Genomic DNA, 57,671 nt, shown 5'->3' with positions numbered 1-57,671 from the left:
CGTGCTCGCCACCCAGGTGGCGGTGCAGCACCAGCCAGGCTTCCTGGTCAGCGGTCCAGCCCTGCTGTACCTGACCATGCTCTGGTGGGCGCTCGGCCTGATCACGGCCGCCCTGCTCGTCCTCGCCGCTCCCCGCCGCCTGGCCCTCGCGCTGCTGCTCGCCGCCACCGTCGCGGTCCACGCGGTGGCCCTCACGCACGGGCCGCGGCTGTCCGACGATCTCTACCGCTATGCCTGGGACGGCCGGGTGCAGGCCGCCGGCATCGACCCCTACCACTACGGCCCGCTCGCCCCCGAACTCGCCGGGGTCCGGGACGGCTGGCTGTTCCCCGACTCGGCCGGGTGCACCGCCGACCATCCCCGCCCGCACTGCACCAGGCTGAACTACCCGCGGGCACACACCATCTACCCGCCGGTGGCCCAGGCCTACTTCACGGCGGTGCACTTTCTGCCCGGACCACCCCGCGAGCACAAGCTGCAGCTCTACGCCTCGCTCACCTCGCTCGCCCTGGTCGGCCTGCTCATGCAAATGCTGGCGGCGCGCGGACGAGACCCACGCCTCGCCGCCTTCTACGCCCTGACACCACTCGCCGGTCTGGACGTCGGCTCGGACGCGCACGTGGACGTTCTTGGCGCGCTCCTCGCGCTCAGCGCCATCGCCGTACTGACGTCGCCGACCGCGGCCATGTCCCCGCCCCGGGGTCGCGTGTGGCGGGCCGGCGCGCTGCTCGGGGCCGCGGTGGCGGTCAAGCTCTACCCAGTGCTGCTACTCCCGGCGATGGCGGGGCGGGGGCGTCGGACCCGGCCTGTCAGCCTCCTGTGCGCGGCCGGCGCGGTCATCGGGCTGACCTACCTCCCGCACGTACTCGCAGTGGGCACTGGCGTCCTCGGCTTCCTCCCGCAGTATCTGAACGTCGAGGGATACGACCAGGGCAGCCGGTTCCTGCTGCTCGCCGGGGCCGGTATTCACGGAACCGCCGCCAAGGCCGTCGCGGCCGGTGTGCTCGCCGCCGTCACGGCCGTGGTGCTGCGCTCCGATCCGGATCTTGTGCCGGTCGAGCGAGCCGCGTTGTGGCTCGTCGGCGCCGCCTTCCTGACAGCCACTCCCGCCCAGCCCTGGTACGGCATCCTGTTGGCCGCGCTCGCCGTCCTCGCCGGCCGGCTGGAGTGGCTCGCCGTGACCGCGGCCGCCTATCCCCTCTACATCTCCCTGTTCACCAGCCTGCCCGGTGACGCCTGGACGCTGAGGGTCGGCTCCTACGCCATCGCCGCGATCATCGTGCTCGCCGCCGCCCTCACCCGCTCCATCCGGCGGGGAGGAGCCGGGGGATCGCTCGGACGTAGACGACCATTCCGACGACTTCTACCAGAGTCTGGGTGACGACGGCGACGGCGGCGACGGCAAGGTCGTCGGGCAGCGCGAGGGCGAGCGGAAGCACGACGAGGGAGTTGCGGGTGGCCCCGGTGAACACGATGGCGCGTCCGGCGGGGACGTCGAGGCGGAACAGGCGGGCGACGGCGAACCCGGCGAACGCCATTACCAGGAGGAACAGCGCATAGAACGGCACGACCCCGGCGATATCGGCGAGGTTGTCGTCGAGCTTGGGAACCTGCGAGGCCACGACGGTGAGCAGGGTCGCGACCATGAGCGGCACCATGGTCGCTCCGGCGACGGTTACCGCTTTGCGTCCACTGTCGCGTCGCGCGGCCCAGGCCTGGACGATCCAGGCCAGTGCCAGCGGGACGACGATGAGGAAGGCGAACGCTTTGAGGAACGGGCCGGCCCGGGCGACGTCGGAGAGCGCTGAGCCGAGGAACAGCACCAGGAACAGTGGCAGCAGCAGCATTTGGACGACAAGAAGCAGCGGGGTCGCGGCGAGTAGTTGTTGGTTGCGGGCTCCGGCGAGGCCGCTGAACACGATGACGTAGTCGACGCAGGGGCAGAGCAGGACGAGCAGCACTCCCAGACGCACGGCTCGGTCGTCGGGCAGGAACGGGAACATCGCGGCGACGACGAGCGGGACCACGAGGAAGTTCACCGTGAGCGCGGCGCCGAGGAACCGTCCGGTGCGCAGCGAACGGACGAGTTCGGCGGCGGGGACCTGAAGGAACGTCACGAACAGCAGCGCGCCAAGGACTGGGTTGATCGCGTGTTCGAGGCCGGGGCCTGCGTCGGGCACCGCCCAGCCGACGACCCCGCCGGCGGCGATCGCGGCGAGATAGAACGCAACCTGGTGGCGTTCCATCGTCGCGACGACACCGTCAGACACGTACGCCTCCATTCCGGCAGCTGAGCATGTTGCCCGCCTCCGTATGCCCGAACAGCGCGAACGGCCGCGGGTTCCTCGACGTTGGAGTCCTCGCCTAAGTCCTCGCCTAGTAGGACTCGTCCAAGCCATCTGAACCGGCACCACTCCACCCCGCCGTGTCCAGCACCGGCTTCCACACAACAGCGCCCGCAACAGTGCCGTGACCACCATCTGACATCTGTGCAACGGCGTCTGGGCGGGCACCTAAGATCTCAAGCGTGGCAGCGGTCACCGTGGGTACGGCACGCCGCCCTCGGCGACGGCCGGTACCAGCGTGGCGGGGCGGGAGGCGGACTCCGGGCCCGCGTTCGCGGGCCCGATCCAAAACCGGGGCCATCGTGGTGGCCGTGGCGGGGCTGTTCGTCATTGCCGCCCTGACCGCATGCGGCACCGTGTCGAGCCCGCTCCCGGACGCCGCTCGACCGATGAAGGCGCCGACGACGCCGGCACTGGTGGTCCCCGGACCGTCCACCGCGTCGCCTGCGTGCGGGGACCTGACCGCCAGCCTGCGGCCACCGGCCGTCCTTCCGGGCCCCGGAGCGATGCCGGCCGGCTCCTATCTCGAGACGATCGCCGAGCGGGGATACCTGACGGTCGGGGTGCGGCCGGACACACCGCCGTTCGACTCGCTCACTCCCGACACAAACCAGTTCGAGGGCTTCGAGATCGACATCGCGAAGCTGGTCGCGGCGGCCATCTTCGGCCCCGTGGACGTGGACAAGCACGTGAAGTTCCACACCCTGACCGCGGCCGAGCGGATCTCCTCGGTGCAGAGCGGAAAGCTCGACATGACCACGGCGACGATCACCGTCACCTGCGACCGGCTGACTCAGGTGGACTTCTCGTCCGTCTACTACCTCACCTCCAAAGCGGTCCTCGTCCAGCGCGGCTCGGGTTTCCGCGGGCTGGAGGACCTCGGCGGCCGCCGGGTCTGCGCGGCCAGCGGCACCACGTCGATCCAGCGGGTCGTCGACGCGCCGTCACATCCCGTCGCGGTGCCGGTCGCCAACGTCGCCGCATGCCTGGTGGCGTTGCAGAACGGCTCCGTCGACGCCGTGGTGAACGACGAGATCGTGCTGGCCGGAATGGCCGCGCAGGACCCGGAGACCGAAATCGTCGGACAGGGACCCGATGACGTGCCGGTGGCCGCCGCCGTAAGCAAGGCCCACCCGGAGCTCACCCGGTTCATCAACGGCGTGCTCGCGGCGGCCGCGAGCGACGGCACGTGGACCAGGATCTACAACCAGCGCCTGCTGAAGGACCTGCATCGCCCGGCGCCTGTGCCGCCGGCCGCCCGCTACCGGGACTGACCGATAGTGGGCGACGCCCTGGCCTAGCGGTCCAGCGGCCTGACCGCGGCGGTCGTCAGCCCGGCACCCCGATCCAGCTGCTCTCCGGCACGGCACTCGGCCTTGCCAGCGCGGCACTCCCAGCCAGATCGGGGCTCTCAGGCATCGCGGGCGTGTCGAGAGGTATGCTTGATTACATGATTACAGAGGAAGTACGTGGCTGGTTCACAGGCCGTCTGCCGGCGGGCCTGTTCCAGGAGCTGGTGGAGGTGACGGTCGATCGCGAGGAGGTCACCGTGATCGGCCGGATCGAGGAGCCGGAGCTCGCCGAGGGCGTCTCCGATACGGAACGGGACGCAGCCGGCGAGGGCCGCGTCGCGGAGTTCCGGGAGCGCACCCGCGAGGATCGGATGGAGGTGGCCCGAGAGGCCGAAACAAAGTTCGGGCGGAAGGTGTCCTGGGGCGTGGAGTGCGGCGGCACCCGCACGCTCTACAGCAACGTCTCCGCGCCGGTGATGACCAGGCTGCGTCAGCCCGAACGGCAGGTGCTCGACCTGCTCGTCGAGGGTGGCGTGGCACGAAGCCGCAGCGACGCCCTGCTCTGGTGCGTTCGACTGGTACAACGCCACACCGGGGACTGGCTGGACGAGCTGAAGGAATCACTGGTGCACGTCCAACGGGTGCGCGGCCGTGGTCCCGACGCCGGAACTGACGAACAGGAATAGCCACGGATGCCGCCCGGCAACAGGCAGGCGTGCCTGGCGGTGCCGCGCTTTTGACCCTCAGAAGTCCGGAAGAACTGTTCATCCGGGAAGCAGGTTGGCCGTCTCAGCTCTGGGGACGTTTTCCCTGTGCCGCATGGGTTTGTGGGCGCGGCAGGGATCGAACCTGCGGCCGCTCGCTTGTAAGACGTTTGATCCTCTACCCATGTGCCGACCTGGGAAGACGCAGGTCACGCCCGACCGGACCAGCGACAGTTGAGCGCTGTCTATGAAATCTTGTCCGGATCGACGTGTCTTGCGCCTGGCCGTGTCCCGCGCAAGCGGAGCGCTGGTGCTCAGCGGTGGTAGATGTCGCGGCGGTGGTCGATGTCGACGACGGTCACAACCATGGCCTTGTCGTCAATCCGGTAGATGATCCGATAGGTGCCGCGCCGCGCGCCGTAACGGTCATCGAGTGGTGGCAACAGCCGCTTCCCGAGCCGGTAGGGCGCCTCCAGCAGAGGCCCGGTGATGAACTCGTACACGGCCGACGCGACCGCTTCCGGGAGCGTCTCGCCGAGCGCGCGGCGGACCGTCGGCGTGGTCCGTAGCCGGTAGGGCCCGGCCGGGCCGGTCACGCCGTGGCGGCGCGCCGGCGGCGCATCGTATCGGCCAGCTCCTCCGCCGTGACCTCTTCGCCGCGGGCAAGCTCGGCGTCGGACTCGGCGAGGCGGCGCATCGTCGCCGGGTCGCTCAGGATCTCGAGCGTCTGCTCAAGCTGTTCGAGGTCCTCCAGCGCGACCAGGACGGCGGCCGGCCGGCCGTGCACGGTCACGGTCACCCGCTCGTGATGGTCGTGCACGCGGCCCACCAGCTCGGACAGGTGGGACTTCACCTCGCCCAACGGCAACACAGTCATGACCAGAAGTATGACCAAAATAGTTCGGGGTGTCGACCACGCCCCGGGTGGCGGTCAGGTAGCCGGTCCGTCGCGCCCCTCGGGTGGCGGTTCTTCAGCGGGCGCACCTACTCGCCATCGTGGGCGGCCGGTGCGCCCTAATCGTCATCGGCTGCCTGCTCTGGTCGGTGCTCGGCGATCCACGTCTCTACGGCCCCGATCTCCCAGAAGCGAGTCATGCCGTGGCGGAACCGTGGCGACGGGAAGTCGGGCGGTTGACTCACCCATGTACCCGTTTCGCCGGACAGTAACGGATCATGAGAACCGCTGCGCCGTAAGGGTGTGTGGGCGTGGCAGGGATCGAACCTGCGGCCGCTCGCTTGTAAGGCGAGTGCTCTCCCGCTGAGCTACACGCCCGGGAGTTCCGCCAGAGTACGCAAGGACGTACCCGGAGGGGGCTGCCTGCACTGTGATCTTATCGGTCGCCGGCCTCCCGGGGACGGCGGTCGGCCGTGGCGGTCTGGCCGGGCCCGCGGCCGAACACCCGTGCCAGCGCGGCCTCGACGTCCGCCGCGAGGTCGGACCCGGCCGGTGGGCTCGGCTCGATGCCCCCAAGCTGCCCATCGCCCACCTGGTCCGGCTCGGGTTCGCCGGCCGGCGACGGGATCGCGCCGGCGGGCAGGCCAAGCACCGGCGCACCCGCCGCACCTGACACACCCGCCATGCCGGCCGCACCCACCGTGCCGGTCATACCCGGCGTGCCCGCCGTGCCGGTTCCCGCTCCGTCCCGAACCGCCCCGTTCGAGGAATTCGAGGGAGCTGCGCCCGGACGCGCCGCGCCCGTCGGGCCGGCAGCTGGGCGGGCCGGGTCGGCTCGGATGCCGCAGTCTCGGCAGACGACCAGGCCGAGGGCCTTGGTCAGGCGCGTCGAGCCGCACGCGGCGCAGTTGTCGAACGCCTGACGCCAGTTGGGCTCGCGCTGGCAGTCCGGGCAGATGAGAACCTGATCACCGCCGATGACCGCCCGGCTCCACGGGCTTGCCCCGCGGGCCGGGTCGGTCTGGCGGATGTGACAGCGATAACACGGCACGACGATCCACCCCGCCCGGGTACCGTTCGCCGCCTGTCTGCTTCGGGGTCCTACAGGGCAGCCAGCGCCTTGAGGTACTCGGCCTGGTCGCGGGCGTCGGGGATGGCGTTGACGACCTTCCAGCGCACGACGCCCTCCTTGTCGATGACGAAGGTGCCGCGCACGGCGATGCCCTTCTCCTCATCGAAGATGCCGTAGGACTTGGCGACCGCGCCGTGCGGCCAGAAGTCGGCGAGCAGCGGGAACTCGTAGCCCTGCTCGTTGGCCCACACCTTGTGCGCGAACGCCGAGTCGACCGAGACGGCGAGGACCTGCACGTCGTCGTTCTGGAACGAGCCCAGGTCGTCGCGGACGGAGCACAGCTCGCCCTGGCAGACACCGGTGAACGTAAGCGGGTAGAAGATCAGGACGACGTTGCGCCGCCCCCGGAAGTCGGACAGGGTCACGACCTCGTTGTTCTGGTCCTTGAGCGAGAAGTCGGGGGCGACGGCGCCGACATCGACGGTCACGTGATCATCCTCCGGTCATGGCCTGTGCGCGGACGCGCGTGCTGACCCAAGCATGCCATCGCGCCGGGACCGACTCATCGCACCGCTGCCGCCCCTCGGGCACGCTTGAGCCGCGTGGCGGATCCCATCGGCTACGGTCCCCCGCACGGCCGACGGACTCGTGCCGACGACAACGTGACGACGCGAGGACGCGCGCCGTGGCGGGAGACGCGGCGTTCCGCCGTGAGCGTCCAATTGCGGTCAGATGGCCCCATCGGCGCTACTCTGAGCGCGGCCGGCGGCCGGCCGGCCGCGCGGAGGGACGGGATCCAGTGACGAACCCAAGTGCGACACCACAGTGGGCGCCACCTCATCGGCCGGGGCCGGACGCGTCGGCGGGGGCCGGTTGGGGGGTGCTGGGCAAACACCGTAACCCAGTCGCCGTCTGGCTGGGCCTTCCTTTGATCACGCTGGGGATCTACGGCCTGGTCTGGATCTACAAGACGAACCGCGAGCTGAGCCAGTACGACCGTCGGATCACCGCCAACCCGGTCATGTCGGTTCTGGCGTGCACGCTCGGCGTGATCCTGCTCGTACCGCCGTTCGTGGCCGTGTGGCGGCTGTGCGGGCGGACGGCGCAGGCACAGCGCGCGGCCGGCGTGCCCGAGGTGAGCACCGGTCTCGCGTTCCTGCTGTTCCTGATCGGCTTCGGCCCGCTGTTCCTCCAACTGGAGATCAACAAGATCTGGTCCCGCTACCCCGCGGCCGTGGAGGGCCAGCAGGTCCCCCTCGGGGCCTGACCGCCGCCAGCACGCTTCCGCGGGCGGCTCCGTGCCGCGGCTCGCCGGCCAGCCTGCCGGGCGGCGACAGGCGGCTCATCGCGGCAGGCCGCCGAAGCCCCGTCAGACCCGTCAGACCGTGCGGGGTCGGCAAGAACGAGCCATCCCCGCGGCACGCGCGGGGAACACCGCCGGCCCGACCGGCAGACCGGCCCCGGGCGGCGCGGCTATATCACCTTGGGCAAGCGAGCGCCATAGCCCCGGGATGCCAGGTGTGCAGACGCGTCAGCGCCACCTTGGTGGTGGCCGTGCCCGTCGCGCCAGCACCTGGTTGCGACGCGGATGGCCGCGGGGCGCGGACGAGATCCGCCCACACCCCGCGCCCGCGACACAGTGCCTTCGCGCCGCCGTGAAGCCAGCCGCCGTGGAGCTATCGGTGCCGGACGCGTTGGGACTTGGGGGCGGCGAGGCGCATGCCGGCCCATTCCTGGGCGACGTTGACCGTGCTCGTCTGCACGAGGCCGGCGGTCGGCACCGCGTCGAGAATGTCGCTCGGTTCGACGTGGCCAGGACGCCCGGACTTCGGGGTCACCAGCCAGATGATCCCCTGGTCGGAGAGCTGACGCCGGGCATCGATGAGCGCGTTGGCAAGATCACCGTCATCGTCCCGCCACCACAGCAGCACGATGTCGACGACGTCGTCGGAGTCCTCCGGCACAAGCTCGGTACCACTGGCGGCGACGACAGCCTCCAGTAGGTCGCCGGCGATGTCGTCGTCCTCGTTGATGGACTGCACCATGGTTCCGGCGACGACCCCCAGACGCTCCGCACGTCGCTGACCCTCGGCGTTCGCCGCGGTCGGACTCACCCTCCGCTACCTCCTGCTCGTATGCCTGACGGGCGAGCGTAAACCCGCGCGTCCCGGTCGGACAAACTCACGGCCATGCCGGCCGCGAGCCCCGCCGTGACCTAAGTCCACCGGACCATGCGGTGACAACGCAAGTGCCACGCCGCTGGTTGTGGACAACCGGGTGTATGCCGTCCGTTCTATGGCACCTCAACCGGACGAACCCGACCAGGGCACGGCGTCTTGACTCGGCGTAAAGGGAGCGCCACCGGCTGCCCGTCACGTTCGTTCCCGAGCCAAGAGCAGCGTCCCATTCCCGCCGCGCCTGCGGGACGCCGGTGCCCAGCGCGGGCGCTCCCATCGGCGCACCCCCCGACACGCGGCTGGCGCGGACACACGAATGATGCCGACGCCGAGACACGCCGCCGCCCCGCCGACCGGCGATGCGCGCCCTCCCGCCCGAGCGGCGGCCGCGACGTCGTTCTGGCGAGCAATGTGTGTCACCCGGCCACCGATGGTGACGGCGCATCGGCGCAGCGCCCGGGGTCCCTGCCGGATCGGCGGACGGGGTCCCTGCCGGATCGGCGGACGGGGTCCCTGCCGGATCGGCGAAGCCGATCTGGGAGGTCGTGATCTGGGAGGTCTGCCAACCACGTCGTCAGCCCGAATCCAGCCCCACCGCGTCATTTGCCAGGACCCGGAACCACACGGGGAGGGCGCGGAGCGTCCGGCACCGGGAGCGCCTCAGCCGGAGAGAAAGGAGAAGCGGACGGTCCGGTCGGGGTTGTCCACGTTCAGATCGACCAGGGCGATCGACTGCCAGGTCCCAAGGGCGAGGCGGCCACCGAGCACCGGCACGGTCAGCGACGGCGGGATGAACGCGGGCATGACGTGCGAGCGCCCGTGCCCCACGCTGCCGTGCGCGTGCCGCCAGCGGCCGTCGACGGGCAGCAGGTCGGCAAGGGTGGCGAGCAGGTCCTCGTCGCTGCCGGACCCGAACTCGAGGATCGCGACACCCGCCGTGGCGTGCGGCACGAAGACCGACAGCAGCCCGTCCCCGCGGCCGGCGACGAACCGGCCCGCCTCCCCCGTCAGGTCGTGGACCCGGTCGCCGCGCCCGGTCCGCACCGAGATCGTGGTCGTCTCCATGCCGCGCATCATCGCCGCTCTGCCCTCGCGACCGAACAGCGAAACCCAACACAGAAGGTGACGGCGCACCAGCGCTGCGCCAAGCTAGCCACGTCCCCGACCCGGCACCACACCAGCCACGGCCATACGCCTCTACCCGACACCACCCATGAGGGCGCTCAGCGGCCGAGAGGCGGGCGCAGCGGCGGGGCGCGGAGCGTCCCGGCCGCGCGCACGCCGCATCGGGTCGAGGCCGGTGGGCGCCGGCACGCCAGGGCATACGGTGGTGCGTGGCGGGCGTTGATTTCGCTGCACAGTTTCGTTGACGTTCGTCACAGTCGACGCGGCGGAACTCGGCGTTAACCGGGGTGTGCGTGACGTCCCTGACGGGACGGAGCACCATGGCGTCAGCATGTCCGCCCGGGCACGACCTGCCTGGGATGGCCATCACCCGAGGGCTAGGAGCAGAGGAAAGTGGCACAGGACAGTAACCGGAAGTTCTCGGTCATCACCGACGGACTGCCAAGCCAGCTGCCCGACGTCGATCCGTCGGAAACCAGCGAATGGCTCGAGTCCCTCGACGCCGTCATAGCCGAGCAGGGACGGGGACGTGCCCGTTTCCTCATGCTCAAACTCCTAGAACGAGCCCGCGCCAACGCGGTGGGCGTACCGTCCCTGACCAGCACGGACTTCATCAACACCATCTCCCCCGAGCAGGAGCCCTGGTTCCCGGGCGACGAGCATGTGGAACGGCGCATCCGTGCCTACATCCGGTGGAACGCCGCCATCATGGTCAGCCGGGCCAACCGGCCGGAGTACAACGTCGGCGGTCATATCGCCACATACGCGTCGAGCGCGAGCCTCTACGAGGTCGGGTTCAACCATTTCTTCGCCGGTAAAGATCATCTGACCAGCTCGCCCGGCAGCTCCTCCGGCGACCAGATCTTCTTTCAGGGGCACGCCTCCCCCGGTATCTACGCGCGCGCATTCCTCGAGGGCCGGCTCACCGAGGCGCAGCTGGACGCGTTCCGCCGCGAGGGCGTTCCCGGCGGCCTTTCCTCGTACCCGCACCCGCGGCTCATGCCCGCCTTCTGGGAGTTCCCGACCGTCTCGATGGGCCTCGGCCCGATCGACGCGATCTACCAGGCCCGGTTCAACCGCTACCTGCTGAACCGACAGATCAAGGACACGTCGGGCAGCCGGGTGTGGGCATTCCTGGGCGACGGCGAGATGGACGAGCCGGAGTCGATCGGCGCGCTCGGCGTCGCCGCCCGCGAGGAGCTCGACAACCTGATCTTCGTCGTGAACTGCAACCTGCAGCGCCTCGACGGGCCGGTGCGCGGCAACGGCAAGATCATGCAGGAGCTGGAGGCGCTGTTCCGGGGCGCCGGCTGGAACGTCATCAAGGTGGTCTGGGGCCGCGACTGGGACCCGCTGCTGGCCAAGGACACCGACGGCGCGCTCGTGAACAGGATGAACACGACGCCGGACGGCCAGTTCCAGACGTACTCGACCTCGGCCGGCTCCTACATCCGGGAGCACTTCTTCGGCTCGGACGCGCGGCTTCGCCGGATGGTCGCGGATCTTTCCGACGACGACCTGCGCAAGCTCTCCCGCGGCGGCCACGACTACCGGAAGCTCTACGCCGCCTACAAGGCCGCCACCGAGCACGCGGGCCAGCCGACGGTCATCCTGGCGCACACCATCAAGGGCTGGACGCTGGGCAAGGACTTCGAGGGCCGTAACGCGACCCACCAGATGAAGAAGCTCACCAAGGCGGAGCTCAAGGAACTGCGCGACCGGCTCTACCTGGAGATCCCGGACTCGGCGCTGGAGGCGGACCTGCCGCCGTACTACCACCCGGGCCCGGACTCCGAGGAGATCCAGTACATGAAGGAGCGCCGGGCCACGCTCGGCGGCTCGGTGCCGCGCCGGGCGGTGCGGGCCAAGCCGCTGCCGCAGCCGCCGGCATCGATGTTCGACATTCTGCGCAAGGGCTCGGGCAAACAGCCGGTCGCGACGACGATGGCGTTCGTCCGGCTACTGAAGGACCTCATGAAGTCCAAGGAGATGGGCGCCCGGTTCGTGCCCGTCATCCCGGACGAGGCCCGCACCTTCGGCATGGACGCGATGTTCCCGACGGCGAAGATCTACTCGCCGCACGGCCAGAAGTACGAGTCCGTCGACCGGGACCTGCTCCTGTCCTACCAGGAGTCCGAGTCCGGCCAGATGCTGCACGAGGGCATCAGCGAGGCGGGCTCCATGGGCTCCGTGATCGCCGCCGGAACGGCATACGCGACGCACGCGCAGCACATGATCCCGGTCTACGTCTTCTACTCGATGTTCGGCTTCCAGCGGACCGGCGACCAGATGTGGGCGTTCGGCGACCAGCTCGGCCGCGGCTTCCTGCTCGGCGCCACCGCCGGGCGCACGACGCTCAACGGTGAGGGCCTGCAGCACCAGGACGGCCACTCGCTGCTGCTCGCGTCGACGAACCCGGCCTGCGTCGCCTACGACCCGGCGTTCGGCTTCGAGATCGCGCACATCACCCGGGACGCGCTGGACCGGATGTACGGCGAGCGCGACGAGAACGTCTTCTACTACCTGTCGGTCTACAACGAGCCGTACCCGCAGCCGGCCGAGCCGGCCGGGATCGACCCGGCGCAGGTGATCGCGGGTATGTACCGGTTCCGGGCCGCCGAGGAGCTCCCGCTCCCGTCCCCGGCCGCACCGCCCCCGGCCACCCAGGGCGGCGACGGGGCGACGGCGCCCCGGGCGCAGGTGCTCGCCAGCGGTGTGGCGATGCGCTGGGCGCTGACGGCCCAGGAGATGCTCGCCGCCGACTACGGCGTGGCCGCCGACGTGTGGTCGGTGACCTCGTGGAACGAGCTGCGCCGCGACGCGCTGCAGTCGGAGCGCGCGAACCTGCTCAACCCGGAGCAGCCGGAGAGCGTGCCGTTCGTCGCCCGGATGCTGGCCGGCGCGCCCGGCCCGGTGGTCGCGGTGAGCGACTGGATGCGGGCGGTGCCGGACCAGATCGCCCGCTGGGTGCCGCAGCCCTACACCTCGCTGGGTACGGACGGCTTCGGCCGTTCGGACACCCGCGCGGCGCTGCGCCGGCACTTCAACGTCGATGCCGAGTCGGTCGTGGTGGCGACGCTGGAGTCGCTGGTGCGCACCGGTGAGATCAAGGCGAGCGTCGTCGAGGAGGCGATCGCCCGCTACGACCTGCGCAGTTCCTCCACCATCGCCGGCACCCCGGCCGGCGAGGCCGACGAGCGCCCCATCTCCGGCTGACGCGGGAGTCGCGACGCCCGGCCCGGGCCGGCTGGCGGCGACGCGCGCGCCCCAGCCGGCTCGGGCCACCCCGGCGCACCGGTATCCCAGACACCCCGGTGTCCCGGAACCCCGGTATCCCGGGCACCACGGGCACCACGGGCGACACTCGGTGATGGACCCGCCGTGCGCCCGCGGCCCACGGTGGCCAGGGCGGCATAGATCGTCACCATGGCCGGAAGCCCTGCCCACGAAGGGTCCCTGGACATACGCCGACAGTATTCATTACCAGTGCCACTGGTCGACTCCAACCCACCCCCGTCGGCATTGGCTACTATGAGTATCCGTCGGGCAGTGGGACGCCCTAGTTCATCCGCTCCGGTAGGCCTGGATGGTCCAGAGACGAGGCAGTCCGCCTGTTTGGGTGCGATGACATCGACGTGGCACTACGCTGACGAGTCTGACGCTCAGTGTTCACTGGCCGCGCAGCCCCTGGTCGCACTGGGAAACTCAGCCCAGTGCCCGCCCTGGGGTGAGAACGCCCGGCGGACACTGGGGCGGCGGGCGTCAGCGACGCGGCCTGGCCGGCCACCAGCCGGCAGGTATGGTCGCGTCCCCACCGGGCCGTCGGTGCGTGCCCGCGTGCCCGGCGGTGAGGTTGTATGTATCCGCGGCGAAAGCGCTCGACCGGGAAGCGCCTATGGCGAGGAGGACCACGTGAAGGCTGGCGTGACGCACGCTTCCCCGTTGATTTTTGCGCCAGCAAAAATCAACGGGGGTCCCGCGCCCTGGGTTGGCCAGGAGCACCACTGTGTCCTGGACCACAGGGGAGCGGGAAGGGCCGCGCCAGGCGCCGCCCGTACGGCCACCGGAGCGGCCGCATGATCCTTCGCGCCCGCCGCATCGAACGGCTCGAGGAGCACCCGAACCTGCGTGGCATCCTGGGCATCCTCGCCCAGCTGGTCCACACCTCCGACGGCGAGCTGGCCCAGCTGGCCGTCGAGTGGCGCAACTCCCCGGCGCTCGCCGTCGCCAGGGACCGGGCGCTCTCGCCCGAGTCACCCCTGGTCGTCGAGGTGCTGGCCGCGTTCGACGCCCTCTCGGCCATCTACGCCGATGACCTCTCCGGCGCCGAGTACGTCACGGTCGACCCGTCGGTCACCGCGACCGCGCTGCGCTCGATGCGCGACGCGCTCGCCGCCGCGTATGCCCGTCCGATCCTGTCGCGCTCGGAGTACGCCGGCCTGATGCGCCCATGGCGCATGGTCTACCCACGGGTCCGCTCGCACGAACCCGATCTGGGCCCGTCCGCCGCGGATGTCAAACGGGTGCTCGCCGCGCTGCCGAGGCTCGCGGTGCGCTGCCACGACCCGCGCAGTTCCGAGGTCTTCGAGGGCCTGCTGGTGACGGCGCTGACCCGTGACGAGTCCGACCATCAGGAGGCGATGGACGCCGCCTTCGGCACCGCCGTGCTCACCGGCCGGCGCCGGGTGTGGACGCTGGTCCGCCGCAGCGCCGCCGAGGGGTTCTGGCGCCCCTGCCAGGACTGCCGCGGCAACGGCGCGCTGCTCGCCCAGGACCCGTCGACGGAGGCGCGCGTCATGGAGCTCTGCGCCGACCTGGCCTGCGCGCTGCTGGTCGAGGACCTTCTCGACCCGGTCCTGTGCGCCCGCCTGACGACTCCCCTCACCGCCCTCATCCCCCTGCAGGACCACTCGGTCCACTGACCGGGCGGTTCCGGGCTCTGACCGGACGGTTCCGGCCTGCGCCGGCGCCGCATAGGAGCCGCCGCCGGGCGGCCTAGTCCGGGCGGTAGACGATGAGACGGGCACCGTTGGGCGTGATGGTGATGCTTTGCACACCGTCCGTGACCTCGCCGTCGCGGGCAAACGGGAGCGGCCCCGCGGGCTCGGTCGCGTCCGCGTCCCGGCGGGGCGCCCGGCCCCACCGGCCCGCCGGCCGGACGGCGGAGACCTGGATCCGGACGGCCGTCCGCCTCTCGTAGACCCGGCTGCGCCGCAGCTGGCCGGTGAGCACGGCGACGACGAGCCGCGCCCTGGAGAACGGGCTGGCGCCGTCGACGAGGCGCAGGTCGAGAAGGCCCTCGTCGAGCCGCGACCGGTAGGTCGGGGCGAACCCGGGCGGGCGGTAGTTCCCGTTGCCGACGAAGAGCAGCCACAGCCGGCGCCGCTCCAGGCCGGCCGGCACCGAGGCGGTCATCGGCCACCCCACGCCCAGCGGGGCGTCCTTCACGCCGCGGCGGGCGGCGCGTGTACGCGTCGGGCCAGTGGGGTCAAAAACGGTGATGTCCACCTCGATCGGGGGGTCGTTGCGCAACACCCAGGCCAGCGCGACGACCATCGCGGGCCATTTCCCGAACCGCTTCTCGAGCCGTTCCCGGATCGCGACCATGTGGGCGTAGCCACCCAGGCTGGCGGTGTTGAGGAACACCCCGTCGAACCGCTCGCCGGCCGCGTCGACCCCCTCGAGACGGCCGACGTCGACGGCGACGGCGCAGCCCTCGCGGATGGCGCGCGCCGTGTCGGCGATGCCGGTCGCGAGGCCCAGATCCGCCGCGAAGTGGTTCAGCGTGCCGACCGGGAACACGGCGAGCGGCAGGCCGTGGGCGAGCGCCCTGGCGGCGGCCGCGCTGACCGTGCCGTCACCGCCCGCGACGCCGAGCACCAGGCAGGAGGCGGCGGCCTCGTCGAGCGCCTCCTCGAGGTCATCGTGCGGACCGACCTCGACGACCTTGGCGAGTGGCAGCTCGGCTCGTAACTGCCCGGCGACGTCGGGCGCCTGGCCAAGCCACCCACCCGTCCCCGAGCTGGCGTTCACGACCACCGTCAGGCCCTCGCCGTCCGGCAGGGCCGGCACCGAGGCCGACGCCGGCCGGCCCCGCGCGGGCTCCCAGGACCGTCGGGGCATCACCTTCGTCGTCGCCAGCGCGCAGGCGGCGCCGAGGGCCGCGCCGGCGACGACGTCGCTCGGGTAGTGCACCCCGATGTAGACCCGGGAGAAGGCCACCAGGCCCGCGAGCGCGCCGACCGGGGCGGCGACCTTCGGGGCGTCGAGCGCGACGGCGGTGGCGAACGCGGCCGCGGACGCGGAATGCCCGGACGGGAACGAGAACGACAGGTGCTGGCGGTGCGGCCGGCGGACGAGCGGGACCGCGTGGTTGACGGGGCGGCCACGTCGAAAGATCATTTTTGCGGGGCCGTTGGTGACGGCGCTCGCGAGCCCGAGCGCGACCAGGCCGCGCCCGGCCGCCCGGCGACGCCGGCCCCGGGTCATTCCGAGGGCGCCGGCGACACCCCACCACAGCAGGCCATGGTCGGCCGCGTGGGACAGCCGAGGGAGCAGTGGGTCGGCGATGGGGCGAGCTGCGGCGATGGCCCCGAACAACGCGCGGTCGGCGGCGCCGACGCGCGACGCCACGCCTCGCACCGGGCGTCTCCGCTGGGACGCCGGCACCGGATTCGCTCCCCGCGCGGCATTACCCACACGGATGGCCACCTGCCGCGCCCATCGACTCTCCGCCACGTCCGCAGGCTAACCGGGGACGTCCGCAAGCACCTAGCCCACAGGCACGTTCTACTCGGATGTGGGTCCAGCAAAGATCGTGAACGGAGCATCGCCCGCGGCGGGCCGCGACGCTGTCCCAGCGACCAGCAAGCGCAACTCACCCGCAACTGGTGACGGCGCATCGGCGCGGCGCCATCCCGGCCACGTCGTCAGCCCGGTCCAAGCCCTACCACCGCCATATGCCAGGGCCCGGCACCACCCGAGGAGGGCGCCCAGCGCCCGACACGGGGCGAGCGCGCCGAGCGCCTCGCCCCGACAGGCCGCGCCGGGCGCCGGGCCGCCGGCTCGCGCATCCGCTCGCGACGCCACACCAAGGCGCCGCGGCGGCACGCGGGTCAGACCCCGGCCGGGATGCCACCGCGGCGCGGGGCCGCCGGCCGCGGGACACGCGCGGCGCCGTACCTCACCGGGCCACGGCGGGGTTCCACCGTGCGGCCGGTGGGGAGGATCTCGCCGGTGTCCTCAAAGAGGATCACCCCGTTGCAGAGAAGGCTCCAGCCCTGGTCGGGGTGGGTACGTACCACCCGCGCCGCGTCCCGGTCGGCGGCGTCCGCGTTCGGACAGATCGGCTGGTGCTGGCAACAGCGGCTCGTTTGAAGAGGGTCGCTGTGGGCGCCGCTCTCGGTGCCGTCGCCTGGTATGGGTTCGGAACCGAGGGCAGAGGCTGGTCCGACGATGCCGTCGGACCCGGCGGCGCCCGCCCGCGCCGCCTGCTGAAAAGAACTCGCCTGCACGGGCACCAGACGTTACGCCTACCGGTTACAGCAGTCACAACGACCTGCTGACTACGGCCTCGGCGTGTTTACATGGCAGGTTCCAAACCGGCCCCAAACAGGACCCCGGATGGTCGCGGAGGGTATCCGAACGGGCGCACCGACCCCTGGATTCTTCACCGAGAGTAGCTAACACGGGGACCACATCGGCACGAACCTGGGAACTTCCCGCCTTCACCGCAAAGGCCACATACCAGGCCCGCGGCGTCGCCAACCAGACACCCGCCGCGGGCTCACCGGCGGCCGCCGCGAGCTTCCACCGACCGGCCCTCGAAGCGGCTTCGAAGAGGCCTCGGCCCCCGGCCGTCGGTCTGGGCGCGGCGTCGGCGCGGCCGCCGACCGGTCCGGCCTCCAGCACCCCGCCACCGGGCGGGCGGGACGCCGGTCCCGGACGCGGCACACACAAACGGTAGGTTACTGACCTGCCGCCATGCGGGACCTTCGGGCACCCGGCGAGAATGGGGCGCAGGCCGAGGTGGGGCGCGTCACGGGGGATGCTCTCGATATGCGGCGCACGTCGCCGCGAGCGTCGGCCTGGGGCGCTTCGTCCTCGGCAGGGAGAGGGACGGTGGAGGACGAACCCGTGGATGCCGCCCGCCCGCCCGCCACCCCCAGCCAGGATGCCGCGGCGGCGAGCGGCCTCGACTGGGCCGACGCCCCGCCGCCCGGCGGCGCCGCCGAGAGCACGGCGGCCGGCGGCCCGGCGCCCGCCTCCTCGGCAGCCGCCAGCTCGACGGCCGTCGGCCCGGTAGCCGCCAGCCAGGCAGTCGCCAGCCAGGTCGGCCCGGGTCTCGCGGCCGGCGGTCACGCCACCATCACGGCCGTCGCCGACCGGCGGGCGGCCGCGGGCCATCCCGGCTCCCCCGGCGGTCACGCCTCCGGCAACGGCCACCCCTCCCGGGCCGGCTCCTCCCGGCACGGCCGCGGCGCCGCGCGCGACACCTCGACCCGGGTCGAGGTGTCGGTCGTGATGCCCTGCCTGAACGAGGAGGAATCGGTCGGCGACTGCGTGCGGGCGGCGCGGGCGGGGCTTTCGCGGCTCGGCCTGCCCGGGGAGGTGGTCGTCGTCGACAACGGCTCGACCGACTCCTCCGCCGCGCGCGCCGCCGCGGCCGGCGCCCGGGTCGTGGCCGAGCGGCGCCGTGGCTACGGCAACGCCTACCTCACGGGCTTCGCGGCCGCCCGCGGCCGGCTCATCGTCATGGGCGACGCGGACAGTTCCTACGACTTCACCGCCATCGACGCCCTGGTGACCCCGCTGCTGCGCGGCGAGGCGGACTACGTGCTCGGCTCCCGGCTGGGCGGGCAGATCCTGCCGGGCGCAATGCCCTGGCTGCACCGCTACGTCGGCAACCCGGTGCTCACCGCGATCCTCAACCGGCTGTTCGGGGTGCGGGCCTCCGACGCCCATTCCGGCATGCGGGCCTTCACCCGCGACGCCTACGCCCGGATGGCGCTGCGTAGCGAGGGGATGGAGCTCGCCTCCGAGATCGTGGTGGCGGCGGCCCGCGCCGAGCTGCGCTGCCTGGAGATCCCGATCACCTATCACCCCCGGGTGGGCGCCTCCAAGCTGGACTCCGTCCGCGACGGCTGGCGGCACCTGCGCTTCATGCTGCTGCTCGCGCCGCGCCACCTGTTCGTCCTGCCCGGCCTGCTGCTGTTGGGGCTGGGCCTGCTCGGGCAGGCGTCGTTGCTGGTCGCCGCCGTGACCGACCCGGCGCGCGTGACTGGCGGGCCAGGCGTCCACGGGGCGTGGGAGCCGTACGGCTGGTACGGGACGCTGCTCTGCGTGCTCGCCGCGCTGGTCGGCGGGCAGCTCGTGCTGCTCGGCGCGTTCGCCGACGCGCACCACGGCCGGGTCGGCTGGCGCATGCCGGGCCAGCGCCCGCCCCGGCTGGTCCGCTGGCCACTCGCCCCCGGGCGGGGCGGGTACCTGGGGAGCACGCTGTTCGCCACCGGCCTGCTGGCCGCGCTCGTGCTGGGCGTCCTGGTCGTGACGGCGACGACTGGCCACGACGCCACCGGGATGGCGCGGGTGACGGCGCCGTGGCCGGGCTGGTCGCCGCGCCTCGGCGCGCCCGCCGCGCTGCCGGCGGCCGGGCTGGCGCTGACGGCGGCGGCCCTCGGCCTGCAGGGCATGCTCGGCACGTTCTACCTGCGCCTGGTGGCGACGGCGACCGGCGCGGCCGCGCGATGACGGCCGCCTCCGTGGCGACCGGGCCCGACGGTGTCGGCGCCGACGAGCGGACGGCGGGGACGCGCGCGACCGGAGACCTGGCCGGCGAGGCCCTCCCCCGCGGTCATCACCCCCGTCGGCGGCTGGCGGCATGGAGGCCGGGGGCAGGGCGGCGGCACTGGCTGTTCGCCGTGTTCCTGGTGGCCGGAACAGGGCTGCGGCTGCTCGCGATGTACGCCTACCGGCCGGCCTTCGAGTTCTCCGGCGACTCGTACGCCTACCTGACTCTCGCCAGACTCCACCAGCCGGACCCGATGCGGCCCGCCGGCTACCCGGTGCTGCTGAGCGTGCTCGCCCACACCCATCGGCTCGCCGTCGTGCCCGCCGTCCAACACGCCGCCGGGCTCGCGATCGGCCTCGCGCTGTATGCGTTTCTGCTGCGCCGCGGGATCGGGCCGGTCGGGTCGGCGCTCGCTGCCGCGCCAGTGCTGCTCGACGCCTACCAGCTCGACATCGAGCACTTCGTCATGGCGGAGACGCTGTTCCTCGCGCTGCTGGTCGGCGCGCTGATGGCGCTGCTGTGGTCACCAAGGCCGTCGATCGCCGCCTGCGCCCTGGCCGGCGGGCTGCTGGCCGCGGCGGGGCTCACGCGCACCCTGGGCGTCGCGCTAGGCGTGCTCGCGCTCGCCTACGTCTTCGTCCGCCGCCTCGGCTGGCTGCGGCTGGCCGCGTTCGCCGTGGTCTTCGCCGCGCCGCTGGCCGGATACGCGACCTGGTACCACTCGTACCACGGGACGTACGCGCTCTCCGGCGGAGACGACGCCTGGCTGTACGGCCGGGTCGCCCCGATCGCCGACTGCGGCCGGCTGCGGCTGAGCCCCGAGCAGCTCGTCCTCTGCTCGCCCTACCCACCGGCCGACCGGCCTGGCCCGAACTACTACGTCTGGGCCGACACCAGCCCGCGGTTCCAGCTCACCGGGACCGACGAGCACAAGAACCAGGTGCTCGGCGGCTTCGCCCACGAGGTGATCCGCCGCCAGCCGGCCGACTACGCCCGGATGGTGGCCGCCGAGGTCGGCCACTACTTCGCGCCCGGCCACTACACCGGCTACCGGGACTGGCCGGACGGTGCCTGGCGCTTCCCGGACGCCCACACCCCGCGCTACTTCCACGTCAGCGAGCCGCTGCTCGACTTCGACGAGCGCCACCCGCCCCGGGTCGTCCACGAGTGGGCCGCCGGCCTGCTGCGCGGCTACCAGCACTTCGCCTACACCCCTGGGCCGTTGCTGGCGGTCCTCGTCGTTCTCGCGCTCATCGCGACCGGGCTCGGCCTCCCCCGGCCGCGGCTCCCCGGGAGGCCTCGGCATGGCCAGGCCGACGGCGTCCTCGGGCCACCCGGTGGCGACACGACGGCCGGCGAGACCACCGGCTCCGCCGACCCGGCGGGCACCAGCGGGACGGCGGGCGCCAACGAGACGGGCGTCGGTGCCGCCGTGGCGGGCGGGGACGCACCCGCGTGGCGCCGGCTGCTGGAACGTGCCCGCCGGCGGCCGGCCCGGCCCGGTGTCGACCCCGTGACCGACGAGCGCCGCCGGATCGGCGCCGACTGCGCGCTGCTCACCGCGCTCGGCCTCGCGGTCCTGGTCGTCCCGGCCGCGACGGTCTGCTTCGACTACCGCTACATACTCCCGGTGCTGGTCCTCTTCCCGCCCGCCGCCGCCCTCGCGGTCCGCCAGTTCCACCTCGCCCCCCACCGCTGACCGTCACAACGGCGCGTTCAGCGCTCGCCGCCTACCAGCCGGCCAAAGGGGCCTCGATCTTGGGGCAGGTGTCCATCACGACCCGCAGGCCGGCCTCCTCGGCGCGCGCCGCGGCCGCCTCGTCACGCACGCCGAGCTGCAGCCACAGCGCGCCCGCGCCGGCGGCGATCGCGTCGTCGACCACCGGGCCCGCGAGCTCCGAGCGGACGAACACGTCCACGACGTCGACCTTGAACGGGATGTCGGTCACCTGGGCATAGCCCGGCTCGCCCTCGAACTCCGCCTTCGACGGGTGCACCGGGATCACCCGCTTGCCGTGCTCGCGCAGGTAGTGGGCGATCTGGTAGGCCGTCCGTGCCCTGTTGTCCGACAGCCCGACCACCGCCCAGGTCTCCGTCTCGACCAGGAGGGCCCGGACCGTCTCGTCATCTCCGTACCGCACACCGATCGCAACCACCATCCGCGCCCCGGTCATCCCCGCGCGACGATGGGGGCATGACGGCGGAGCGGCAGGCGGCGGACGGCGGCGCGACGGGAACGCCTGGGACGGCCGACGGCGGTGGGCCGCGGGCGGTGGTTTTCGACATGGACGGGGTCCTGATCGACTCCGAGCAGGTGTGGGACGCGGTTCGGCGGGAGCTGGTCGCCGAGCGCGGCGGGCGGTGGGCGCCGGACAGCACCCGGGTCATGATGGGCATGTCGACGCCCGAGTGGGCCGCCTACCTGGTGAGCCTCGGCATCGGGATGACGGCGGACGATGCGGTCGACGAGGTGCTGCGCCGGCTCGGCGAACGCTACGGCGACGCGCCGCCGCTGATCGACGGCGCGGTGGGCGCGGTCCGGGCGCTGGCGGCGGCCGGGTTGCCGCTCGCGGTCGCCTCCTCGTCGCCCCGCCCGGTCATCGAGCTGGTGCTGCGCTCGGCGGGTCTCGACGGCGAGTTCCGGACGTTCGTCTCGTCGGAAGAGGCTGGCCGGGGCAAGCCGGCGCCGGACGTCTATCTGGAAGCCGCGCGACGGCTCGGCGTCCCGGCGGCGCACTGTGTCGCGGTAGAGGACTCGACGAACGGGGTGCGCGCCGCCGTGGCGGCGGGAATGCGGGTGATCGTCGTGCCGAACCCGCACTTCCCGCCGTCCTCGGAGGCGGTCGCCCTGGCCGCCGCCCGGCTGGGCCACATCGGTGACCTCACCCTGGAGACGGTCCGAACCGCCTACGCGCCCGCCTGAACCGCCCGGTGCGGGCGCACGGGCCACGGGCGGCCGCGTTCCGACGCGGCCGCGGACCGACGTCAATGCCCCATTCGGTGAGCCGATTCCACCTATGATCGGCTGGTGTCGAAGCCATCCACTGGTGCCGCCTGCCCGCTCCTGGCGCCCCGGGCGGGTGACCGGTGAGCGAGAAGTACCGGCTGGTTCTGGCGCCATCGGCCGAGCGGGACCTTGAGCGGCTGCCGGAGCTCATCGCGGTCGACGTGAAGCGGTTCCTCAACGGCCCGCTCCTGAAGGAGCCGTACAAGGCCGGCAAGCCCCTCGGCGCGCAGGACGCGAACGAGACCCGGTCCGCCGGACGGGAGGGTGCGACGCCGTCGGCGACGATGCTCGAGGCGTCCGAGCACTCGTGGCGGGTCCTCTACCGCGTCGACGCGAACACCCGCACCATCCGCGTCATGGTCGTCGGCCACCGCCCCCGCGTCGTCCGCCGCCTCGCCGACCCGGGCCCCCGCATCCCCTTCGTCGACCGCTTCCGCTAAGTCGTCCCTCAAGCACCTTCTGCCATGGCCGCGCGACAGCCACGAACGCTCGCCCGGCGGACAGCCCTGGGACAATCCATCGATTCAGCGTCAACCGTGTTGGCGTGAGGTTGTTCTGGTGGGCAAGGCACTCAACCCAGCCACAGAAGACGACGGCGCATCAGCGCAGTGCCAACGCAGCCACGTCGTCAGTCCGGAACTAGGTCGGCCACCGTCATATGCCTTGGACCCGGAACCAGGTGCGAGGGCGCTCAGCGCCCGAAGGCGGCGCCCGGTGCCGGGCGCGGAGCGTCCGGCACGGGACCGCCTTAGACGACGTTGACGCCGAAGTCGACGGCGATGCCGCGCAGGCCGGTGGCGTAGCCCTGGCCGACGGCGCGGAACTTCCACTCGCCGCCGTACCGGTAAAGCTCGCCGAACAGCATCGCGGTCTCCGTCGACGCGTCCTCGGTGAGGTCGTAGCGGGCGATCTCGATGCCCGTGTTCGCGTCGGCCACGCGGATGAACGCGTCGCGGACCTGGCCGAACGTCTGCCGCCGCACCTCCGCGTCGTAGATCGAGACCGCGAACACGACCTTCGCCGCCTGCGCGGTGAGCCCGCGCAGGTCGACCATGATCTGCTCGTCGTCGCCACCGCCACCGCCGACGAGGTTGTCGCCCAGGTGCTGCACGCTGCCGTCCGGGCTCGTCAGGTTGTTGAAGAAGATGAAGTAGCTGTCGGACAGCACACGGCCCCGGTCGTCCACGACGATCGCGGACGCATCGAGGTCGTACGGCGCGCCGGAGGTCTGCCGGACCTGCCAGCCGAGACCGACGGTGACCGTGGTCAGGTTCGGGGCGGCCTTGCTGAGGGAGACGTTTCCACCCTTTGACAGGGACACGGAGGCCATGGCCACAAAGCCTAGTACTGCCCATACAAATCGGAAGACTGAATCTTGTCCGCTGGCAGACGCCGTACACCCGTTGCCACGCCCCCGTTGACCGTGCCGGTGAGCCCTGCTTCCTCCACCTCCGTGTCGATTCGATGACTCAGCGCGGCGGCTGGCGCTCGTGGCCGGCCGGCCTCGGCCGCGTCGCCGGTAACCTTCGTCCGATGTGCCCGCCGATCCCGACCGAGCCCCCGGACGCACCGCCCTATCCCGGCGGCGCGGCCCGCGTCCTCGGCGCGGCCGGGCCGGCCGGCGGCCGGGACGGCTCGGCGGTCGCCCGGGGCACGGCGCCGGGCTCGGCGGTCGCCCGGGGCACGGCGCCGGGCTCGGCGGTCGCCCGGGGCACGGCGCCGGGCGCGGCCGACGACGGGATGGCCCGCCGGTTGAAGGCGCTGGCGCTGACGGCGCCGCTGCATGACCTGGACGCGCGCAAGCGCCTGCTCGACGGCGCCGACTTCGCCGTCTACGCGATGGCGGAGCTGGCGCTGCACGCCATCGACCTGGTGACGGTCGCGATGGACTTCGACCGGGGCGCCAGCCACGACCAGGTGCTGCGCCGCCTCACCCCGCTCGCCGCCGCGCAGGCACCGCGGCGGCCCGCGGCCGAGCACGAGCGGGCCGCCCGCTGGGTGCTCGACAACCTGATCAACGTGGGCAGCGTCGACCGCGGCTTCGACACGGTCTACGGCACGTACCACCCGGACGGCCGCTACGAGCGGCGCAGGTTCGACTTCAAGCTGCTCGTCGAGCTCGCCGACCCTGCCGGCGAGATCTACCTGCGCGCCACCGACGAGGCCGTCACCGTGCTCGTCGGGGCGCTGGACACCGACGTCACCTCCGCCCAGGTCGCCGCCGAGGTGACGCTGGACAACCTGATCCGCCGTGGCCGGCTCTCCGACGCGCGCACGGCCGCCGAGGCGGCCCGCTACCGGACCGTGCAGTACGCCGAGCAGCTGCGCCGGAGCCTGGAAGGCACCCGGCGCGACGTGCTGTCCGTCGACTGGCTGCACACGCTGCCGGCGCTGGTCGACGAGGCGCTCGGCCACGTCGAGGCCCGGTACCGGCACGAGAACGCGATCCTCACCCACATCCGCCGCTACCGCGACTCGGCCGAGGACCCGGCGCACAAGCGGGCCGCGGCCGACCTCGTCACCATCGTCGCGGACTGCGTGCGCCGGCACACCCAGCTGCAGGCCCGCCTGCAGGAGGCGTTCGCGGTGTTCCGGGCGGAGCAGGACCGCCAGCAGTTCGCGGCTCCGGCGGCTGGCGGCGGGACCGGTGTCGACCTGTACACCCAGCTGCTCGCGCCGACGCTCGCCCGCCCGCTCGGCGAGGCGAGCCAGGTGGCCGCGGCCTTCTTCCCCGGTGCCGCCGGGGTCCGTCCGCCGCGCGCGCCGCGCCTGGCCGACCTGGTCGACGCGTTGCTGCGCCCGCCGGCCGAGCGCGACACCCTGGGCGCGCCGGTCCCGGAGGCCGAGCTGGTCGCCTGGGAGGAACCGCCCCGGTTCGGCGACGACGCGTGGGGGCTCGCGCTCGAGCTGCTCGACGAGATCGACCCGGACGCGCCGCGGCGGCTGTCCGGCCTGCTCGCCGAGGCCAGGGCCCGGGCGGGCAGCGAGGCCGTCGCCCTCGAGGTGGCCCAGCTGCTCGCCCTGCTCACGCTGCACGCCGTGAGCCCACGGCTCGCCGCGGTCGCGGACCTGCCTGGCCAGCCACACCGGCTCGGCGGGAAACCCGGACGCGTCGGCGACGCCGCGGCCAGCCACCCGGGTCCGGCTGACGGCGCCGAGGCGGCGGCCGGCGAGCGGCCGCTGCTCGCGGTCGACGACGGCACGCCGCTGGACGACCCCGAGTTCGCCGGCGCCGACCTGCTCGTCGGCCGCGTCACGGTCACCGACCGCCCCGGCCCAACCGAGGCCGAGGCCGAGGCCGCTGAGACCGAAGCCGCCGAGTCCGACGTTGCCGAGACCAAGGCCACCGGGACCGAATCCGCTGGGACCAGGGCTACCGGCGCCGGCACCGAGCCGGAGACCAGGACCGGCGAGGGCGGACAGGCCGCGCCCACCGCCACCACGACCGACCTGGTGGGTGCGCGGTGAACCTGCCCGTCGAGGCGGCCGAGGATGACGCCGGCACGGCCACACCGTCCTGGCGGGGCGGAGGCCCGCCGGTCGAGGCGGTGGCGCGGGACGCGGCGGAGCTGGTGGCGTTCGGGCTGCGGCCCCGGCTGGTGCCGGCGCGGGACGCGCGCTACCGCGAACTGGTCCGCCGCTACGTGCACGAGCCCGGCTTCGCGGCGCTGACGCACGCGGTCGCGGACGGGCTGGGCATCGTCGTCCTGGATGTCTCCGACCGGGCGGGGCTGGTCGCCGGCGGCACCGCGGATTCGGCCTTCACCGTGCGGATCAGCGACTACGCCCGGCGCGCCGGCGGCGAGCACCGCGCCGCCGACCGGATGCTGCACGCGCTGGCGCAGCTCGCGATCGCCGCGCTCGCGTTTCCCCGCCCGGCCGACCTCACCGACGACTCCTATGTCGGGCGGGTCAGCGTCGACGGGGTGGACGCGTTCGTCCGGGAGGCCGCCCGGCTGCTCGAGGCCGGGGCCAGCGGCTCCGCCGTCCCCGGCCCCGGCGACCCGCCGCCGGAGGACGAACCACGGCTGGAGGCGGCCTGGCGGCTCTACGCCCGCAGGCCGGCGACCGGGACGACCAGGGACTCGCGCAGGCTCTCCGGGTCGACGACCGGGATCATCGCCCGGGCCATGGGGTTCCTCGTCGAGTCGGGCTGTCTGGTCCAGGTCGGCGAGGAGGGCGGCGGCACGTTCCGCACCACCCCGCGCTACCAGGTGCAGGTCCGCGAGCTGGCCGCCGACGCGGCGATGGAGGAGCTGCTCGCGCTCGGCGTCGTCACCGTCGCCACCCCCGACGGCGGCCTGCGTGTCGTCCCGTCCGCTCCCGACCTCCTCGACGCCTGCGCGCCCGCGACCTCCGCGGATCCGGCGGGAACCCCGGCCGAGGGGCGCGCCGATGTATGAGCTGGCACGGGTGCGGTTGCACTCGATCGGGCCTCGGGGTGCCCGCTTCGGCGACGTGCTGCTCGACTTCTCCGGCGTCGGCGGGCCGGTGGCGGGGCCGCGTCAGGACTCGATGTTCGACCTCGTCTCCGCCCAGCCGGCGCCGCCGCCAGCGGCAGGCGGTGCCGGTGATCCGGGAGGCACGGGCCCGGACGCCGGCACGGAGACCGGTGCGGGGGCCAGCTCCGCCGCCACCACGGGTCTGACGGCCGGCGCACCAGGTAGCGGCCCGTCGGCTGACGCGGCGCCGGCCGGGTGGCAGCTGGGCGGGGAGCCGCCGGTGCGGCGGCGGGCGTCGCCGGCCACCGTGCTGTTCCTGGAGAACGGCGGCGGCAAGAGCGTGCTGATGAAGCTGATCTTCTCCGTCGTGCTGCCGGGGCGCCGGCACGTCGTCGGCACGTCCAACGGACGGGTGCTGGACAACTTCGTGCTGCCCAGGGACTGCGGCCAGGTGATCTGCGAGTGGCAGCACGCGGTGACCGGCGAGCGGGTCGTGACCGGCAAGGTGAGCGAGTGGCGCGGGCGTGGCCCGGCCGACGGCGGCCGGCTCGCCGACGCCTGGTATTCGTTCCGCCCGTCCGGCGGCCCTGGTGGCACAGACCTCACGACCCTCCCACTACGCCGCGACGGCCGGCTGGTGACGCTCGCCGGGTTCCGCGAGGCGATGACCCACGCGCACGCCGCCGACCCGGCGCTCGACCTGACCTGGGAGACTCATCAGGGCGCCTGGCTGGAGCACCTGGACGCCCTTGGCCTCGACCCGGAGCTGTTCCGCTACCAGCGCGCCATGAACGCCGGCGAGGGTGAGGCGGCGGAGGCGTTCGCGTTCACCACCGACGAGGGGTTCGTCGACTTCCTGCTGCGCGCGGTGACACCACCGGAGGACCCCGCCGGCGTGGCCGAGGTCGTCGACGGCTACGCGGCCAAGCTCGCCGAGCGGGCGGCGCTCGCCGCCGAGCGCGACTTCGTCGCGGGCGCGCTGGACCGGCTGTCCGTCCTCGTCGACACCCTGCGCGACCGGGACGTGGCCCAGGTGGGGCTGGACGCCGCCCGCGTCGAGATCGCCCGGCTCGCCGCGGGAGTGGACGGACGGCTGCGGGCCGGTGAGGCCGACCGCGCGGGGCTCACGGCCCAGCTCGCGGCGGCCGGCGACGCGGAGGCCACCGCCGAAGGGGGCCGGGCGCACGCCGGCGACCTGGTGGCCGCGCTGCGCCGCCGGCTCGCCGAGCTGCGCCTCGCCGACGCTCAGGCGGCCCGCGACGAGCTGGTCACCGCGGCGAAGGCGACGGCGACGGTGGTCGAGGGCTGGCGGGCGAGCGCGGACACGCTGCGGCTCGCGGCGGCGAGCGCCGAGGCGGCCCGGCTGACAACGCTGGTCACCGAGGCCCGTGACACCGCCGCGCCGGCGCTGGCCGACCGGGACTCCGCCGCCCGCGCGCTGGTCGCCGGGCTGCTGGCGGCCGCGGCTCGCGCCCGCGCCGCCGCCGACGAGGCCGAGCGGCGCGCGACCGGGCAGGACCAGGATGCCGAGACGGCGGCCGAGGCCGAGCGCCGCGCCCTCGACGAGGCCGCCACCGCCCGCGCCGGCGAACGCGCGGCCCGGGACCGGGTCGAGGCGGCCGCGACCGCGCTGGCCGCCGCGGCCGCCGGCGGCCTGCTCCCCGGCACCGCCAGGACCGCTGCCGACGTCGACAGTGCGGGCAGCGGCGCCGGCGCCGGATCGTGGTCGGTGGGCGACCCTCCAGACACGACAGCCGACCACGCTTCGTCTCTGCCGGACCGACCGTGGTCGCTCGGCGTGTCCGGGGACACGGCCATCGGCCACGCATCGTTGGGCGAGGCCGCGGCGGACGCGGCCGACGCGGCTCGCGCCGCGGCAACGGCGGTCCAGGAGGCTCTCGCGGAGGTCGGCCGGCTGGACCGGGAGCGCACCGCGACGGCCGAGGCGAGCCGGCGGGCCGAGCGGGCCGGCGACGCCGCCCAGGCGAGGGCCGCGGCGCTCACCGACCAGGTCGCGGCTGCCGACGACGACGCCGCGGCCGTCACCGCCGACGGCAGGATCGCCGCCCTGCTCGGCCTCGCGGCGGCGGCCCCCGCCGCCGCGGCGGGACTGGACAGGGTGGCCGAGGAGGCCCTCGCGGCGCTGCGGGCCGCCGTGGCGGCGGGCGAGCGGCGCAGGCTGGAGCTGACCGTCGAGTCCGACGCGGACCGTCGGGTGCTCGCCGCGCTCGGCGACGACGACCTTCGCCCGGCCCGGCCCGAGGTGCTCGCGGTGTGCGCGGCGCTGACCGGGGCCGGGATCGCGGCCGAGCCCGGCTGGGCGTACCTGGCGCGCGCGGTGCCCGTCGCCGACCGCGAGGCCGTGTGGCGCGGGCGTCCCGACGTCGCCGACGGGGTAGTCGTCACCGCGCGGGACCCGGACGGCGCGGGCGCCACGCTCGCGCGCGCCCGCGAGGTCCTCCTCGCCGCCCGCCTTCTCCCCAACGCGGCCGTCACCGTCGCCACGCCGGCCGCGTTCGCCGCTCCCCGCGGCGCGGCCGCCGCCCGCGGCGCGGCCGGCCTTGGCACCGCGGCTGGTCTTGGTACCGCGGCCGGCCCTGACGACGTGGCCGGCCCCGCCGAGGGCGCGGAGCGCGTGAGCCGCGCCAGCGACGGACCGGCGTCTGACGGGCTGGTGTTCGTCGTGCCGCCGAACCCGGCACTGTACGACACGGACGCGGCCGCCACAGAGCGGTCCGCGACCCAGCGGCGCCAGGACGACCGGGCCCGGCTCACGGCCGAGCTCTCCGCGAGGGTCGAGGCGGACAGGGCATTGACGGCCGCGCTCATGGGCTGGCGGCGCACCTGCCCACCGGGCCGGGTCGCGGCGCTGGCCGCGAAGCTCGCCGCCGCCCGGGACGCCGCGGCCGACGCCGCGAGCGCGCTCGCCGGGACGACGGCGCGGGCCGAGGAGGCCCGGGCCGCGGCGGACGGGGCGTTCGCCGCCGTCGAGTCGCTGCGCGCGGCCGAGCAGCGCGCCGTGGCCAGGGCCGGCGAGCTCGACCGGCTGGCCCGCGCGATCGGCAGCCCGGTCGAGGACCTCGCCCACGCGGACGAGCTGGCCGCGACCGCCGCGCGGCTGGCCGCGGCGGCCGAGGCGCACCGCGCCGCCGCCACCACCGCCCGCCGCGCCGGCGCCGAGGCGCGCCGCGAGGCGGACGGCGCCCGCCGCACCGCGGACGCGGCCCGAGCCGAGGCCGCCGAGGTCATCGGCGCGGGCGCGGAGGTCGACAGTGCCGCCGAGACCGGGAGCGGCCCGGGAGCCGGCGGCGGTCAAGGCCATGGTGGCGTGCCGGGCGCAGGCGGAGGTGACGAGGCGCCGCGGGTCGCGGTGGCGGTGCTGCGGGCCCGCTACGAGGCGGCGACCCGGACGTACCAGCAGGTCGCCGTCGGCGCCGACCTGACCGCCGCGCTGGAGCTGGCCCGCCGGGAGGAGGCCGCGGCCCGGGCCGCTCTGGATGCGCTCACGCCCGAGGTCCGGCGGGCCGCGCGCGAGCTGCTGGACGGGCCCGACGGCGCCGACGCGGCCTCGCGCGCCGCGGCCGCCGCCACGGCCGGGCGGCGCGCCGAGGCACTGACCGCCGAGCTGGACGAGATGCGGGAGCGGGTCGGCGGCCTGCGCGAGGAGGTCCGCGCCACCAGTGAGGAGGCGCGTCGCCGACGCGCTGGCCCGCTGACCGGCGACCAGGTGCCCGCCGACGCACGGCACGCCGAGGAACTGCTGGGACGGGCGTTCGCCGCCGTCCGCGCCGCCGAGACGGAGCTCGGGCGCGCCAGGGCGGGGCGTGAGCGGCTCGGGGTGCTCGCCAGTCAGCACGACGGCACGCTCGCCGCGTTCCGCGCCGTCGCCGACACGCTCACCGAGGCGATCGCCGACACCGCGAACGCCCCGGACCGGCCGGCGGACCTCCCGGCGGATCAGCCAGCTCGGATTCGCCGGTCTGGCGAGAACCCCGGCGACGACGTCGCGACCGCGGGCGGCGCGGCGGCCGGTGGTACGGGCGCCGGCGGGCCGGCCGGGGCCGCCACGTTCGGAGGTGGTCCCGAGGAGGCCCGTTCCGCGGCGCGGTCGGCCCGCGACAGCTGGCGGGCGGCGACCGCGCGGCTCGCGACGGCCGCCGCCGCCGTGCGCGCCGCGGCGGACGCCGTCGCCGCCTGGGCCGGGCAGGATCGGTTCGAGGGCGTCCGGGCGCCCGCCCGCCGCCAGATGGTCCGCGCCGGGCGCGAGGCGGTCGCGGCGAACGCCGTCGCCTGGGCCGACGCGCTGGCACCCCGGCTGCGCAGCCTCGACGACGACCTCGCGCACATCGGCCGCAACCGGGCGGCGATCGTGGCCCGGCTGGAGGGCATGGTCCGTGCCGCGCTCGGCACGCTGCGCGCCGCGCAGCGGCTGTCCCGGCTGCCCGACCAGCTCGGCGACTGGTCCGGCCAGGAGTTTCTGCGGATCTCGTTCGCGGATCCCGAGGCGGCGACGCTCGCCGACGCGCTCGGCGACGTCGTCGACGCCGCGGCCGCGCAGGGCCGGCCCGCGGCGGCCGGGCAAGGTGGGCCCGCGGCGGCGGTGCCGGGAGGCCAGGCGGCCGGCGCAGGCGCCGCCGCCGGTGGCGGCCGGGCGCCGATGGCACGGCTGGACGGGATGGCGCTGCTCCTGCGCGGGGTGCGCGCCGCCCTCCCGCGCGGCGTGCGGGTCGAGGTGCTCAAGCCGGACGCGGTGCTGCGCACCGAGCGGGTCCGGGTGTCCGAGCTTGGCGACGTGTTCTCCGGCGGCCAGCAGCTCACCGCGGCCATCATCCTTTACTGCACGATGGCGGCGCTGCGCGCCAACGACAGGGGCCAGCTGCGCACCCCGCACGCCGGCGTGCTGTTCCTCGACAACCCGATCGGCCGCGCCTCCGCCGGCTACCTGCTCGACCTGCAGCTTGCCGTCGCCGACCGGCTCGGTGTCCAGCTCGTCTACACCACCGGCCTGTTCGACACGGCCGCCCTGGCCGCCTTCCCGCTGGTGATCAGGCTACGGAACGATGCCGACCTGCGCGCCGGCCTGAAATACCTCCGCGTCGAGGAACATCTGCGCCGCGGCCTGCCGGCCGCCGGCGGCCGCCCGGATGCCGCCACCGGCGTCCTCACCGCGACCCGTGTCTACCGCCGCCCCGCCTGACCACGTCGAGTGGACTTCCACGGTTGGCCCGGCGTGGTCTGGATACAGGCCCGATCAACGCTCGCGTCCAGACGCCAACATGGATTTGTTGAGTTGGTGTCTTGTGCAACCCACCGGTAGATGCCACTATCGAAAAAGTACCGCCCGGTACCCCCCGAGCCGGGCGGTACGCAAACTTGCCCTACTCGCCGGCCCTTTCGGCCGACAGTCCGCAGCCCGCAATGTCGTTCCGGGGCTGCCCCCGGAGCCCCGGCGCAGACGAGGCTCCGGCCCCCTTCGGCTCGTTGTCGCCTCACGATGACGTGGCGCGCAGCCTTTTCATCGCCGCTGGGCGGCGACGTCGGCCTCTCCCGTTTCTCGTCGCTTGACCGCGGCGTCGTTCCACTTGTTTGTAGCCGCCGACGGCGTTGGCGAAGTTGCGTTCACAACTTCTTGGCTCACCACCTTCAGTGACGTCGGGTCGCGGTCACTCTTGGGCGTGGCGCAAGTTCAGCATTACAACGCGAGTGCCGGTTTAACTCTCGGGCGGAAGGGTACACAACAGCGCGCCTCAGGTTGGGAGCGGAATCCGAACGCCGTCGGCTCCGCTTTGACGTCACGCTTGGGACCGGTCACCGTTCGGCACCCGAAGTCGATGCCCAGGTGCATTCCGCCGCCCCATCGCGCTGTTCCGGGTAACGAATACGCTTCTTGAACGTCACAGGCGCTGGCACGCTGTCGCGAGGCCGCCCGCGGTTACGCACCCGCCACCCGCGCGACGCCCGGGCAACGAGCGGCGTACGGTGCCCGGATCCCGCGATGCCCGGATCCCGCGATGCTGGGAACGTGCCGTGCCGGGAGCGTGCGGTGCCAGCGCCGCGGCAGCAAGGGTCTACCCCATCCACGATCATTCATGATCGCCGCGGCCGTGTTGTCACCGTCGCGATCTGGCCCGACCCACGACTACGACGACACGGTGGCGATGATCTATCAGTCGTGTACTGGCGGGCGAACGTTGGCGGGCGGCACCGGGCGCGGCGCTAGGAGCACTCGGCGACGGTCAGGGAGCCCTGCTTGGTGGCCACGCGGTTGTTGAGGTCCTTGACGGTCACCGTGTAGGCGAGGGTGCCTGCGGTCGCGGAGGGGCCCAGCTGGGCGGTCCAGGTGGACCTGTCGTCGGTGGTGGAGCCGAGCTGGAGCGCGACCGTCGCGGTGGCGCCGTTCGGGGCGGTTGTCGCGACGGTGCCGCCGGACATGCCGACCGGGTCCTGGACCTCGACGGTCAGGGTGCCGGTCGCCGGGGCCTGGTCGGTGGCACAGGCCTGGGCGCGCAGCGACGACGGCGCGGCGGCGGCGGAAAGAATCCTCGGCCCGGCGGTGACGACGGCCGTCACGTGGATCGTCCCGCCGCCGGTCCCCGAGACCGGGGCGACGGTGATCGGGATGTCGAGCTGGCCCACCGGCGCGGCCGAACGGTCCAGGCTGATGACCAGCTGGGTGCGGTAGCCCGGGTCGAGGCGGGTCGCACGCGGTGTCGCGTCCAGGTAGGACGGCGCGCCGCCGGTCCGGATCGTGAAGGCCTCGGTACCCGTGTTGGTGAGGTCGACGGTGTCGGTGGAGTCGACCTGTCCGAGGCTGACGGACGTCCGCCCCAGGGTGAGCACGGGACCGGTGCTCCGGGGCCCGGCGGGGGTGGCGACAAGCGTCGACGCCGGGCGCGAGGCCGTGGGTGGCGGCGGGACCGGGGGCCCGGTGGGCAGCAGCCCGAGGACCGTGCCCGGCGCGGGGCTGGCGCTCACGCTGTTCGGCCCCGCCCCAGCGCCCGTCGACGAAGGGCCGGCGACCGTGACACGGTTGGTGTCATCCGTCGGCCGGCTGACAGGCGCCGAGCCACCGCTCGAGGTACCGGCCATCTTCGGACCGCTGCCGCTGAGCAGCGCGTAGCCGATGAGGACGCCGACCACCGTGAGGGCGACGACGGAGCCGGCCACGATCCGGCCCCACCGGATCGGCAGGATCCGCCCCGACCGACCCCACGGAGATCGGTGCCGCCCGGCCGGCGCCGACGGGGGCGGCGGGGGCGGCTCCTCAGGGCGCGGCGCCCGCCGCGCGTAGGCGTCGGGGGCGCGGCTTCCCTCGGCATTGCCGCGCCGGCTGAGACTCTCGCCGCGTTGCCGCTCCTCCGCCGCACGTTGCTCCATCTCCGCCGAGCCTAGGGCTGAGAGCAGGTATCCGTGGACGGTTTGCTCGTTTCTGTGACGACCGTCCACATGATGACGAACCGGATGGCGACCGCCCAGACGGCGACCGTCCGCCGCGGCCGACAGCCGGGCACGGGGCGCCTGCCGGCGGACGCACCGGCGTGTCCGGCACCTGGAGACAGAGATCGCGGGCAGGGCCGGAGCACGAGAGTTCCCGCCCGGCGGGCGATCTAGGTGCATCCGAGGCGAGTCCGTGGCAGCCTTGCAAGACCCGATATCGATCGATCGGGACAGGATCTGGTGACCTCCGGAGGCGCGAGGCTCGCCCACCTCCGTCGGCCCAGCGCATCGCCGCGCGTGCCCGCCCGCGTCCGTCGCGACCCGGCGGCCCGGAGCCGCGTCGCGAGGGAAGGAGCCCCATGCCCGCACCGGGCTACACGATGGAGGTCGAACTCGGCAAGATCCGCGAGTTCGCCAGGGCGACCAAGTCGCGCAACCCCGACTACCTGACGGCCGAGCGGCCGGTCTCGCCGGCCACCTTCCTGATGACCTCCGCGTTCTGGTCCGACGGCGCTGGTGTGCCATGGGACGACGTCGAAGGGTACGAGGAGATCGACCTGGGGCGCGTGCTGCACGGCGGCCAGGAGTTCGTCTTCCACGGCGAACCGCCGCGCGCGGGCATCCGGCTGGTCGGCCGGGCCAAGATCGCCGCCGACTATGTCAAGGAGGGCCGCCGTGGCGGCACGATGCGGTTCATCGAGGTCGTCAACGAGTTCCGCACGCCCGATGGCCGCCTGGTCGCCGAGGCGAAGAACACCGTGATCGTCACGAGTCAGGCGCCGAAGGCGGCCAACGCGGCCGACGGCGGGAAGGACGACGCCCGATGACCACGACCGTCGACCTCGGCACCGGCGAGGCCAGCGCTCCGGTGCTCGGCCCGAGACCGGCCTGGGAGGACCTGGCGGTGGGCCTCGGCCCCGCGCCGCTCATCGACCAGCCGCTCACCCGCACGGACTTCGTCCGCTACCAGGGCGCGTCCGGCGATATGAACCCCATCCACCACGACGAGGAGTTCGCACAGGCGGCCGGGTTCCCGACCGTGTTCGCCGTCGGGATGCTGCAGGCCGGCGTGCTGGGCACCTACGTGACGGACTGCTTCGGCGCGGCGAACCTTCGCCGGTACGGCGTCCAGTTCCGCGAGCAGGCCTGGCCGGGCGACGTGCTCACCTACCGCGCCACCGTGACCGGGTTGCGCGAGGAGGCCGGCCAGCGCCTCGTCGACCTGGACCTGCTCGTCACCCGCCAGACCGGCGGCACCCACATCAAAGGCCAGGCCACCTTCGTCGTCCCGCACTGATCCGGTCCCGCTGCCACGGGATCTCCGGGAGACCAGCGCACGCCAGCCTCCCGGAGATCCCGTCCGCGGCTAGTGACCGCGCATCGGCGCTGCTGTCAACGCACCCACCCGACCGGCCCCGAACCACCTGAGCCACCGCCACACACCCCGGCCCGTAACCAGCCCGTCGGGCGCGGAGCGTCCCGGACCTCCCAGATCGGCTCCGCAAGCTCCGCCGATCCGGCAGGGACCCCGAGGCGGCGCCCGGCGGCGGGCGCGGAGCGTCCGCCGCCGGACCGCCTCAGGAGCCGGCCTGGGCCAGCAGGCCTCGGGCGATGACGATCTGCTGGATCTGGCTGGTGCCCTCATAAATCCGGAACAGCCGGGCGTCGCGGTAGAAACGCTCCACCGGGACGCCGCGGATGTAGCCGGAACCGCCGTGGATCTGCACCGCCCGATCGGCGATCCGCCCGACCGCCTCTGAGGCGAAGTACTTGGCGCAGGACGGTCCGATCCGCTTGTCGCTGCCGTCGTCGAACTTGGCGGCGACGTCGGCGACCAGCGCGCGGGCGGCGTAGAGGTCGGTCGCCGAGTCGGCGATCAGGCCCTGGATCAGCTGGTAGGTGCCGATCACCGCGCCGCCCTGCTCCCGGCTGGCCGCGTACGAGACGGACTCGTCGACCAGCCGCTGGGACATGCCGACGCACAGCGCGGCGATGTGGATCCGGCCGTGCGCGAGGCAGCGCATCGCGGTCGCGTAGCCCCGCCCGACGCCGTCCTCCCCGCCGATGAGCGCCGACGGCCGCACCCGCACGTTGTCGAGGTAGACGTCGGCGGTCCAGGCACCCGCCTGGCCCATCTTGTGGTCGCGCGGGCCGACGGACAGGCCGGCGGTGTCCTTCTCGACCATGAACGTGGTGATGCCCCGGCTGGACGAGGCGTGCGGGTCGGTGCGGGCGAAGACCATGAAGACGTCGGCGAGCGGCGCGTTGGTGATGAACCGCTTGGACCCGTTGATCACCCAGTCGTCGCCGTCGCGGACGGCGGTGGTGGCCAGGCCGGACGGGTCGGAGCCGGCGCCCTGCTCGGTCAGCGCGAACGACGCGGTCCACTCCCCCGAGGCGATCTTCGGCAGCCAGGTCTTTTTCTGCTCCTCGGTCGCGCCCTCGAGCAGCACATGACCGGCGATCCCGTTGTTCGTCCCGAACATCGACCGGAACGCCGGCGTCGTGTAGCCGAGCTCGGAGACAAGCCGGGCCTCCTCGCTCATCGACAGACCGAGCCCGCCGTAGAGCTCCGGAATCGCGAACCCGAACAGTCCCATCTCGGCGGCCTCGGCCCGCAGCGCCGCCGGTATCTCGTCGGTCTCCTCTATCTCCTGCTCCAGCGGCACGACCCGTTCGCGAACGAACCGTCGCACCGAGGCCAGTACCTCGGTGAAGTCACTCTCCTGCACGGCACCCGTCCGTATCTGCTCGCGGTCCAGCATCGGTACGGCACTGCTCCCCCGTCGATCCCTGCTGGCGCAAGAATCGGCGGGACCCCGCGCTCTGGGGCGAACCAAGAGCACCGCCGGTTGGGGCCACGGCACGCGCCGTCATCCATCCTGCCCACCCGGACGCCTTGGCGCACACCGGACGGGACCGGACGACGGAGCTCACCGCCCGTTCGCTGGCTCGTGACGGGCAGGCGCGACACGATGACGTCCGGCTCCCCACCCGGCTTCGGCGGCGCAAGGTCGGCGGGGACGGCGCGCGCCGCTCGACGCGGGAGAACGGCTCTGGAGTCGGGCTGGCCGCGCCGTTCCGCGCCGCGGCTGGCGGGGCTGGCACGGTGGCCCGGCCGGCGGGCCGGCGGGCCGGCGGGCTCGCCGGTGCGCGGGTAGCGGTTGGGTGGGCGAGGTCTGGCGGTACCTGACCTCCTCGGCCGTTGGGCGTATAGGAAGTCAGACGGGCGTGGTTCGTCCCGCGCACAGACGAGATCGACAGAGCAGCACAGAACGGAACTCGACACGTGACAAGAGGAGTCCGGGCATGAGCGGGATCTGCGAGGGGCGCGTCGTCGTCATCACCGGCGCGGGTGGCGGCATCGGCCGGGAGCACGCGCTCGCGTTCGCCGCCGAGGGCGCGAAGGTCGTCGTCAACGACCTCGGCGGCGCCCGGGACGGCACCGGTGCCTCGGCCGGCCCGGCGCAGTCCGTCGCCGCCGAGATCGTCGCGGGGGGCGGCGAGGCGGTCGCGAACACCGAGGACATCTCGACCTGGGACGGCTCCAAGAGCCTCGTCGACCAGGCCATCGACACCTTCGGCCGGCTGGACGTCGTCGTGAACAACGCCGGCATCCTGCGCGACCGGATGCTGGTGAACATGACCGAGGCCGAGTGGGACGCGGTCATCAAGGTGCACCTGAAGGGCACCTTCGGCGTGGCGCACCACGCCGCCGCCTACTGGCGGGACCGGTCCAAGGCCGGCGAGACCAACGACGCCCGCATCATCAACACCTCGTCGCCGTCGGGCATCTTCGGCAACGTCGGCCAGACGAACTACGGCGCCGCGAAGGCCGGCATCGCCGCGTTCACCGTCATCGCCGCTACGGAGCTGGGCCGCTACGGGGTCACCGTCAACGCGATCGCCCCGACCGCGCTCACCCGGATGACCGAGGACCTCGGCTTCGTCAAGAAGCAGGAAGAGGACCTCAAGGAGCAGTCCCAGGCGGAGGCCGACTGGAACCCGCTGGGACCGGAGAACATCTCCCCGCTGGTCGTCTGGCTTGGCTCGCCGCAGTCGAACGGCGTCACCGGCCGGGTGTTCTCCGTCGCCGGCGGCTTCATCAGCGTCACCGAAGGCTGGGTGAACGGCCCGTCGGTGAACCGCGAGGGCAAGTGGGAGCCGGGCGAGCTGGGCGAGGTCATCCCCGACCTGGTCGCGAAGGCCGCCGCGAACGCCGACATGCTGGGCAACCGGCCGTCCGCCTGACGCCCGGAGCCTCGGGGCGCGGGAGGCACGCCCGGATCGGCGGCCGGCCGGGCTCAGCCGGCCGGCCGGCGCTGAGCAGTGGGCGACACCCGCGCCCCTCCAGGTCATCCACGTCATCCGGCACAGCGCCAGCCCGATCTCACCTACCGTGTCATGGCAAGCACGGATTGCGATCACGACTGATGGCATTTCACACTGGATCAGTGCGACTCCACCCCGAGCCGTACGCCAGGTCCATCCACACTCAGGAGGACAGCCATGAGCCGAGACATGCGATCCACGCTCGCGACCGTCGACCAGGACCAGCTCGCCTGGCACAAGAGTTCCGCCAGCCCCTATCGCGTCGACTGCGTCGAGGCGGCCCCCGTCCACGGCGGCATGCTGCTGCGCGACTCCACCGACCCGAAGGGCCCGGTCCTCGCCTTCAGCAACTCCGAATGGGACGCGTTCCTCACCGGCGTCCGCGGGGGCGAGTTCGACCCGAGCTGACCTATCCGTGAGACCGCCCCGGAGATCACCACGGCCTTCGGGGCCACCCGGAGACGGCAACCCGCTGGCCCGTCTCGCCGCAGACGGGCCGGCTCAGCCGGACAGGCTGGTGGCTACCTTCCTGGGCGGGCGGATGTCACAACGTCAGCCGTCAGGCCCTCGGCTGCCGTGTCGCCCGGTAGCGGACGCAGCCACCGGGCCGCGGGGTCGGCGTCGACGAGCAGGGCCTTGGCCAGCAGAGTCATCGGAACCGCCAGCAGCGCCCCGAGCGGCCCCGGCGCGCCGGCTGACTCGGTAAACCCGGGCTCGACCGGGAGCGCCCGCACATCTACCGCATTTCGCCGACAATCGGGCGAGAGTCCCATTCTTGTCGATCGCCTCAACCGGTCAAGAGGGAGTGTATTCGCCGTTTTCTTCTGCGGGGCACCCGGTTCTGGGACCATCAGGACGTGTGGGGAGAGACTGGTCCGCCAACGGGTGACCCGGCGCGGATCTTTCTCAGCGTGGCGGGGCCGGACGAACGGTGGGGCAGGTGGCTGGACCACGTGCTGCGCAGCGCCGGCCACGAGGTCGCCTTCTACCGGCGCTCGTTCCCGCTCGGGGCGAACTTCGTCGACCAGATAAACGCCGCGCTCGCCCGCGCCGACCGAATGATCGCGGTGATCTCGCCGTCCTACCTCGACCGCTCGTCCTGGGTGCGGGAGGAGTGGCAGGCCGGGATGCGGATCGCGCACGACCGGGACGGTTTCCTCCTGCCGGTGCTCGTGGAGCCGTGCGAACTTCCGCCGCTTCTCGGCACGATCAACATGATCGTGCTGGCCGGTCTTGACCAGGCCGCGGCCGCGCAGGCGGTGCTGCGGGGGCTGCTGGAGCCGCATACCGGCCCGCCCGAGCCGGGTCACGAACCGCCCTTCCCCGGCTACGACCTCGCCCCGCCCGCTCCGACGCTGAGGCTCCCGGCCACCGGCGCCGCCATGGCCCTCCCAGCCCCGGCGCCGGGGCCGTCGCCGACATCCGGCACCCCGGCGCCGGACCGCCCCGATCTGGCGCTCCTCACGGACGACGGCGTCGTGTCTCTGCCAGGGCCAGCCGGTCCGCCTCTCCCACCACCGGCGCCGCCGGGCCTGCCGCGACCGTCGTTGCCGCCCGCCCCGCGGGCGTCGATGCCGCCCGCGCTCGCGCGGCGGACAACCGTGGGGCCGGGGCCGGCGCCGGCGCCGTCGTCCCAGCGGCCACCGGCCGCGCCCGCCGCGCCCGCGGCCTGGACCCGCCCACCGCCGTCACGCTCCACCGTCGGCGGGCCCGCCACCTCGCCGGCGGCCTCCGGGCCGGCCGAGCACACGGAGGCGCGCGGCGGCGAGCGGGCGTCGATCACGCTCCTGCACCTGCCCGCCCTGGCCGTGCCGCCACGTCCCGGCCACGCGCCGGACACCGGCCAGGACCCGTACGGCGCGGCGCTCCTTGACGATCTCGCGGCGCTCGCCGCCAACCCCGGGATCACTCCGGACCTGGTGGTCGTCACCGGGGTCGCGGTGGAAGGTCGACGCGGAGAATACGAGCAGGCGGGGCCACGGCTCGCGGGACTGGCCGAGCGGCTGGGCCTGCCCGTTCACCGGATCGCCCTGGTGCCCGGCCGCGGCGACGTGAGCGCCGCCGCGGCCCGCGCCTACTTCGCCGCCTGCGAGGACGAGGAGATCGAGCCGACGCCGCCGTACTGGCGCAAGTGGCGGCACTTCGTCGACTTCCACGCGGGCTTCTACCGCGAGCTGGACGACCGGACGTTCGCCGTAGGGCAGGAGTGGACCCTCTACCCGATGCCGGACCTGCGGCTCGTCGTCGTGGGGCTGAACTCGACGATGACGATGAGCCACCGGTCGGCGGACGACCGGGGCGAGGTCGGCCAGGCGCAGGCTCGCTGGTTCGCCGACCGGCTCGCCGGCTACGAACGCGCCGGCTGGTTCCGGGTCGCCATCGGCCACCACCCGCCGCTCGCGGCCGACCGGGTGCACTCGGCGAAGGCGGCGGACGCCGACGGCGCCGACCTGATCCTCGGCGGCCATCTCAACGTCCTGCTCGCCGCGCACGGGCATGGCGCGCCGGCGCCGAACAGGCCGTTGCCAGCGGCGCCGGCCCGGCTGCCGCGCTCCGGAACAGCACTGATCAGCGCGCACCCGCCGCACCCCGTGCCGACCGCCGAGGCCGCCGTCCGCTACCAGCTCGTCCGGGTCAGCCGCAGCGAGGTGACCAGGCTGGACCGCCGCTTCTCCCGCCGCGCCGGCGCCTGGCGGCCCGCCGACGAGGTCGGCCCCGGAGGAACAGTCACCTATCGGACCCGCTGGGAACACGCCGCGGCGACGTTCCCCCGCCCGACTCGGCGGCAACCGGCCGCCGACGGCGAAATCTCCTCCGGTCACCCGCCGGGCGGCGGCCGCCGAAGCACCGGTGAACGCGGGGTGGGTGGCCCGCCTACCAACGAAGACGCGCGCGGCACCCGGCGCGGCGAGACGTTCGCCGACCGAGTCGCGGAGATCGCCGAGCTCTCGTCCCCCGGCGCGACGGTCACCCGCATCTCACCCGTCGGCGTCACGCCCGAGTACCTGCGGGTCACCGTGCCGCACGGGCCGGTGTTCGAGCAGCGGCCGGTCGGGATCGCCGAGGAGGGCGTCGACGAGGGCGCCGTCGACCGGTTCGTCGAGCACGTGCACCACCAGTACGCGGCGACCGACCCGCAGCTGACCTCGGACCTCGTCTACGGGGGCCCGCTGCCGGCGCCGGACGAGCTGGTCCGCCATGCCGCCGTACGCGGCGTGCGGCTGCGCAGCTTCGTCGAGTACCAGGGCCTGCTGGACCTGCGCGGCTACCTGCGCCGCCAGAGCGAACGGCTGGCGGCCGACCGGCTCTACCCGCCCGCGCTCTACCTGCCGCAGCGGTTCCGCCTGATCGAAGGCGGCCCAGGCAGCTCCGACCCGGGCACGGCGGATGGCACGATGTCCGGCGGGACGCCGCGCCGCGGCCCGGCCGGCCACGACGGCGGGGACCTGCTCGGGCAGATCGTCGACTGGCTGACGGCGGACTCGGCGCGGTTCGTGCTGATCCTGGGTGACTTCGGCCGGGGCAAGACGTTCTGCCTGCACGAACTGGCCCGCACCCTCCCCCAGGTCAGGCCGCACCTGATCCCGCTGCTGATCGACCTGCGCACGATGGAGAAGGCGCACAGTGTGGACGAGCTGGTCGCGGCCCATCTGGTCGCCTCGGGCGAGCAGCGGGTCGACGTGTCGGTGCTCCGGTACATGCTGCGCCGCGGCCGGCTGGTACTGCTGTTCGACGGGTTCGACGAACTCGCGTTGCGGGTCACCTACGAGACCGCGGCCGAGCACCTCAGCCGGCTGCTCGACGCCGTCGAGGGCCAGGCGAAGATCGTCGTGTCCAGCCGGACCCAGCACTTCCTCTCCCACGGGCAGGTCCGCGGCGCGCTCGGCGCCCGGGTCGAGCTGCTGCCCGCGAGCCGGATCGCCGAGGTGGGCGACTTCACCGAGCAGCAGATCGAGGAGTTCCTCGTCCGGCTGCACCACGGCGACGCGGCGCGGGCCCGTGAGCGCCTCAAGCTGATCCACGACATCCGCGACCTGCTCGGGCTGTCGCACAACCCGCGCATGCTGGGCTTCATCGCGTCGCTGGACACCGACCGGCTGCGCGCCGTCCAGGCCAGGACCGGAATGATCAGTTCGGCGGACCTGTACGGCGAGCTGATCGGCGAGTGGCTCCGCCACGAGGAACAGCGGGCCCGCCCGCCGGGCGCCGGGCCGACGCTCACGGCGGACGAGCGCCGGGAGGCCGTCACCGCGCTCGCGCTGCGGCTGTGGCGCACCACTGATCAGATGATCAACCTCTCGGAGCTGGCCGCGACGACCAGCGCGACCCTCGACGCGATGACGGACCGGGCCGACGCCGGCCAGCTCGATTCCGGGCAGGCCGCGCACATGGTCGGCTCGGGCAGCCTCCTGGTGCGCGCCGAGGACGGTGGCTTCACCTTCATCCATCAGTCGGTGATGGAGTACCTGGTCGCCGCCGCCGCCGCGGGCGGCCTGACCGCCGGGACCGCTCCCGACCCGACCGGCGGCGAGGACGTGCTGGCCGCGCGGGCGATGTCCCCGCTCATGGTCGATTTCGTCCGCGGCGTCTCCGGCGACGACGCGGTGGCGGCCTGGGCGCGCCGCGTGCTCGCCGACCCGGACTCCGGGCAGGCGGCCAGGGCGAACGCCCTCACGATCGCGCGGCGGGCCGACCCGACGGTGGCCCGCGGCGCGCGGCTCGCCGGAGCCCATCTGGAGGGTGCCGACCTGGCCGGCCTCGACCTGACCGGCGCGGACCTGAGGGGCGCCAACCTCACCGACGCGAACCTCGACGACACCGCCCTCGACGGCGCGGACCTCACCCACGCACGGTTGACCGGCGTCCGCGCCCGCGGCCTGCGGCTGACGGGCGCGAACCTCACCGACGCCGACCTGAGCCGGGCCCGCCTCGCCGACACCGACCTGACCGACACCGTCCTCACCGGCAGCCGCTGGGCACGCGCCGCGCTGCTCGGCGCCACCCCGCCGGACCGGTCGCGGGCGGACCCCGAGCTCGCCGCCGCCGCCGTGCCCGGCCGTGACCCCGTCGACGTCATCATCGACGCGGGCGTCCGGCTGACGCTGGCGATCTCGCCGGCGCACGACCTGATCGCCTATGGAAGCGGCCATCATGTCGCCCTCTCGGACCTCGCCGACGGCCGGCCGCTCGCCGTACTGCGGGGTCATGGCGAGTGGATCCGCTCGGTCGCCTTCTCCGCCGACGGCTCTCTGCTCGCGGCCGGAGACATCGCGGGCAGCGTTCGGATCTGGGACGTCACCGGGGCCGAGGAACTCGCCACCTTCGACGGGCTCGCCTCCCGGGTGCGGTCGCTCGCTTTCTCCCCGGAGGGCCGGCTGCTGGCCGCCGGCTGCTGGGACGGCGAGGTGTACGTCTGGGACCTCACCGTCCGGGAGAGGATCGCGACGTTGCGCCGGTCTCGGGATCGGGTCAAGGCGCTCTGCTTCTCGCCGGACGGGACCCTGTTGGCCTACGGCGACCAGGTCCACCTGTGGGACGTGCGTGCCCGCCGCGACGCCGGTGCGCTCGGCGCACCGGACCAGCGCGCCCGGGCATCGCGGTTCTCGCCCGACGGCCGGCTTCTGGCCTGGATCGACGACGGCGAGAACACGACGCGGGTCTGGAGCCTCGCTACCGGCGGTGAGCTGGCCCGGCTGCCCGGCGACACTCACCTCGCCCGCACCCTGGCGTTCAACGCGACCAGCTCCCTGCTCGCGGTCGGCGCCGCCGACGGAACGATCCGCGTGTGGGACCCGCGTACAGGTGGCCTGCGCGCGACGCTGCGGGAACGCACCGGCTGGCTGGCCGCGCTGGATTTCGTCGACGCCGACGGCGAGACGCTGATCGCCGGCAGCGCGGACGGAACGGTTCGGCTGTGGAAGGTCGCCGACGGATCCCCGCCGGGCCGGACGTTGCTGGCCAGCCACACCACCGACGTGGTCTCGACCGTGTTCGTACCGGACCAGCCGCTGGTCGCCTCGGCCAACGAGGACGGTTCCCTGCGGCTCTGGGACACCCGGACCGCACGGCAGGTCCACGTCGGCTCGGGTGAGCGCGCCTGGACCTATGGCATGGACGTGACCGATGACGCGACGCTGCTGGCCGCCAGCGGCGAGGACGGCCTGGTGCGGATCTTCGACCTCGCCGCCGCCCGGTCGGGCGACGGCCCGCCGGACCTGGACACTCCGGCACGCAAACTGAACACGAGGCGAGCCCCGGCGAACGCGGTCGCTTTCTCCCCGGACACCACACTGCTCGCCGTGGGGCATCCAGACGGCACGGTCGGCCTGTGGAACCCCTGGACCGGCCGGCCGACCGCCACGTTGCGAGCCGACGGCCTGCGGGTGCTCTCGGTGGCGTTCTCGCCGGATGGCGAGCGACTCGCGGCCGGCACCGACGCCGGCACCGTCCACCTCTGGGACGCGATACCGGATCCTGGCCCGTCGGGCGGGTCGGGGACCGCTCCCGCCGCGCGCCGGCTTGGCAACCGCGCCGACCAGGTGAACGCGGTGGCGTTCTCACCCGACGGCCAGCTTCTGGCGAGCGCGTTCGGATCGGGCACGGTCCGGATCTGGGACGCGGCGAGCGGCGAGCTGCGCCATCGGCTGGTGGGCCACACCGGTCGGGTCAGGACGGTCGCCTTCTCGCCCGACGGCCGGCTGGTCGCGTCTGGCGGCGAGGACGGCATCATCCGCGTCTGGGACACCGATTCTGGCGCTGAGACCCGCCGGCTGGCCGGGCATACCGAGGTGATCCGGTCGCTGGCGTTCGCCCCGGGCCGCGCGGCCATGGCGGAGCGTCCCGTGGCGAACGGTCCCCCAGGCCCCGAGGCCAGTGCGGGGGACATGCTGGTATCCGGCGGCGGCGATGGCACCACGCGGCTGTGGGACGTCGCGGCCGGGCGTGAGATGGCCACGCTCCTCGGGCTGTCGGGCGCCCACTGGGCGGCGTTGTTCCCCGACGGCGCGTACAAGAGCTCCGAGGAACGGACCGCCGAGGGTGGGAGCGGATTCTCGTGGTCGATCAGGCTCTGCCGTTTCGACCCGGACGAGCTGACCCCATATCTGCCGTGGATCCGCCGGCTCCCTCTCGACGCGCCGATTCCCCCGGCGCCCTGACGCGGCGATGGCGGTCGCGGCGGCCCCACCAGACCCACCAGTCGAGGGTCCACAGGACGAGGGCGAAGCCGAACAGCAGGTCCTCGACGGGAGCGCACACGACCCGCGGGCCGAGGATCGTGGCGGAGTCGTAGCGCACGATGCCGAACCCGGTGAGGATCCCGTTCGTCACCAGCTGGCAGACAACGATGATCGCGTAGGCGACCCAGAACGCCCGCCGCCGCACCAGCCGCACCCGGAACACGAGCGCGTCCGCCAGCACGGCGGCCAGCACACCGGTGCACGCGAGCGCCGTGTAGCTCATCCGGCCCCCGGTTCCCGTCCTCGCCAGCGCCCGCCACGGCTCCACCGATCACGATCACGTCCCGTCGCATGATCACCGGATGTGTACCCGGATCCGAGCTCCGACTCCCGGTCTGTTCGGATTCCGGTACAGACCCGCCGATCATGCGATGGCGGCCGCGGCGCGACGGCTGACTCGGGTGGCCCGGGTGGCCCGGGTGGCCCGGGTGGGCTGGGGGGGCCGGGTTCGGGCGGCGGGGGCTCGTCGCCGACGGACCAGTCACGGCGGCGGGCGCGGACGGCCTCCAGGGTGAGGACCGCGCAGATCGGCACGACGACGAAGAACAGCACCTCCTCCAGCGGGATCCCGCCCGGCAGCCGCACCCCGGTGATGCCGCGCGCGTCGAACGTCCACTGGCCGCGCGCGATCGCGTACAGGTCCCAGCCGACGAAGACGACCAGCACCGGGACGAGGGTGCGCACCAGCCGGCGCCACCGGGCGTAGACCCGGGTGCGCAGGAACACCTCCAGCGGCGCGGTTCCGAGCAGGCAGGCCGCGAGGACCGCGAGGTAGCCGAGGTGGCGCACCAGAACCGACCGGACGCTGCGAGGCTGGGCGGGCGCCGGGCTAGCCGGCGGCGCGCAGGCGGGCGGCGAGGGCAGCGGACGCGGCGGCCGGGTCGGGGGCGCCGGTGATGGCGCGGACGACGACGGCGCGGCGCGCGCCAACGTCGAGCACCGCGTCGAGGCGTTCCTCGTCGATCCCGCCGATCGCGAACCACGGCTTCGAACCGGGCGCGAACGGCGGGGCGGCGGCGACGGCCGCGGCCAGGAGCCGCAGGCCCACCCCGGGACGGCCCTCCTTCGTCGGTGTCGGCCAGACCGGGCCGACGCAGAAGTAGTCGACATCCTGGTCGGCGAGCGCGGCCTCGAGCTGCCGTTCGTCATGCGTCGACAAGCCAAGGATCACGTCGGGGCCGAGGAGGCGGCGCGCGACGGCCGGTGGGATGTCGTCCTGGCCGACGTGCAGGATGTCGACGCCGAGCACCGAGGCCAGGTCGGCCCGGTCGTTTCCGCTGACCAGCGCGCCGTGGCGGCGGCCGGCGGCGAGCATGCGCTCCAGCGCCGCGGCCTCCTCCCGCCACTCCAGACCCTTCTCCCGGAGCTGGATCAGGTCGACGCCCGGCGCGGCCGCGCCGCCAGAGCCGGTGCTGGCGCCGGGCGGGGCGAGCACACCGTCGAGGAAGGCATCGAAGTCAGGCTGGCGGGGTGTGCACAGGTAGAGCCGGGCATCCGCCAGCCGCGCCACCCGCTCCGCCGTGTCATCCACCGGCGACCGCCCGGACGAGCTCGAGCCGGTCGCCGGCGCGCAGCCGCACGTCCCGGCGCTGCGCGGCGGTGAGCGCCTCGCCGTTGTACTCGACCACCACCGACCCGGCCCGCAGGCCCAGGTCGGCGAGCAGCTCGGCGAGCGGCTGCCCCGCCGGCACCTGCCGCTCCTGGCCGTTCACGACGACGGCCACCGCGACCACAGACGGATCAACCACACCCTGGACCCTACGCGCTGCATCCGCACGGCCGTCTCCTGCCCGCCGCGTCAGAAGCCGAGGGCCTGGGCGCGGCGCTTGACCTCCCTGCCTCGGTTCTCGCGAAGCGCGTCCAGCGGGGTGCCGGGAAGGCTCGGGTCCTCGCGCAGCAGCCAGTCGATGGCCTCCTCCTGCGAGTAGCCGGCGTCGGCGAGCAGCGTCAGCGTGCCGGGCAGGCCCTTCGTGACCTGGCCGTCCTGGATGAAGCCGGCTGGGACCCGCAGTATGCCGTCCTCCTGGCGGCGGGCGAGCAGGCTGCCCTCCCGCACGAGCTGGCGCACCCGCGTGATCGGGACCCCCATCGCCTCGGCGACATCGGGCAGCGGCAACCAGTTGTCCATGGTCGAAAGTAAACACGACCGGGAGGTGTCCTCAAGACTGACCTCGCGCCCGGAGTCAGGCAGGCGGAAGCGGCTGACGATCTGTCCACGCGCCCCAGCCACAGCCAGCGACGGCACATCAGCACGGCGCCAACTCAGCCACGTCATCAGCGCGAAATCACACCAGCCACCGTCACACGCCTGTGCCCAGAACCACGACGGGAGGACGTTCCGCGCCCGACCTCAGGGCCAATCCCATGAGCTCCGACGTCACGCCACCTGGTGAGCGATGCCATCCTGGTAAGCGACGCGCGCAAACCAGCCCCGAGACGTGACGGCGCCTCAGCGCAGACCCAGCCACAGGCCAGTTCAGCGCGCCTCAGCAAGAGCAGGTGACGGCGCCTTCAGCGCAGCGCCCGGGGTCCCTGCCGGATCGGCGGAGCCGATCTGGGAGGTCTGCCAGCCACATCCTCCGCCCGGAACCAGGCCCACCACCGCCATACGCACCAACCCCGGAACCAGGCGGGGAGGGCGCCCCTAGGCGCCCGAGGCGGGCGGCGCGTCCCGGACCTCCCAGATCGGCTCCGCAAGCTCCACCGATCCGGCAGGAACCCCGGCCCGAACGCCGCCTTAGGCGGGGCCGATCTGGACGCCGCCTCCGCCCGCGGAGCGGGTGGCGGCCTCCGCGACGGCGACGACCTTGCGGGCGGTCTCCACCCGGTAGGAGGCGAGTGGCCAGCCGGACAGGAGCGCGTCTGCGAGGTCCCGGTAGAACGGGTAAGGGGCGCCCGCCGGGAGTGGAAGGCGGGTTCTGGTGCCGTCGTGGGATACCACCGTGAGCGGTCCAGCCGACAGCGCGGCGGACGGGGCCCTCTCGCCGGTCCGGCCCGCGTGCCGGCCGCCGGCCCGTGCCCACCCGTCCGCCGGCGCCGTCTCGGCGGCGCCGCCCGTAGCGAGGGCGGCCGTCGCCAGGTCGTCGCCGAACACGGAACCGGTGGAGCCGAGCACGTGCAGCCGGGTGGTGGGCACCGCGAGCAGGTCGGAGACCGTCACCTGCGCCTCGGCGCCGTTGGCGAAGCGCAGCAGGACGCGGGCGTGGTCGGCGTTGGTCACGTGGTGCCAGACCCGCTTGTGGGCGGTGGCGGTGACCCACTCGACCGGCTCGTCGACCAGGTCGAGCACCCAGTCGAGGTGGGCGGCGGCGCGGTCGTGGATGAGGCCGCCGCTGGCGCGCTCGTCGTCGTGCCAGCCACCGGGCGGCCTGTTGTACGCGCCGTGGATGACCTCGACCGAAAGGATGTCGCCGATGGCGCCGCGGCGCACGGCCGCGCGCAGGCTCTGGTACGCCGGGTCCTCGCGGCGCTCCGAGTACATCGCGAGCAGCGACGAGCGGGCGGCGGCGAGCAGCGCCAGGTCGTCGGCTTCCTGGGTGGACAGCGCGAACGGGGACGGGATGACCACGTCCTTGCCGGCCTCCAGCGCCCGGGAGGCCCACTGCGCGCGGGTGTTGTTCGGGGTCCCGATGACGACGAGGCGGACGTCGGCGTCGGCGATCAGGCTGTCGGGCTCGTCGTAGGAGCGTGCCTGGCTCTCGCCGGACCGACCGCCGCCGACGCGGCCGGTGCCGCTCACCGCGACCAGGTTCAGGCCCTCGGTGGCCTCGACGGCCGTCTGGTGGGCGGCCGGCATCCCCGGCTCGCCGAGCAGTCCGACACCGATGGGTGCCGCGTCGCGGACGCCGAGGGTGTGGCGCAGCCAGCGGCCGACCAGCCGATGGTAGACGGGGTCGGCGAGCGTGCTCGCGGTCGAGCCGAGGGTGAACATCCCCAGGCCGGTCGACGGCCGCCAGGTGCAGACCGGGAACTCGGCCGTCCCCTGCTGGACGAGCAGCAGTCGTTCGACGTCGTCGGCGATCTTGTCGGGGACGACCCAGCTGTCCACCGGCCGGAAGTCGTCCATCCGGGCGGCGACCTCCGCGCCGTTCGGCCCGACCGTCACCCGCAGCTCATGCGTGGGCGTGGTGTGGCCGGGGATGAGCCCGGAGGCCTCGACCAGCGGGCTGTCGGATGGCAGCGCGCGCACGGTCGGTCCCGCGAGCAGCACCGGCACCGACTGCCGCGCACGGTCGAGGAGCTCCTGCTCGACGGAGTCCAGCGGCCGGTCGATGAGGACCAGCAGGGCATCGGCGGAGCGGGCCGAGGTGGGCCCGAGCCCGGCGGCCCGGAGGTGATCACCGAGGGCGCTCACCCCGGGCAGGTTGGAGACCAGGTGAATGCGCGGCACAGCGCCAGACTCTAGTGACAGGACCCCATCCGCCTGCCAACGGGTGCTATACGGCCGATCGACCCGAACGTCCAGCTAGTCGACCCGACCCACTACCTGACCACCGGCACCGGCAAGCCCACGACCAGCGACGAATTGCCACCGCCACCACGCACCGTCACGACGGCCAGTGACAGGACGGTCCCGCCGGCGGACCATCGCGGCTGGCACGCGCCGCGACGGCCGTCGCGCGCCATGAGATCTGGTCATGAACCGATTTGCGGCAGGGGCACCACCGAACCCCGGACAGCCTCGGACAGGAGACGATCGGCCGGGTGCCAGGCGGTCCCCGGCTGGGCCACCGATCGATTCGGCCACGACGGACTTCAGGAATCGGCCACGAAGGACTTCAGGGGGACGGCGGGGTCAGCGAACTGGGCCTGGTCGGGGCGGGCGGCGGCGGTCAGCAGGCGGCGGCCGGCGACCATGTCGATCGGGCGCGCCACCGTCACCAGCGCGGTGAGCGTGCCGTCCGGGGCGAACCAGCCGGCCGACCAGCCGGGCGCCTTCTTCGCGTCCGGCGCCCTGCGCGCGGCCGGGTCGCCACGGAACACCAGGTGGGCGTCGTCCGCCGGCAGGCCGGCGAACTGCACCATCCGGCCAAACTGCTCCGACCAGAAGTACGGCACCGGGTTGTAGACGGGCAGGTCCGCGACGGCCTGGCCGGCGGCGAGGCCGAGCAGGGTGCTGGCGGCGACGGCGGGCGCGCCCTGGGCGCTGTCCCAGTGCTCGACGTGCATCCGCGTGCCGTAGCGCAGCGACCACCAGGCAGCGCAGTCACCGACGGCGATCACCGGCGCGGCGCCCTGCACCCCGGCCACGCCGGGGGCCGATGTCGGCTGAAGGGGCTCCGAAGACGCAACGGAAGACGATTGTGGCGCCTTCTTCGCCCAGGTGGCCAGCAGGTGCTCGTCGGTGACGATCCCCCGCTCGACGGCCAGCGACCCGCCCAGCCAGGCGACGTCGGGCCGCACACCGACGCCGACGACGATCTCGTCGGCCGGGATGAACTCGCCGCCCACGAGCAGCAGCCCGGCATCACCGATCTTGTCGACCATGGCGTCGACGCGGAGCGTGACGCCGGCCTCCTCGTACCAGTGGACGGCGTGGCCGCCGACCTCGACGCCGAGTGGCGCGAGCGGGAAGCCGCCGCCCTCGACGACGGTCACCTCGGCGCCCTGCTTGGCGGCGACCGTCGCGACCTCGGCGCCGATCCAGCCGGCGCCGACGATGACGAGCCGCAGCCCGGGACGCAGCGCCTTGCGCAACGAGAGCGAGTCGTCGATGGTGCGCAGCACCCGCTGGCTGGGCGCGCCAGGCAGCCGGATCGGCGCCGAGCCGCTGGCGATCACCAGGCCGTCGTAGCCGACGGGGCCCGCGTCCGTATGGACCACACCGGGCTCCAGGCCGGTCGCCTGCCGGCCGAGCAGCAGCTCGACGCCGTCCAGGTCGTGCAGCCCGTATGGCAGGTGGGTGCTGTCGGTGCGGCCGGTCAGCACGGCCTTCGACAGCGGCGGACGGTCGTAGGGCGGGTGCTCCTCCGCCCCGATCAGGGTGATCCGGCCGGTGTACCCCTGCTCGCGCAGCTCGACGACGGTCCGGCCGCCGGCCAGCCCGGCGCCCACCACCACAACATGTTCCATGGCCGCAGGCTATCGGAGCACCACGCTTTGAAGCCCCTACCAGATTCACCAGATCACACTCGGCGGCGTCCGCGCGCCGTCGTGTGGTGACCTTGCTGGTCAGGTTGCGACGAGCGGGAAGGCGTCCTTCCAGACCGGGTCGTAGCCGGCGTCGACGAGCATGGCCGCGACAGCGTCCGGGGGGCGTTCGTCACTGATCGAGAACTGTTCCTGCGCACTGCCGGGCGTCCCGTAACCGCCTGGCTCGGTGGACGAGCCCGCGCTCATCGTGGTCACCGCGATGTGGACCAGCCCGTCGCGCATCGCCACCGGCTCGCGGGTGGACAGCGACAGGTCCAGGTCAGGCTCGTAGAGCCGCAGCGCGGCGTGCGCCTGCACGAACTCGGCATCACCGACGACGACCACGGGCGGGAAGCCGGCCGCGTTCGGCCGGATCCGCGGCAGCGCCGCCGTGATCTCCGTGCGCCAGAACCGGCGGGACAGGAACGTCGCGTGCGCGGCGAGCGCGAGCACGTCGGCCCGCCAGTCGACGGCGAGGCCGAGCAGTACGCCGAGGCCCAGGCGGCGCACGCCGGCGGCGCCGGCGCGCTCGAACGACGACAGCCGGCGGTCGAAGTCCCGCTTCCAGCCGGCGACGTGCACCTCGCGGTACCGGGACCGGTCGTAGGTCTCCTGGTAGTGGACCGCCCCGACGAGCCCGGCCGCGACGAGCCGGGCGTAGGTGTCGTCCGACCAGGTCTGGGTCTCGATCGAGATCGCCGGGAACAGCGGGGCGAGCCGTTCGACGACGGCGACGAGATAGTCGGCGGAGACCTCGACCCGGTGCTCGCCGGAGACCAGCAGCAGGTGGCGGAAGCCGCGCTCGGCCAGCAGGCGCGCCTCGGCCGCGGTCTCGTCGACGGACAGCGTCCGGCGCACGACCGGCAGCCCCTTGGAGAAGCCGCAGTACGTGCAGGACGACAGGCAGGCGTTCGAGACGTACAGCGGCGCGAACAGCCGCACGGCGCGGCCGAAGCGGCGCAGCGTCGCCTCGCGGGCGGCGTGCGCCAGCTCCTCGATCCGGCCGGTCGCGGCCGGGGAGAGCAGGACGGCGAGGTCGGCGAGGCCGAGCCGGCCGCCGGCGCGGGCGGTCGCGAGCACACCGGTCACGGCGGCGTCGTCGGCGAGCAGCCCGGTGGCGGCGAGCCCCGGCAGGTCAAGGCCGGCGAGGACCGCCGCGAACTCCCCCGGCGGGGCGCTCACGAGGCGACGCCCCCGGGCCGCGCGCCGAGGAAGCCCGTGAGCGGTGAGGACGCCTCGGCCCTGGTCGGCACGCTGAGGGCGCCGCGGCCGGCGAGGTAGCCGAGCCGGCCGGCGACGGTCGCGAGCGCGAACGCGCGGGCCATCGTCACCGGGTTGCTCGCGACCGCGATCGCGGTGTTGACGAGGACGGCGGACGCGCCGATCTCCATCGCCTCGGCGGCGTCGGAGGGGACGCCCAGGCCTGCGTCGACGACGACCGGCACGCCGGCCGCCTCGATGATCACTTCCAGGGCGTCCCGGGTGCGCAGGCCGCGGTTGGAGCCGATCCAGCTGCCGAGCGGCATGACCGTCGCGCAGCCAGCCTCCTCCAGCCGGCGGGCGAGCACCGGGTCGGCCGGGCAGTACGGCAGCACGGTGAACCCATCGGCGACCAGCAGCTCGGCGGCGCGCAGCGTCTCCACCGGGTCCGGCGCGAGCGTGCGCGGGTCGGGGGTGACCTCGAGCTTGACGAGCGGGCTGCCGGTCGCGGCCCGGCCGAGCCGGGCGAGCCGGTACGCCTCCTCGGCGGTGACGGCGCCGGAGGTGTTCGGCAGCAGCGTCACCCCCGGCGGGACGAAGTCGAGCACGTCGCCCTCGCCGGCCCGGGCGAGATCCACCCGGCGCAGCGCGACCGTGACGATCTCGGCCCCGCTGGCGATGAGGCTGTCCCGCATCAGCGTGTGACTGCCAAACTTCCCCGTGCCGACCATGAGCCGGCTGGTGAACGCCCGCCCGTCGATCCGCAGCGGCTCGTCCTCGAGCTCGGTGAGCCTGACCGGCGCCGTCCCAGGTGCTGCCACCACTTTTCCCTCCCCACGCGCGCATGACCGCGATCGGGTCGACGGGTCGCCGACGGTTGCTGGTCGGCCTCTCAGCCCGCCTTATGCGGGCTCCCCGGGTCCGCACGGATTGTATGTCCCACATTCGCCAGCAGGCTCGCGCCGAGCGAAGCGGTGCACCGCGTGGACCCCGCACCCAGACAAGGATGATCTTGCTGTTGTGCGTCCACTCCGTCACTGTCGGTCCTTGTCGACCGACACCGGAGGAATGCGGATGCCAGCACGACGCCCGACCATCCTGGCGCGCGCCGCCTTCCCAGCCCGGGTCCCACGGCCGAGCCGGGCCACGGTCCGGGGAGCCGGGATGCTGGCCAGCGCGCTCGTCGTCGCTGCCGCCTGCGGTGCGGCGGCCGGCGGGTGGGGGCCGTACGAGGTCAGCCCCGGCGACTCGCTGTGGTCGCTGGCCGCGCGGCACGGGACGACCGTCGAGCGGATCAGGACGATGAACGGCCTGTCGGACGACGAGCTACGGGCGGGCGAACTGCTCTACCTGCCGGGCTCCCACTCCGAGGCGGTGGGGGCGGCCGGGGCCGCGGCGGTGGCCCAGCCGGAGGTGGCCACGGACTGTGCGCCCAGTTTGCCCGCGGAGGCATGCCAGCCGTTTCGGCCCCCCGGCGGCTACGTCGTCCAGCCGGGTGAGTCGCTGTCGGCGCTGGCCGCCCGGGCGGGCACCAGCGTCGCCGACCTCGCGGCCCGCAACGGGCTCGGCCCCGACGACGGCCTGCGGATCGGCCAGATCCTGCTGGTCATTCCGGACCCGGGCCAGGCCGGCGCGCCGGCCGTCGCCCTCTCCGCCAGCACCCCCGCGCCCGTCGCGCCGGGTGGTGGCGTCGCGCCGTCCGCGGCGACGTCGAGCTCGACGGTCACGACAGACTCGGCAGTCACGACGAGCTCAACAGTCACGACCAATTCGACAGTCACGACGAACTCAACAGTCACGACGAATTCAACGGTCACGACGAGTTCGACGGCCTCGACGAGCTCAGCGGCCACGTCGGCCGAGACCGGCTGGAGTGCGCCGGACGACGCGCAGCCGGCCGCCTCCGCCATGGACCAGACCCAGCAGGTGATCCGGACGGAGGCGGCCCGCCAGGGCGTCGACCCGGCGCTCGCGCTCGCGGTCGCCTCCGTCGAGAGCGGGTTCGACCCGACGGCGGTCAGCCAGGTCGGGGCGGTCGGCGTCATGCAGCTGATGCCGCGCACCGCGCACTGGATCGCCACCGTGCTCGACCGGCCGGTCGACCGGTCGGACCCGGCCGACAACATCGCGGGCGGGGTGGGGTTCCTGCGGTTCCTGCTGGTAGAGACGTCGGGGGATGTCCCGACGGCGGTCGGCAGCTACTACCAAGGTCTTGACTCGGTGCGACGGTACGGTTTCTTTCCGGATACCCAGGAGTATGTCGGTAAGGTGATCGCGAGACGGGCGCACTTCGCCGAAGCCCCTTAATCGTAAACTGGCGGCGTGGATGCCACGGTCGCGGACCCCGTCATCGGTCGCCTGCTGGACGGCCGGTACACGGCGCAGGAGCGGCTGGCCGTCGGCGGCATGGCGAGCGTCTACATCGCGCACGACAACCGGCTGGACCGGATGGTCGCCCTGAAGGTGATGCATCCGAACCTCATGCACGAACCGGACTTTGTCGCCCGGTTCCACCGGGAGGCCCGGGCCGTCGCCCGGCTGAACTCCCCGCGGGTCGTACAGGTCATGGACCAGGGCGCGGCCCAGACTCCGGTCGGCGTCCTGAACTACCTCGTCATGGAGCTGGTACGCGGCCGGTCGTTGCGCCAGCATCTAGGTGCGCAAGGGCGGCTCGCGCCCTACGAGGCGATAGACATCATGGAAGCCGTCGCCGAGGCGCTGGCCGCCGCGCACCTGGCCGGCATCATCCACCGCGACATCAAGCCGGAGAACATCCTGCTCGGGGACGACGGCCAGGTGAAGGTGGCCGACTTCGGCCTCGCCCGCCCGATCACCCAGCCGACGGCCGCGTTGACCCAGGGCGTGGTGATGGGGACCGTCGGGTATCTCGCGCCCGAGCAGGTCACCCACGGCGTCGCGGACTACCGCAGCGACGTGTACGCGGCCGGCGTCGTGCTGTTCGAGATGCTGACCGGCCAGCTTCCGCACACCGGCGCCACCCCGATGTCAGTGGCCTACCAGTCGGTCCACAGCGAGATCCCGGCGCCGTCGACGATCGTCGGCGGCGTCGAGCCCGAGCTTGACGACCTGGTGCTGCGGTCCACCGCCCGCCAGCCCGACCAGCGCCCGTCTGACGGCGTCGCGCTGCTCGACGAGGTACGCCGCGTGCTGCCCTTCATCACGGACCCCGGCCCCGCCGGGGCGGCGGCTCCCTACCAGGCTGACTACCCGCCCGCCGCCGGGCTGGCGGACCGTTACCCGCCCACCCGCATCGAGCCCCGTCCCGGCGAGGACGAGATGGACGGCTACCTCGACACGCCGGGCTTCACCCCCGCGCCGGCCGGGCGCGGCGGCGGTCACCGCGCCGCCGCCGGCGGCCGGGGCGGGGCGCCGGCCTACGGAAACCAGGCATCCGGCCACCGTGGTGGCGGTATCGGCGGCTTCCGCCCGCCGGCGTGGGCATATGCGGTGCTTGCCGTGGTAGTCGTGCTGATCCTCCTGATCGTCGGGGCGAAGGCGATGCTGGGTGGCGGTGGCGGCGCCGAGGTGCCGCTGCTGACGGGACTGACCAAGACGGACGCCGAGGCCGAGCTGAGGTCGGGCGGCCTGAAGTGGACGTACGGTACGCCCGTCCACAGCTCGACCGTGCCCAAGGACAAGGTCGCCGACTACTCGCCCAGCGGCAGCACGAAGGTCAACCCCGGCGACACCGTCACGATCATCCTGTCGCTCGGGCCAGAGCAGGTCGCCATCCCTAACCTGAAGGGCCAGTCGCAGGCGGCCGCGCAGGCCAAGCTCCAGTCGATGAACCTGGGGTTCGCTGGCCTGCGGCAGCAGCCCAGCGACGACGTCGAGAAAGACAAGATCATCGGGACCGACCCGCAGGCGGGCACCAAGGTCGACCCAGGCACCCAGGTCACGCTGCTGGTCAGCAGTGGTCCGGCCGCCAGGACCGTCCCGGAGGACCTCGTCGGCACGACCTACGACGACGCGAAGGCCGAGCTGGAGGAGCTCGGGTTCACGGTCCAACGGGACATCGACACCAGCGGCGCGTTCGCCAAGGACAAGGTCGTGCGCACCTCACCCGACCCGGGCCAGCAGCTCAACCCCGGCGGCACCGTGACGCTGTTCGTCTCGGTCGTCGCCGGAGGCGGTGACGGCTCCGGCGTCATGGTCACGGTGCCGAACCTGAAGGGCAAGTCGACCGAGCAGGCGCAGTCGATCCTCCAGAACGCCGGGCTCGAGGCCGACATCCAGAACTGGTTCTTCGGGCGGAAGGTCAAGTCGACCAACCCGCCGGCCGGCACGTCCGTCGAGCGTGGCACGACCATCCACGTCACGATGGGCTGAACTGTGTTGATGGTTCGCTCCGTCCGGGCGGCGCGCTCCGGCCCCGTACTCGCTTCGCTCCCACGGGACCTCCGCGCGCCGTCCTCCTCCGCTCACGGGCGCTACGGCGACCTCGCTGCGGCCCGGCCACGGT

The 57,671-nt window shown here is 73.5% G+C and carries 43 protein-coding genes and 1 tRNA gene (1 of these 44 running past the window's edge); 20 read left to right on the top strand and 24 right to left on the bottom strand.

The window, feature by feature from the left end; genetic code table 11:
* Positions 1-1,381: the 3' portion of a hypothetical protein gene (locus QOZ89_RS00220; protein ID WP_312622615.1), read on the top strand. 140 nt of this gene lie to the left of the window's left edge; only the last 1,381 of its 1,521 coding nucleotides appear in the window; its start codon lies beyond the left edge, outside the window; its stop codon occupies positions 1,379-1,381.
* On the opposite strand, the gene QOZ89_RS00215 is transcribed toward QOZ89_RS00220, so the two are convergent.
* A complete protein-coding gene (locus QOZ89_RS00215; protein ID WP_312622614.1) occupies positions 1,296-2,270 on the bottom strand; it encodes an arsenic resistance protein in 975 nt (324 codons plus the stop codon). The two genes, QOZ89_RS00220 and QOZ89_RS00215, sit on opposite strands and share 86 nt — an antisense overlap.
* A gap of 386 nt (positions 2,271-2,656) precedes the next feature.
* On the opposite strand from QOZ89_RS00215, the gene QOZ89_RS00210 reads away from it, so the two are divergent.
* The gene (locus QOZ89_RS00210) at positions 2,657-3,619 is read left to right on the top strand and encodes a transporter substrate-binding domain-containing protein (protein ID WP_312622613.1); all 963 of its coding nucleotides are present in this window, start codon (positions 2,657-2,659) and stop codon (positions 3,617-3,619) included.
* Positions 3,620-3,795: 176 nt separating this feature from the next.
* Entirely contained in the window at positions 3,796-4,323 is a 528-nt protein-coding gene (gene abmR / locus QOZ89_RS00205) for an ATP-binding transcription factor AbmR (RefSeq protein ID WP_071049198.1), read from the top strand.
* A gap of 332 nt (positions 4,324-4,655) precedes the next feature.
* Here abmR and QOZ89_RS00200 read toward each other — a convergent pair whose 3' ends face one another.
* The 5 genes from QOZ89_RS00200 to QOZ89_RS00180 all read right to left on the bottom strand — a co-directional run bounded on the left by QOZ89_RS00200 (position 4,656) and on the right by QOZ89_RS00180 (position 6,796).
* On the bottom strand, positions 4,656-4,937 hold the full coding sequence (locus tag QOZ89_RS00200; protein WP_071049197.1) for a type II toxin-antitoxin system RelE family toxin: 282 nt from the start codon (positions 4,935-4,937) through the stop codon (positions 4,656-4,658).
* Positions 4,934-5,218: a type II toxin-antitoxin system Phd/YefM family antitoxin gene (locus tag QOZ89_RS00195; protein WP_071049196.1), complete on the bottom strand. Its 285-nt coding sequence runs from the start codon at positions 5,216-5,218 to the stop codon at positions 4,934-4,936. The genes QOZ89_RS00200 and QOZ89_RS00195 overlap by 4 nt, the downstream gene beginning before the upstream one ends.
* Positions 5,219-5,542: 324 nt before the next feature.
* Positions 5,543-5,614, bottom strand: a tRNA-Val gene (locus QOZ89_RS00190).
* A gap of 58 nt (positions 5,615-5,672) precedes the next feature.
* Positions 5,673-6,287 carry a hypothetical protein gene (locus QOZ89_RS00185; protein ID WP_198543263.1) on the bottom strand — a complete coding sequence of 205 codons (615 nt, stop codon included), beginning with the start codon at positions 6,285-6,287 and terminating at the stop codon, positions 5,673-5,675.
* Between the two features lie 50 nt (positions 6,288-6,337).
* Positions 6,338-6,796: a peroxiredoxin gene (locus QOZ89_RS00180; protein WP_071049195.1), complete on the bottom strand. Its 459-nt coding sequence runs from the start codon at positions 6,794-6,796 to the stop codon at positions 6,338-6,340.
* Positions 6,797-7,188: 392 nt separating this feature from the next.
* Between QOZ89_RS00180 and QOZ89_RS00175 the strand changes: the two genes are divergently transcribed.
* Positions 7,189-7,575 (top strand): DUF4234 domain-containing protein, encoded by a 387-nt coding sequence (locus QOZ89_RS00175; RefSeq protein WP_083418710.1) that lies wholly within the window; start codon positions 7,189-7,191, stop codon positions 7,573-7,575.
* A 409-nt stretch (positions 7,576-7,984) separates the two neighbouring features.
* Here the strand turns inward: QOZ89_RS00175 and QOZ89_RS00170 are convergent, their stop codons facing one another.
* Together QOZ89_RS00170 and QOZ89_RS00165 are read right to left on the bottom strand one after the other, a co-directional pair.
* Positions 7,985-8,422, bottom strand: a complete 438-nt coding sequence (locus QOZ89_RS00170; protein WP_071049193.1) for a DUF3052 domain-containing protein — start codon at positions 8,420-8,422, stop codon at positions 7,985-7,987.
* 723 nt (positions 8,423-9,145) lie between these two features.
* A complete protein-coding gene (locus tag QOZ89_RS00165) occupies positions 9,146-9,550 on the bottom strand; it encodes a secondary thiamine-phosphate synthase enzyme YjbQ (RefSeq protein ID WP_071049192.1) in 405 nt (134 codons plus the stop codon).
* A 453-nt stretch (positions 9,551-10,003) separates the two neighbouring features.
* Here QOZ89_RS00165 and aceE point away from each other — a divergent pair, with 453 nt between their 5' ends.
* Both aceE and QOZ89_RS00155 read left to right on the top strand, forming a co-directional pair.
* On the top strand, positions 10,004-12,826 hold the full coding sequence (gene aceE / locus QOZ89_RS00160) for a pyruvate dehydrogenase (acetyl-transferring), homodimeric type (RefSeq protein WP_071049191.1): 2,823 nt from the start codon (positions 10,004-10,006) through the stop codon (positions 12,824-12,826).
* An 860-nt stretch (positions 12,827-13,686) separates the two neighbouring features.
* The gene (locus tag QOZ89_RS00155) at positions 13,687-14,532 is read left to right on the top strand and encodes a hypothetical protein (RefSeq protein ID WP_071049190.1); all 846 of its coding nucleotides are present in this window, start codon (positions 13,687-13,689) and stop codon (positions 14,530-14,532) included.
* Positions 14,533-14,605: 73 nt separating this feature from the next.
* On the opposite strand, the gene QOZ89_RS00150 is transcribed toward QOZ89_RS00155, so the two are convergent.
* Together QOZ89_RS00150 and QOZ89_RS48165 are read right to left on the bottom strand one after the other, a co-directional pair.
* Positions 14,606-16,243 carry a bifunctional phosphatase PAP2/diacylglycerol kinase family protein gene (locus QOZ89_RS00150; RefSeq protein WP_071049189.1) on the bottom strand — a complete coding sequence of 546 codons (1,638 nt, stop codon included), beginning with the start codon at positions 16,241-16,243 and terminating at the stop codon, positions 14,606-14,608.
* A gap of 482 nt (positions 16,244-16,725) precedes the next feature.
* Positions 16,726-17,130, bottom strand: coding sequence for a DUF5999 family protein (locus QOZ89_RS48165; protein WP_241841765.1), 405 nt, complete (start codon positions 17,128-17,130; stop codon positions 16,726-16,728).
* 601 nt (positions 17,131-17,731) lie between these two features.
* On the opposite strand from QOZ89_RS48165, the gene QOZ89_RS00140 reads away from it, so the two are divergent.
* Entirely contained in the window at positions 17,732-19,360 is a 1,629-nt protein-coding gene (locus QOZ89_RS00140; RefSeq protein ID WP_241841764.1) for a glycosyltransferase family 2 protein, read from the top strand.
* Positions 19,357-21,099, top strand: coding sequence for a hypothetical protein (locus QOZ89_RS00135; RefSeq protein WP_312622610.1), 1,743 nt, complete (start codon positions 19,357-19,359; stop codon positions 21,097-21,099). The genes QOZ89_RS00140 and QOZ89_RS00135 overlap by 4 nt, the downstream gene beginning before the upstream one ends.
* A gap of 31 nt (positions 21,100-21,130) precedes the next feature.
* On the opposite strand, the gene QOZ89_RS00130 is transcribed toward QOZ89_RS00135, so the two are convergent.
* Positions 21,131-21,541 (bottom strand): CoA-binding protein, encoded by a 411-nt coding sequence (locus QOZ89_RS00130; protein WP_491677139.1) that lies wholly within the window; start codon positions 21,539-21,541, stop codon positions 21,131-21,133.
* 53 nt (positions 21,542-21,594) lie between these two features.
* On the opposite strand from QOZ89_RS00130, the gene QOZ89_RS00125 reads away from it, so the two are divergent.
* Together QOZ89_RS00125 and QOZ89_RS00120 are read left to right on the top strand one after the other, a co-directional pair.
* The gene (locus tag QOZ89_RS00125; protein ID WP_083418707.1) at positions 21,595-22,323 is read left to right on the top strand and encodes an HAD family hydrolase; all 729 of its coding nucleotides are present in this window, start codon (positions 21,595-21,597) and stop codon (positions 22,321-22,323) included.
* Between the two features lie 164 nt (positions 22,324-22,487).
* A complete protein-coding gene (locus QOZ89_RS00120) occupies positions 22,488-22,847 on the top strand; it encodes a type II toxin-antitoxin system RelE family toxin (protein WP_071049186.1) in 360 nt (119 codons plus the stop codon).
* A gap of 308 nt (positions 22,848-23,155) precedes the next feature.
* On the opposite strand, the gene QOZ89_RS00115 is transcribed toward QOZ89_RS00120, so the two are convergent.
* Complete coding sequence (locus tag QOZ89_RS00115; RefSeq protein ID WP_071049185.1) at positions 23,156-23,737, bottom strand: TerD family protein; 582 nt, start codon at positions 23,735-23,737, stop codon at positions 23,156-23,158.
* A 203-nt stretch (positions 23,738-23,940) separates the two neighbouring features.
* Between QOZ89_RS00115 and QOZ89_RS00110 the strand changes: the two genes are divergently transcribed.
* Genes QOZ89_RS00110 through QOZ89_RS00100 form a run of 3 tightly spaced genes read left to right on the top strand, consistent with a single transcriptional unit; the run spans position 23,941 to position 32,046 of the window.
* Positions 23,941-25,875: a hypothetical protein gene (locus QOZ89_RS00110; protein WP_312622608.1), complete on the top strand. Its 1,935-nt coding sequence runs from the start codon at positions 23,941-23,943 to the stop codon at positions 25,873-25,875.
* Positions 25,872-26,810 (top strand): hypothetical protein, encoded by a 939-nt coding sequence (locus QOZ89_RS00105; RefSeq protein ID WP_397428644.1) that lies wholly within the window; start codon positions 25,872-25,874, stop codon positions 26,808-26,810. The genes QOZ89_RS00110 and QOZ89_RS00105 overlap by 4 nt, the downstream gene beginning before the upstream one ends.
* Positions 26,803-32,046 carry a hypothetical protein gene (locus QOZ89_RS00100; RefSeq protein WP_312622606.1) on the top strand — a complete coding sequence of 1,748 codons (5,244 nt, stop codon included), beginning with the start codon at positions 26,803-26,805 and terminating at the stop codon, positions 32,044-32,046. Before QOZ89_RS00105 ends, QOZ89_RS00100 begins: the two co-directional genes overlap by 8 nt.
* A 1,019-nt stretch (positions 32,047-33,065) precedes the next feature.
* On the opposite strand, the gene QOZ89_RS00095 is transcribed toward QOZ89_RS00100, so the two are convergent.
* Positions 33,066-34,226, bottom strand: coding sequence for a hypothetical protein (locus tag QOZ89_RS00095; protein ID WP_312622604.1), 1,161 nt, complete (start codon positions 34,224-34,226; stop codon positions 33,066-33,068).
* 419 nt (positions 34,227-34,645) lie between these two features.
* Here QOZ89_RS00095 and QOZ89_RS00090 point away from each other — a divergent pair, with 419 nt between their 5' ends.
* Together QOZ89_RS00090 and QOZ89_RS00085 are read left to right on the top strand one after the other, a co-directional pair.
* Positions 34,646-35,113, top strand: coding sequence for an FAS1-like dehydratase domain-containing protein (locus tag QOZ89_RS00090; RefSeq protein WP_312622602.1), 468 nt, complete (start codon positions 34,646-34,648; stop codon positions 35,111-35,113).
* Positions 35,110-35,583, top strand: coding sequence for a MaoC/PaaZ C-terminal domain-containing protein (locus tag QOZ89_RS00085; RefSeq protein ID WP_198543262.1), 474 nt, complete (start codon positions 35,110-35,112; stop codon positions 35,581-35,583). Before QOZ89_RS00090 ends, QOZ89_RS00085 begins: the two co-directional genes overlap by 4 nt.
* A 280-nt stretch (positions 35,584-35,863) precedes the next feature.
* Here the strand turns inward: QOZ89_RS00085 and QOZ89_RS00080 are convergent, their stop codons facing one another.
* A complete protein-coding gene (locus QOZ89_RS00080; protein ID WP_116271536.1) occupies positions 35,864-37,051 on the bottom strand; it encodes an acyl-CoA dehydrogenase family protein in 1,188 nt (395 codons plus the stop codon).
* Positions 37,052-37,595: 544 nt separating this feature from the next.
* Between QOZ89_RS00080 and QOZ89_RS00075 the strand changes: the two genes are divergently transcribed.
* Positions 37,596-38,537 carry an SDR family oxidoreductase gene (locus QOZ89_RS00075; protein ID WP_071049180.1) on the top strand — a complete coding sequence of 314 codons (942 nt, stop codon included), beginning with the start codon at positions 37,596-37,598 and terminating at the stop codon, positions 38,535-38,537.
* 258 nt (positions 38,538-38,795) lie between these two features.
* The gene (locus QOZ89_RS00070; protein ID WP_071049178.1) at positions 38,796-39,026 is read left to right on the top strand and encodes a DUF397 domain-containing protein; all 231 of its coding nucleotides are present in this window, start codon (positions 38,796-38,798) and stop codon (positions 39,024-39,026) included.
* A 113-nt stretch (positions 39,027-39,139) separates the two neighbouring features.
* On the opposite strand, the gene QOZ89_RS00065 is transcribed toward QOZ89_RS00070, so the two are convergent.
* Positions 39,140-39,352 carry a hypothetical protein gene (locus QOZ89_RS00065; protein ID WP_071049176.1) on the bottom strand — a complete coding sequence of 71 codons (213 nt, stop codon included), beginning with the start codon at positions 39,350-39,352 and terminating at the stop codon, positions 39,140-39,142.
* A 177-nt stretch (positions 39,353-39,529) separates the two neighbouring features.
* Here QOZ89_RS00065 and QOZ89_RS00060 point away from each other — a divergent pair, with 177 nt between their 5' ends.
* Positions 39,530-45,775: a WD40 domain-containing protein gene (locus QOZ89_RS00060; RefSeq protein WP_312622596.1), complete on the top strand. Its 6,246-nt coding sequence runs from the start codon at positions 39,530-39,532 to the stop codon at positions 45,773-45,775.
* Here the strand turns inward: QOZ89_RS00060 and QOZ89_RS00055 are convergent.
* The 9 genes from QOZ89_RS00055 to QOZ89_RS00015 form a co-directional block, all read right to left on the bottom strand.
* Positions 45,681-46,079, bottom strand: a complete 399-nt coding sequence (locus QOZ89_RS00055; protein WP_083418704.1) for a lycopene cyclase domain-containing protein — start codon at positions 46,077-46,079, stop codon at positions 45,681-45,683. The two genes, QOZ89_RS00060 and QOZ89_RS00055, sit on opposite strands and share 95 nt — an antisense overlap.
* Positions 46,076-46,645: a lycopene cyclase domain-containing protein gene (locus QOZ89_RS48160; protein WP_312622594.1), complete on the bottom strand. Its 570-nt coding sequence runs from the start codon at positions 46,643-46,645 to the stop codon at positions 46,076-46,078. Before QOZ89_RS48160 ends, QOZ89_RS00055 begins: the two co-directional genes overlap by 4 nt.
* A 40-nt stretch (positions 46,646-46,685) precedes the next feature.
* On the bottom strand, positions 46,686-47,387 hold the full coding sequence (gene thiE, locus QOZ89_RS00045) for a thiamine phosphate synthase (protein WP_312622593.1): 702 nt from the start codon (positions 47,385-47,387) through the stop codon (positions 46,686-46,688).
* Positions 47,380-47,604 carry a sulfur carrier protein ThiS gene (gene thiS, locus QOZ89_RS00040; RefSeq protein WP_312622592.1) on the bottom strand — a complete coding sequence of 75 codons (225 nt, stop codon included), beginning with the start codon at positions 47,602-47,604 and terminating at the stop codon, positions 47,380-47,382. Before thiS ends, thiE begins: the two co-directional genes overlap by 8 nt.
* 50 nt (positions 47,605-47,654) lie before the next feature.
* Complete coding sequence (locus QOZ89_RS00035; protein WP_241841762.1) at positions 47,655-47,972, bottom strand: Rv2175c family DNA-binding protein; 318 nt, start codon at positions 47,970-47,972, stop codon at positions 47,655-47,657.
* 621 nt (positions 47,973-48,593) lie between these two features.
* Positions 48,594-50,246: a Gfo/Idh/MocA family protein gene (locus QOZ89_RS00030; protein ID WP_312622588.1), complete on the bottom strand. Its 1,653-nt coding sequence runs from the start codon at positions 50,244-50,246 to the stop codon at positions 48,594-48,596.
* Positions 50,247-50,611: 365 nt separating this feature from the next.
* Complete coding sequence (locus tag QOZ89_RS00025; RefSeq protein WP_071049170.1) at positions 50,612-51,928, bottom strand: NAD(P)/FAD-dependent oxidoreductase; 1,317 nt, start codon at positions 51,926-51,928, stop codon at positions 50,612-50,614.
* 99 nt (positions 51,929-52,027) lie between these two features.
* Entirely contained in the window at positions 52,028-53,170 is a 1,143-nt protein-coding gene (thiH, locus tag QOZ89_RS00020; protein WP_312622586.1) for a 2-iminoacetate synthase ThiH, read from the bottom strand.
* Positions 53,167-54,009 carry a thiazole synthase gene (locus QOZ89_RS00015; RefSeq protein WP_312622844.1) on the bottom strand — a complete coding sequence of 281 codons (843 nt, stop codon included), beginning with the start codon at positions 54,007-54,009 and terminating at the stop codon, positions 53,167-53,169. Before QOZ89_RS00015 ends, thiH begins: the two co-directional genes overlap by 4 nt.
* 253 nt (positions 54,010-54,262) lie before the next feature.
* On the opposite strand from QOZ89_RS00015, the gene QOZ89_RS00010 reads away from it, so the two are divergent.
* The gene (locus QOZ89_RS00010; protein WP_071049166.1) at positions 54,263-55,495 is read left to right on the top strand and encodes a LysM peptidoglycan-binding domain-containing protein; all 1,233 of its coding nucleotides are present in this window, start codon (positions 54,263-54,265) and stop codon (positions 55,493-55,495) included.
* 15 nt (positions 55,496-55,510) lie between these two features.
* Positions 55,511-57,538 carry a Stk1 family PASTA domain-containing Ser/Thr kinase gene (gene pknB / locus QOZ89_RS00005; RefSeq protein WP_312622582.1) on the top strand — a complete coding sequence of 676 codons (2,028 nt, stop codon included), beginning with the start codon at positions 55,511-55,513 and terminating at the stop codon, positions 57,536-57,538.
* Positions 57,539-57,671 lie beyond the last annotated feature (133 nt).

The sequence above is a fragment of the Pseudofrankia coriaricola genome (assembly GCF_032027725.1).
Taxonomy (GTDB): Bacteria; Actinomycetota; Actinomycetes; order Frankiales; family Frankiaceae; genus Pseudofrankia.
Note: the sequence above shows the minus strand (reverse complement) of the source record. Positions and strands in the feature narration are given on the sequence as shown.

Coding starts and splice junctions, on each gene's coding strand:
- abmR (WP_071049198.1), top strand. CDS start 3,796: ATGATTACAGAGGAAGTACGTGGCTGGTTCACAGGCCGTCTGCCGGCG.
- QOZ89_RS00195 (WP_071049196.1), bottom strand. CDS start 5,218: ATGACTGTGTTGCCGTTGGGCGAGGTGAAGTCCCACCTGTCCGAGCTG.
- QOZ89_RS00165 (WP_071049192.1), bottom strand. CDS start 9,550: ATGGAGACGACCACGATCTCGGTGCGGACCGGGCGCGGCGACCGGGTC.
- QOZ89_RS00155 (WP_071049190.1), top strand. CDS start 13,687: ATGATCCTTCGCGCCCGCCGCATCGAACGGCTCGAGGAGCACCCGAAC.
- QOZ89_RS00135 (WP_312622610.1), top strand. CDS start 19,357: ATGACGGCCGCCTCCGTGGCGACCGGGCCCGACGGTGTCGGCGCCGAC.
- QOZ89_RS00125 (WP_083418707.1), top strand. CDS start 21,595: ATGACGGCGGAGCGGCAGGCGGCGGACGGCGGCGCGACGGGAACGCCT.
- QOZ89_RS00115 (WP_071049185.1), bottom strand. CDS start 23,737: ATGGCCTCCGTGTCCCTGTCAAAGGGTGGAAACGTCTCCCTCAGCAAG.
- QOZ89_RS00110 (WP_312622608.1), top strand. CDS start 23,941: ATGTGCCCGCCGATCCCGACCGAGCCCCCGGACGCACCGCCCTATCCC.
- QOZ89_RS00100 (WP_312622606.1), top strand. CDS start 26,803: ATGTATGAGCTGGCACGGGTGCGGTTGCACTCGATCGGGCCTCGGGGT.
- QOZ89_RS00095 (WP_312622604.1), bottom strand. CDS start 34,226: ATGGAGCAACGTGCGGCGGAGGAGCGGCAACGCGGCGAGAGTCTCAGC.
- QOZ89_RS00090 (WP_312622602.1), top strand. CDS start 34,646: ATGCCCGCACCGGGCTACACGATGGAGGTCGAACTCGGCAAGATCCGC.
- QOZ89_RS00085 (WP_198543262.1), top strand. CDS start 35,110: ATGACCACGACCGTCGACCTCGGCACCGGCGAGGCCAGCGCTCCGGTG.
- QOZ89_RS00080 (WP_116271536.1), bottom strand. CDS start 37,051: ATGCTGGACCGCGAGCAGATACGGACGGGTGCCGTGCAGGAGAGTGAC.
- QOZ89_RS00075 (WP_071049180.1), top strand. CDS start 37,596: ATGAGCGGGATCTGCGAGGGGCGCGTCGTCGTCATCACCGGCGCGGGT.
- QOZ89_RS00070 (WP_071049178.1), top strand. CDS start 38,796: ATGAGCCGAGACATGCGATCCACGCTCGCGACCGTCGACCAGGACCAG.
- QOZ89_RS00055 (WP_083418704.1), bottom strand. CDS start 46,079: ATGAGCTACACGGCGCTCGCGTGCACCGGTGTGCTGGCCGCCGTGCTG.
- QOZ89_RS00025 (WP_071049170.1), bottom strand. CDS start 51,928: ATGGAACATGTTGTGGTGGTGGGCGCCGGGCTGGCCGGCGGCCGGACC.
- QOZ89_RS00010 (WP_071049166.1), top strand. CDS start 54,263: ATGCCAGCACGACGCCCGACCATCCTGGCGCGCGCCGCCTTCCCAGCC.